Genomic DNA, 56911 nt, shown 5'->3' with positions numbered 1-56911 from the left:
AAAGCAATTTAAAAGGGAACGACTCATTTGTCATTCCCTTTTAATGATTTCTCTCTTTTTCCTTTGTTCATCATAATGACATATGGAAGAATACCAAACCAACGAAAAGCAAACGCTTCTCTTGTTTCTTTTTTTTCCTTCCTCATCTTTTTTCTTTCTTCCTTTGGTTGATCAATATATTTTGTAATCGTTTGTGTAATGTATTTCACATAATCATTTACTGCGCTCATGTTTTTGCCTCCCTTTTTGTCCTTAACAGTATGACCAAATACAAGTTAACTAAACCCATAGGGAGCTACACTGGTAACAACCATTTTACTAATTTTCCGCTTCCCACCTCATACTGAGCTATTGCTTTAATCGATAGTGTACCCTGTGTCATAAAAAAAGTGACTTCAACATATTGGCTAGTAATCTGTTTTACCGTATACGTCACAGTGGTGTCTGAATATGTTGCTATTCCATCTACAGGAATCACAGCTCCTTCCATTTCCTCAGAGATCTTCTTCGATGTGAGCAAAAATAAGTACTGTCGTCTTTCTTGTTGATTAACTGAAGCCACTATCCCTTTTTCGGAAATGTACTGGTTAAACTCAATCGTTAAAAATAGAGAGACTAATAGAAAAATGCATAAACTTATAGGATACATAAACCCCTTTTCATTCATGGACCTCCCACCACCTGAAGAAAAGGAAACAGTTGATCCTCATATAAGACATTATTGTTACCTATAACAGAAATTGAGATACTTGTTTGATTTTGCCTGAACTCAACACTTTTAATATTTTGTAAAACTATTTCATGACCTTGAAATCGGACCAATCGACGGATGTATGGCCCATATTTCTCATACGTGACTAATTCCCCAACACTTTGTAAATAAAGCTTTCCGTTTTTCACCTCAACATAATCACAACCTTGAAGTTCCGTATTTAACTGACTAATAAAGAGCTCGAATTCTAATTGTTGTGTACGATTCGTAACATGGTTCATGTTCAAAATAATCGAAAAAATATAAGGTAAAAAAGAGGCAAGCATACAATAAATCGAGAAAGCTATCAACATCTCAATTAAAGTAAATCCGTGATTATTAAAAACTGTCACATAGGAGAACTTCCTTTTTAAAAGCATTTTCATATTTTACACACACCTCATTTTTAGACACTTCCTTTGTTACAGTAAATGACTTCCCTTTTCTCTCTACTGTTAATTGGTCTATGAATAATCCGGTGAACATTGCTTCCTGTAAGGAATCATATAATAGCTTTGAAGCCTCTCGACTATATTGAGTGTTAAGCGACTGCTTACTTACCTGAATAAACATCGGGAGTAAAAATAAAGTTATTACCAACCAAATGGACAGAGAAAGCAATAGTTCAACAAGGAAAAAACCATTAGTTTTGTACAACATAAAATCTTCCCTTCCCTATGTTAAACGTTAATTTATACCGTTCTTCTTGTATGTCAATAAACAAAGTCCCAAAGGTATTTATATTTCCAGATGTGTTATAACGAAAATACAACTTCTGTGAACCCTCTCTAATGTTCACCTTGTTTGAGTAGACCCGATCAACAATATAATTCCCATTTTGATCCTTGGCGTAATATCGATGAGTTTGTGGGAGGATATTTACTGAGACAACAGTATGATTTGAAATGGCATATTGTTGTATATAATAAAGATCATCTTTGAATTGTGAAAAAAAGAGCTGTTTATCGAGGTAAAACATTTGAGGACGAACAAAAAGAAAAGAAAATGAAACTACCAAAGCAAACATACTTAATACAAAAATAGATTCTATTAATGTAAACCCATTATTGTTATTCATTATTAGCTGAGACAGCTCCCGTAGACGAGATCGTCACGATATCTCCATTTGGACAGGTTAATTGGTTGTCTTGTAGATACCCTTCTGTTTGTAATTCTGCCAAATCGGTTGGCAAACGATTTTTATCCATTTCAAAGGATTGAACCTGGGCTTCTACCATTTTTATAAAAGCCTCACATCCTTTTTCTTTAATATTGCTATTATGCTTACTGATGTTTGGAACTGCAATGATTAATAATACTGAAATCACAAGCAAAACAATCATCATTTCTATAAGTGTAAAAGCCTTCTCATTTCGGATGAATTTTTTCATTTTTTTCCTCCTTAAGATCATATACCCTCCATTAAATGGAACATCGGTAGTAAGATGGATAGATACATTGAAATCACTAATAATCCTACAAGTAGGTATATAGACGGTTGAATAAATTTCATTATGTAATTCACTTTTTCTTGAAATCTATTCATACAATAGCTGCTAAAGAAATGAAACTCTTGATCAAGCCGGCCATTTTTTTGGCCGTGCTGGATAATAATTGATAAGTCACGCTCAAATATCTTCTGCTTTTTAATAATTTCCTCTAGACTAGTCCCTTTTAATAGATGTTGCTTCAAATAAACTCCTAGCTCTTGATCAAACTTGTTTTTCTTATTTCCTTCAAAAAGACTAACCGCCTCAAAAATCGAAAGCCCCCCTCCTAACAAATAACTCATTTGCACAGAAAAATAGTGAGTAATTAATAATTGAAAAAACGGACCACACCACGGAATGGACACTAAAATCTCTTTTTGTTTCATGGCGGAATAATTCTTGAAGGCAAAAAGATAGTAACTAGCACATACAAGTAGAGTTAATACTAAAAGAGCACTAATGAAGGGGAAAGAAGAGCCAATAAGGAGAATAACCCTTGTAAAGAAGTTGGAAGACAACCCCATGGATTGAAAGAGAGATACAAACTTTGGTAAAAGGAATTGATCAACAAATACAAAAAGGAGGATAGTAGTAAAAACAAGAATAAGGGGATAAGTTAATACTTTAATTAGTTCTTTCTTATCTTTCTGTTGCTTCATCATATAATTACTTGCTTCCATATATGCATGAGCTTGACCACCATGTTGCTCTGCAAAATACACATAGCTGACTAAGGTTTGGTGGAATCCTAATTTTTGAATAACGAACGAAAAAGCGAAACCCTCTCTTAGTAATTTGATACTTTTACTCAGTTGGATTTTCTTCCCTTCTCCCATCTGTAAGGAAGTGGATTCCAACGCCTCGGCCAGGGAGTACCCTCTATCAAGTAATTCACCCACATGTTTTAGCAAGTTGGATTGCTCCGTTAATAACCACTTATTTGATTTCATTGTCCAACACCCATCGCTCATACTCCGTTTCTTTTATAAAACCAAGCGCAATCCCCTTTGATATGACCTTCCTTAGCGTCGTATAGTCATACGCTCTTTTTTCCCCTCTTGCCTCCTGAATGACATAACTTAATGGTTGACCTGCTAATATTTCAAACACACACGCTTTCTTTGAACGCTCACAACCAAAACAAACATTTGAACATTCAGTTGTACAAAGTGTACAACTAAGTTCTACTAATCTTTGAGCCGTAACTGCAACAAGAGTTTGTTCGATTTCAATCCAATCTACACCAAATTCAAGAAGTCGATAAATCGCCCCTTTTGCATCGCGAGTGTGCATAGTTGATAACACAAGATGTCCTGTTAACGCTGCTCTCACTGCCGTTTTGGCTGTCTCACTGTCTCGAATTTCACCCACCATTATTATATCTGGGTCATGACGAAGGATAGCTTTCAATCCTGTCGCATAGGATATTCCAGCTTTTTCATTCACTTGAACCTGTAAAACAGCGTCACTTTCCTTTTCAATTGGATCTTCTAAAGCAATCACATTTCGGTCAAATAAATTCGTGCTCTTTTCGAGCAATGTGTATAAGGTTGTGGTTTTTCCACTGCCAGTTGGACCAGTTAAGATGATTAATCCGTGGGCATGCTTTAGTAAGGCAAGAAGCTTATTTGTCATATAAGGGAATAAGGAAACTTGGTAAGAAGGGATTGTATGGTGTTCGGGGAGCAGTCGTATGACTAAACTTTCTTTCTTGTTGCCTGGAAGTGTAGAGAGGCGCAAACCAATTTGCTGATGATCGACCACTATGGAATAGGAACCGTTTTGGGGTCGCCTTTTTTCCCCAATATCCATGGACGCACTGAATTTAAAATGGGAGATTAACCTTTCGCATTCTTCGATAGGGAACGAATAGCGAGTAACGAGGCGATGTGCCACTCTAAATTGAACAAGAGTGTCAAGCTTGCGTGGGATAATGTGGATATCGGTTGCTTGCTTTGTAACAGCATCCTTCAACATTCGATCGGCTAATTCTTCAATCGAAGTCACCAATAAGACACCACCTTTTCATTTGGATAAACCTATCGTATCACTTCAATCGAAAATGAGGGGAGAAAAAGTGTGAATATTTTTCAACAAAGCAACCATAATAATTAGTACAAACAAGTTAGTAACAGCACTAATTGATACGAAAAATGGGCTATAGCCAAGCGGTAAGGCAACGGACTTTGACTCCGTCATGCGTTGGTTCGAATCCAGCTAGCCCAGTAAGAAAAGCGGAGAAAGCTTGTTCAGCCCCGACAGGCATAAGACGAATCTTGCAGGAAGGCCCGCCTTCCGGAGAGATTTGGCTTATGACCCCGAGGGGCTAGCTTTCGTAGCTGGACAACAAAGTAAAAAAGGGGAAGACCTTGGTCTTCCCTTTTTTATCTAGCTACTTTTTTAATCATTTTTCTGTTCAAAATGCTCTTTAATGCGTCTGGGTTGTAACCGACCACTAACTTTTTGCCATCAGTAACAATAGGCCTTTTTAACAATCTAGGCTCTTCAACGAGCATATTGATTACCTGTGAAAGAGTAAGGTCATTCACATCCTGATTAAGACTTTTAAATACTCGGCTTCTTGTTGCAAGTAATTCGTCCAATCCCTCTGTGGTAAGTGAAAGTAATACTTTTAACTCCTCACTTGTCGGTGTTTCTTTAAATAAATGCCTCTCCTCATATGCCACCGCATTGGCTGTCAGCCACTTTTTCGTTTTTCGACAAGATGTACAACTTGGATAAGTGAAAAATATCAAATCATTCATCCTTTTCCCGCCTTTGAAGGTGTTTTCATTGTTCTGTTAAATATATTTAAATCTTTTGTATAACTTTTGTATAATTATTTGTTCAATATTTCGCCAACAAGTTGTGAACATTTTATAAACTAATAGTGAATACAGTTTTTACTATCTCCGCCTGTATTATAATGGAATAAATTTAAGGAGATCCGAGAGGTGTGGCTAAGATGGAACAAACATTGAAAATAACAAATGTATTATCGGACCCAACTCGTTATTACATTTATCAGTACATTACCAAAAGACATCAGGAAGTTACCGTTCAAGAAATTGCAGACAATTTTAATATTCATCCGAACGTAGCAAGATTACATCTTTCTAAGCTTGAAGATGTGAACATGCTGATCTCGGAAACAAAAAAAACGGGCAAAGGTGGTAGACCAAGTAGGTTATACCGATTGTCAGATGACCTCATTCAGTTGAATTTTCCGTTCCGAGACTATCAGATGTTAGCTAAAATCACTATGGAATCCATGCTCTCTCTTGGAGAAGAAGGTCATAAAGTGTTACGTATGACCGGGAAAAGATTTGGTAAGGAAATGATTGAGCAAGAAATGACCAGATCTCATAATGGAGAGTTCCCTACTTTTGAACAAAAGTTAAATACATTAAAAAACGCGGCAACAATGGCTGGCTTTTACCCAGAATTCGAAGTGAGTGAAGACCAGACTCGAATATATTTCCAAATTTTCAACTGTCCATTTAAAGAAATTGCGACCGAACATCCAGATGCTGTTTGTGAAACACATCACGAATTTTTAAAAGGAATGTTTGAATCTCTGTTTAATGACGTTGAGCTTTTAGAAAAGCAAAACATAATTAAAGGTTGCGAGGCTTGTGCTTATCAAGCATTAATAACGAATTAAAAACAAACTCCTGTTTACTTTTTCATAGCGGTTACATTATAATATTGTAAGGTAAGGGACTTGTAGGGTGAAAAGGAGGGATCATATGGATCGTATGTTTAGAGTATTGGGGTTTTGGACAGGTATCTTTGCCGTTATGTTCTACTTAGGGCATATGCCACAAACGTCATTGCTATTCTTTGGTCAAACGGGATTTTTCATTCTGTTAAGCTACCTAAAGCTTTCTGAACGTATGTATATTTATATTTTTGGTGCCTATTTAACAGTGTTCTTCGTTGGCTTTACATACTGGTCAACATTTATGATGACACCAGGTGCTGGCGGGCATTAATAGGAACGAACCCCCATGAAAGAGGGAGAAAAGCGATGGAATTAATCCATCGCTTTTTATTATATCGAGAATTCCTTTGATAAATTTTTCGATTGCAAAACTACTTGAAAATGGCTACTCATACCACCCGGAGTGATTAAACTGCGAATTGCACGATTTCGTTTACTTTGTTCCGAGAAAGGATTTGGATCATAATGATCTTTTAATAATTCCAAAATACCAACTTCTAAAAAGAATTCATCTTGTCTTATAAATCGTTCTAAATTAAGATCATACTTTTTTCCAATACGAATGAAAGGATCCCATTGAACATGTGAGGTGATGTCCATCTCTCCTGGGTGTTCAAGAAGGTTTGTTTTCATTTGATGTTTCGAATATCCCCTTAAGCTCCCTTTTGATCGTGCTGGTTCTTCCCATTCTGAGTCGGTATAACCGTAATCAACCGATAGCAATATTCCTGAGTCAATAATAGTTGAAGCCTCTTTAATAAAATCAACCATTGCTATGGGTACTTCTGCTCGCTCGTGTTCTCGTAGGTCTCTCATATATTCTGTCACATAGGATTGAACGTTTGTGTTTGTTAGTGGTACTAATAATTCCTTTAAATCCTCATTCTCCACCGTAATCATGACTTCATGAAGGAGCCCTTTTTTCTTCTCAATAACATGTACGGGGAGAGCATCAAATAACTCATTTGAAAAAACCATTCCCTGAAAGCCTTTTAGCGCACTCAAGCTATCAATAATAATGATTTTCCCATCCTCTACCCCTCTTTGTATCAATTGCTGATGAAAAGGACTTGCCTCTAAAACGAAATACGTGATCGGTTCGGTCGTTAATACACTCCATTCTTTCAAAAAACTTTGAGCAAATCTTCCTGACCCAGCTCCGATTTCACAAAGATTAGCTGGTATAACTCCCTTCGATACTTGTTTATAGTACCACCTTGCCATTAGCTGACCATAAATATTTCCAATGTTACTAGTTGTAATAAAGTCTCCTTGGCGACCCACCTTCTCCCCAGCTTTCATATAATAGCCACACTCCCTATCATATAAAGCTAATGCCATATATTCAGCATAAGAGATTTGCTTTTCTTTGGATGAAGTGATCATTTCAATTATCTTTTCCTTCACAATCATATCCACTATCCTCTATTGACACAGTATTTATTTTGTAATATCGTAATAGTAATTCACCATCCCTCCCAAAGAAGGAATGGAAGTATCCCTATAAAAGACCCTACTCACGTTGAGAAGGGTCTTTTCATTTGTTAAAGCTGTTTTCTTAGCACAATCAATCAAATTATGTTTCAAAAAGCTACAAAGTTAAGAAAAGAGCCTTTGTTAAAAACCATTTAAAAATGGATTGGAATCCATCTCGTCTCCAATAGTTGTTGTGTATCCATGTCCAGGTAACACTAGAGTTTGCTCGGGAAGTGCAAGTAATTTACTATGAATACTCTTAAGAAGCTGATCATGATTTCCACCAGGCAGGTCTGTTCTCCCGATGCTTTGTTGAAACAACGCATCTCCTGAAATAACAAATTCTGCTTCCTCAAAGTAAAACGACACACTTCCTGGAGAGTGTCCAGGCGTCTCAAACACAGAAAAAGTAAAGTCCCCGATAGTTATTGTTTCTTCCTTTTCAAAGAACATATTTGCTGGCTTTACGGATGTAGAGACTGGCATCATAAAGAATTTTGACCCATTTAAAGAGGGATCTCCCAACCAGTTTTCTTCTTTCTTATGTATATATACGGGTACTCGATAATGATCTCTAATGATGTCCACTGCTCCAATATGGTCAAAATGAGCATGTGTCAATAGAATTGCTTGTGGTACCACTTTTCTTTTTTCTAGTAATTGAATAAGTTTTTTCCCTTCATCACCCGGGTCAATAACGAGGCAATGATATCCTTCGGTTACGATATAGCTGTTGGTTTGTAACGGACCGAGGGGGACTTGTTCCCATTTCATAAGATTTTCCTCCCTAACATTTGATCATAAGGATATTTTACACTAGTTTTACGGAAAGGAGAAACATTGCTCTACAGAATTGATGTCAAGAAAGTGTCATTTTTAGACCTCGACAAATGGGATAAAAACCGCTAAAATAAAATACGAATGTAAACACTTACGTTACATAGGATACTGAATATGCACAAAAAATAAAAGGCATTTGTCTGTCTTTATATTTGATAAAGGGGGCTGTCAAAGTGGGATTGGTCATTATATTTGCTTTAGTTACATTGCTATCAGCATACGGAGCATTTAGTTCACTAAAAAACAAAAATTTTCTTGGGTTATTTTTTGCTGTAGGAACTTTAGCTATATTCGGTTTCTTTACAGTTATGACTGTGATCCACCATGGATATCCAGCAACGCACTAATACAATAGCATTGCGATAAAAAAGGACTGCGAAAAGTATTCGCAGTCCTTTTTTATTCTTCTATCAACCCTAATTTCTTTTTCTCTCCAAGCAGGAGGATTTTCTCTAGACTGTATCCGTACAGACACAATGTTCCGTTTGGAGAGCAGCTGATGGGTTCATTCACTATATCTTCTATTACTACAAACTCCTCATTAGACTCAACAGAAAACTTAATAAGGTCGAACGTTCCTTCGTAAGTGTCAATCTCCGAACTATATTGTGGCTTAAATGTAAAGAATTCATGAGAATCCTTGTTGAAATCATAAAAAGGTACGGACCACCCTGAAAAATTCGACAGTTGTGGCAACAACAATTTTGACTTCACTTGAAAGTCTTGATCAAAAAATGTGTAGCTTCCTACAGATGATTCTTCACTAGGGTCTATGGTTATAGTAAGTGTGTGTTTCGGAAAAACATCTACCTGATAAACATCCTTCAAGACATCCTTACTTACTTTACTATTAATATTATACTTTTTTAACGGCGCAGAAAGCGATGGACTATCCGTACGCCAATCGAGGTATAGAAGTTCGTTAACATTACTCCAATACGCAAAAGGTTGAGGGATGGTTATTTGAGCAAGTGTATTCTTGCTAATATCTAATGTATAGGTGTGATATTGCCAATCTTCAGTAAAACTCGTTATTAGCAAAAGATTTTCATTATACTCGTTCCATTCGATAGCCAATTCATTAGATGGTATTTCTGATGACAAGATGATTTTTCCACTAGACGAGATAATTGTTACCAATCCCATACTTGAATTAGGTGAAGAATGAATAAGTATACTGTTTCTACTAGGACTAATAGTTACCGATACAATAGGATAAACACTCGAATACAAAAGAGTCGACTGACCCTCTACTAAGTCATAGGAAAAAATGGAGGAACCCTCACTAGTTTCTGTTACATATAATATGGTTTGATTATCTAACCAACCACTAGCAGAAGAAAAGCTTCCCTTCATCTCTTTAATGGGCAGCATAAGCTTACCACCAATAAACGATAGGGGTATTTCCTTCTTTTTCAACTCATTATTATGTAATGATTGAGGCAAGCTTTTTGGTACACTTTCCTTACTACATCCGTATAATAGAATATTACAAAGAAGGAAAAGAATGAGATAAAGTGCCTGTTTGTTTTTTACTGAAAACACTAATCTTTTCCTCCTTAAAGACAATTATATTTATTTTACCTTTCTCTATTGCGGTGAACAAGTAAAATCTTCTTAAACATACATGGCAGCTAAGAAAATTCCAAGCATTTCATGATATATCTTTTTATACTGTGATAACGGGAGCGGATTGATTCCTTTCCCAAGTTCGAGTGTAAACCCAGCTTGTTTAAACTCTTGTATAAACCAGTCCTTATAGCCTGCATGGCTGTCAATATATTGTACAGAACGATATCCGCTGACACGTTCAAACTCGTTTGCCAGTGAATATGCCTCAGAAGGTTCTAATCCTTCATAACCCCAATAAAACTCTTCTCCTTGTGTATGAAAAGCCAATAATCGATGAAAATTCCTTTCCTTAGCCAGCTGAGCCATTGCAATTGCCTCAGGTTCTGTTAAAGGTTCATTACCAGGGAAATCTCTAGCTGATGGTGCTTTCGGTATTTTCCTCTCTTTTTCAATTTCCCATTTGGCCGGAAATTGATTATTAAGATCAACTCCACGAATATTTGCTTTCCAACCTACAAAATCACTACTGCCACCGTTGTATGTTACTAGTTGAGCCCTCTCACTTTCTAGCGGACCATGTAAAACCAAATCCACTCCATCTGGATTCACCATAGGTACGATAGATACATCGACACGGTTGTATAGGCTCTGAATATCTATTCCTCTGATTGTTCTCTGATTGATTAATGCCAAAAGAAAGGTATTCACTAACTGCATGAGTATCGGGGTAGTAATCCATTCATTCGCATGAAAAGAAGCATTATAGTGTAATTTTAAATCTCCTTTGCCGAACCGAAGCTCATAAATCGGATTTCCACGAACACTTTGCCCTATGGTACTTGTTGAGACAAAAGGATACATTTCAACAAGTTTTCTAATATCTGTTTCAAGTAGAGCTGAATCATAAAATGTTTGACCGTGTATAATTGGTTTAATCATTCGCTTTGGTATATTAACAGTTTCGCCTTTCTCAAAACTGTTTGGATTACGCTTCTGATTGACTAACAATAATGCATCGATGGAAAGATTATAGTGAAGAGCTAGTCTCCAAAAGGCATCATTCTGTCCAATTATTCGATTTTCTATCTCAAATCCTGGAATCTGTATCGTTTGCCCTTTTTCAAGGATTGTATCATTTGTCATTTTGTTAGCGTCTAGCAGTAAATGCATGGGCAACATAAATAATTGACTAAAATACTCCAATGAGTCACCAGACCGAACCTTAACTTTCAAGACCATCATCTCCTTCCTTTATCGATTCATATGAAGAAGATGAAAAAAGATTCCTAGAAAGAGTAGGGAAATCTAAAACAAAAAGAGCCTACAAAAAGTAGGCTTCTCTTTGATCACTCATTTGTGTCTTTTTTGATATTCCCAGATTTTTCGTAAAAGCGAAGCAAATCCCCATAAACAATTTTATCAGAGTACTCCAGCTCATTTTTCGCTTTTTCCATGTATGGCTCGCAAGCATCAGCAGAATCAGTAGCTTCCCCTGTCGATTTGTCATAACATGTGCCTTTGGTGTAAACATAGTCTTTCGTGATAAAACTTCCATCACGAAGCAGAGTAAACTCTGTATAGTCTTTAGAAAACAGATCCGATCCGAAATCAATATTTTGCTTCGTATCAATTCCAAGTAAGTGAAGGATTGTAGGCTTTAAATCAACCTGTCCTGACACATTGTGAATAACCTTTCCTTCTTGCCCAGGAATGTGGATGATTAAAGGTACTCTTTGAAGCTGCGTACTTTCAAACGGTGTGATTTCTTTACCTAAAAACTCACCCATGGTTTTATTATGATTTTCCGATATTCCATAATGATCACCATATAAGATGATGATTGACTCCTCGTACAATCCATTTTCCTTTAATTCTTCAATAAAAAGCTTTAATGCCTCATCTTGATAACGGACCGTAGGGAAATAATTATTTACTGTTTTATTAGTAGAATCATAAGGTTGAATATACAAATCTTCCTCGCCAAGTTCAAATGGGAAGTGATTGGTTAGAGTAATAAATTTCGAGTAAAACGGTTTTGGCATATTTAATAAATGATCAACTGATTGTTCGAAGAAAGGAATATCCTTAAGCCCCCAACCAATCGAGTTTGTCTCATCTACGTCATAATCGCCCAATGCATAAAATCTTGTATAACCTAATGAATCATACATTAAATCACGATTCCAAAAACTCTTGTTATTAGCATGGAGAGAAGCTGTGTAATAGCCATTTTCATTTAGAATTTCTGGTGTCGCCCGATACTCATTTTCTGAATGAGTAAAGAAGACTGCCCCACGGCTTAAGCCATATAAAGAATTTTCAACTATAAACTCAGAATCTGACGTTTTACCTTGTGCAGTTTGGTGATAGAAGTTATCAAAATAATAACTTTCCTTAATAAATTGATTTAGGAAGGGCGTAATTTCTTGGCCATTGACTTCCTGATTAATAACAAAGCTTTGCGTTGATTCCATTGAGATTAAGATGACATTTTTCCCTTTAGCAATTCCAAACATATCATCACTAGGACGCTTGTAATTCGCTCGAACATAGTTTTCTATATCCACCAATTCACTGCCGTCAGCTAATGCTCTTTGAGCGGAAGATTTAGACTGTAAAAAGGCATCGTAAATGTGGTAATTGTATGTTCCAATATTTTTAACAAGCATTTCTCTATCAAATGTTCGAGTAAGGAGTTGTGGTCTTTCTGCTTCAGCCAAACCTAAATTAAAAAATGCAATGGCAGCGGTAAGTAAATAATACGCACTTATTACTACTTTGTTACGATTTTTTTGTTCTGTTAAGGTTGGTCTTCGCAACACAAAAGCAACGATAAGAAAGAAATCAGTGAAATACAAAAGATCCTTCCATTCTAGAAGTTCATTCACACTGCTTCCTAAGTCTGCCATATTACTTGTTTGAAACAAGACCGGTATCGTTAAGAAATCATTAAAGAAACGATAAAAAACAACATTACTAAACAGAACGGCCGACATCAGAAAACTTGTTGTAATTATGAATCGATTTTGGCTTTTTCCCTTTAAAAACAAGCCAATACCAAAGATAAACATAAGGAAACTTAACGGGTTTATAAATAAAATAAACTCTTGTCTCCAGTTCTCAATTTTAATATCAAAGCTAGTTTTATAGACGATATATGTTTTTATCCAAAGCAATACGATTGCAATTGCAATCAAAGGAAACTTTGACCATTTCAACTTGTTCATGCAGCCTGGTACCTCCTGTTTCTTGGTCAATGGTATATTTTGGTATAATCATAGTTAACCAAAAATAATCTTAATACGTTTTTAACAAAAAATCAAACTCATCATAATAATTGTTTTATAGAATGTTAAATTACTGAACTCCATATTACCCTAATAATAGACGTTTGAAACTTAAAATAGTTTCAACTTTGTCCCATTTTTTTAAAATTGACTAAAAATAAAAGGAACCTCCACTAAATTCGTAGAGGCTCCATCCAAATTATTTACTAACATAATCTCTTATTAACCAAGCTGCACCAATAACACCTGCGTCATTTCCAAGTGTTGCAACAGCGATTTTTGTTGATTCCTTAACTCTTGAGAAGGCGTATTTCTCAAAGTTTTGACGAACGCTGTCAAGTAAAATATCTCCCGCTTTTGAAACCCCTCCCCCAAGAACAATTTTCTCTGGGTTAAGTGTGTTTGCAATATTAGCTAATGCTAATCCAAGATGGAAACTTACTTCCTCAATTACTTCTTTTGCAAGTCCATCTCCATTTCTTGCGCTATCAAATATATTTTTGGCTGAGATGGTGCCCTCTTCACGATAAATCGATGCGAGTTCTCCACTTAAATCCTGTGCCTTCTTAAGCTTTTCTTTTCCTATTCGAACGATACCTGTTGCTGAAGCAATGGTCTCCAAGCAACCTGTTTTTCCACAGTTACAAGGTGCTCCACCGACAGGGATGGAAGTAATATGACCAATCTCACCGGCTGCTCCGCTTACACCTTGAACAATATGCCCATTAGCGATCACCCCACCTCCAACACCTGTTCCTAACGTGACAGCAACGATATCCTTCCCACCATTTCCAGCACCCTTCCACATTTCACCTAATGCCGCACAGTTTGCATCATTATCAATGATAGCAGGTAGAGATGTTTCTACTTCTAATAAATCCTTTAAAGGATAGTTATCATCCCAGCCTAAATTTACAACATTGTAAATAATTCCAGTTGTATAATCTACTGGACCAGGTGCACCCATTCCTATCCCTAAAAGCTTACTTTTAGGCTGATCTAACTCTTCAAGCGCCTGATCAATTGATTTGGCAATGTTTATTGTAATATTTTTCCCCTTATCGCTATTATCTGTTGGAATTTCCCATTTTTTCAGGATTTCACCATATTGATTAATAAAAGCAAGCTTTGTTGTTGTTCCCCCTAAATCTACCCCAACCAACCACTTATCTGTCATATTCGCACCTACTATTCTTTATTTTTTTATTTGTTGAATTTCATGACGTACAATAAATAATGCCGTTTGAAAGTCCTGTTCTTCAATCAACTGAGATTGATATAATTCCTTCAGTTCTTCCTCCATCAATTCTAAATCAGCAAGGCGGTCACCAACATAAATAATAGTCCCAAACTTTTTTAAAAATTGTTGAATATCATATGTATTCTTCATGTATTTACCTCAAGTACTTAATTGTGAAAGCTTGTACAAACGCTTTCATAATTAAGTATAATCGAAAATCACGGTTTACTCAATACTACAAAAAAAATATGCCTTTCTAAAAAGAAAGACATGAATTATCTATCAGGATCTTGAGGATTTAAAATTTCTGGCCTCTTACTTTTTAAAGGAATCGGTGATCGAATAAGAACATCTTTTAATGCTTTTATATCAAAGGGGATGAATGGCCAAAGATATGGGACACCAAAAGATTTCATATTTGCAAGCAACAGGATTAAAAGTACGATCCCCACCACAAACCCGATTGTCTGGAATAGAGCTGTGAAAATCAGTAAGCACAGCCTTACTAATCTTGAGGCTAAGCTCAATTCATAGCTCGGGGTTGCAAACGTTCCAAGCGCAGCAATAGAGAAGTATAAAATGACTTCGTTACTCAATAATCCTACTTCGACAGCAACTTGTCCAATCATCAAGGCTGCTACAAGACCAAGGGCAGTTGCTAATGCTGATGGAGTATGAATAGCTGCCATCCTTAGCACGTCGAGCCCAATCTCAATCAGAAGAAACTGTAGAAAAAGTGGTATTTGTCCCATCTCATTGGGTCCTATAAAGGAAAGAGCTTTTGGCAACAATTCTTTATTCGTTGCTAATAAATACCACATTGGCAACAAAAAGATAGAAGACCAAACCGCAATAAAACGTACTAATCTAAGATACGCACCAACTATAGGTTTGTTTCGATACTCCTCTGCATGCTGTAGATGGTGCCAAAAGGTAACCGGGGTAATAATCACACTTGGTGACCCATCCACGATGATACAAACATGTCCCTCATATAAATGTGTAGCCGCTGTATCTGGCCTTTCGGTATATCGAATCACGGGGAAGGGATTCCAATGTCTACCTGACAAGTACTCCTCAATTGTTTTGTCAGCCATCGGTAAGCCATCCGTATCAATTTTTGATAAAGCTTCTTTTAGCTGTTTAACCATATGAGGATCGGCAATATCTTCTATATAACTAATAACGATATCCGTCTTTGATCTTCTTCCGACCTGCATATATTCCATCCGTAGTGTACGATCTCTTACTCTTCTTCGGGTCAGAGCTGTATTAAAAACAAGTGTTTCGACAAAGCCATCTCTTGCTCCTCTAACCACCCTTTCAATATCTGGCTCTTGAGGGCCACGAACTGGGTAGGTTCTGGCGTCAATTAAAATGGCTGTCGGTATCCCATCTACAAGAAGTGCCGTAGGACCTGCTAATACGGTGTCAACTACCTTATCCAAATCGTCTGTAGTTTCCACTTCGACATAAGGAATATACGTTTTTAACAATGCACTCAGTGCATCAGGCTCAAGCTGTTCCTTCTTTAAATCTGCTAATAGTTTCATTAAATAATGCAGGATATCATCTTTAACAAAGCCATCCACAAAATAAAACGCCATTTCTTTCTCTGCGTATTCTACATCTAGTTGAATAACATCAAAGCTTTTATCGACACCAAGAGCATCTCTTAAATAACTTGTGTTGGTATGTAGTTTTGAACTCACCTTATGTTTTGCTGCTTCCATAGCGTTCACCTCGTTCAAATGAAGAGCTTTCTCCAAAGATTTCCATGTATACTTCAACATCTTAGACATCCCCCCATAAAAACATACTCTCTCAATTGAAAAAGGTGATGCAAAAACATCACCTTGGGAATCATGTATTATTCTTGTATTTTATTTAAAAAACTTTGATACTCCTCTCGCTCGGGAGCGAGTTCAGCTGCTTTTTGTGCATATGTTAGGGAATCTTCTTTGTTTCCTAATTCATAGGAAACAAGGGAAAGATTATAGAATGCCTCATGAAAATACTGATCAAGGTCTACTGCCTTTTTTAAATGTAGCTCCGCTGAAGCGAGATCGTTTTGTTTGATCTCAACATAAGAGAGCTGAAAAAATAATTCTGCAGAGGAATGATGAGTTTGAATCGCATGGGTCAATAAATGATAGGCTTCATCATAATTCTCGTCCTGAAGATACACTTGAGACAAGACCATCACCGATTGTGCATCTGTAATTTTTTCTGGATTTGCGTAGCCATACCATAACAAACTACCCATTCCTCCTACAGTAAGGAATAATACTAATAGTTTCTGTAACCATTTTTTTTGTTTTGGAAAATGTAAAACGGCCGTAGCTAGAAATCCTCCTACAAGACCACCTAGATGACCAGCGTTATCAATTCCTGGAATCGTAAAACCAAGAGACAGGTTGATGGCAATAACAACCAGAACATTGAAGCCCATTGTCCGAAGGAAGAGGGATCGATAGTTAAGTCCAAAGTATAGAAGAGCTCCAAAGCAACCGAAGATTGCTCCACTTGCACCAGCCGAAAGATTTGTAGTAAATAAAAAACTTGCCACTGATCCGCTAAAACCGGCGAACAAGTATATTAAAAGAAATCTCATACGTCCATATATTTTTTCAATTGTCGGCCCAAGATAGTACAAGGCCAGTGTATTCATAAATAAATGGATAAATCCGATATGAAGTAAGATGGGGGTAAAAAACCTCCACCATTGTCCCTCTAAAATAAGTGGATTGAACTTCGCACCATACTTTATGAGCGTGGCCGTATTCGTGCTTCCACCTTTCCACTCTAGAAAAAGGTAAGCAATAATTTGAAGGGCCATAAAGACATATGTAAAAAGAGGTTTTCCATTTTCAAACATGCTCTTCTCCATTCTTATACGCTCAACAGCTTTTTCTAAAGTAGCATTTTTTAAGTCCTCGATTTCATTTGAAGAGTACTCCTCCTGTTTCTCAAATCGTATCTCCTCACTAAATATATATTCCAATTCAGAGATTTCCTTATGATAAGTATCCCGGGTAATCACCTTTGTTGTGACATTTGTCTTCAGAAACTTACTTTCCGAGAGCAGAAAATCATAGTCATCAACCGGTGGATAGGCTGACACATATAAATTTAATACGTTAGCCTCGCCGCGAACCAATTGACGTCGGATAGCTTCACCATTATTCCCGCTGTTCTCAATATCCCGAGCAAGCCAATTGCTCCAGTCTAAGTCGATCCGTCTAAGTCGAATAATTGGTACTTGTTTGTTTTCTACTCTTTCAAACCATAATTCCTCTTGCGAAGGAGAGGTTCTTAACAGTCGATACTCCTTTTTATGAATAAGAAAATGTGCTAGCTTCCAAAATAAATAATCTTCTAATTTATTCAAGCTTCCCCCTCTTCCCTTTACAAAGATTTACTCACATTATATACGAGATTGATTCTTAATAAAAAAGTTTTGAGTTCAGTTCTGTTACAATGGATAAATGGGCATAAAAAAGACCAAAGTTTACAAAAACTTTGGTCTTTTTCTTAAAAGGCAGGACGTCCTGAGAATACCGTTTTTGTCATTAAATTTCTAACATACGGTACATTCATTAAGGAACTTACAACCATTCTTCTTATCATTGGACTACCGAGTATGATATTAACCAATCGAAAACGATTCTTATAGGCATAATATCCACCAATACCAACTAATACCATAGAAAATAAACGTGACATTTTCATCCCTCCTACCTATAGTTTGAAACGTCAAATTCATTTTTATCCATGACAAATGAAAATCATTTTTCAATCTTCATGACAGGTTCCATTGTCTTTTTTAGCACTTTAACAGAGTGAGCAAACTTTACCTTCTCTGTTTCATCTAGATCCAAATGAACTACTTCTCTAATTCCATTTCTATTTACGACTGCAGGTACGCCTATGTATACATCATTTTGATCGTATTCCCCATCAAGGTAGGCTGAAACAGTAAGAACCGAATTTTCATTTTGCAAGATCGCTTTTGTTACACGAACTAAGCCCATGGCGATTCCATAAAAAGTCGCACCTTTTCTTTCAATAATGTGATAAGCTGCATCTCTTACATTAAGAAATAGCTCCTCTAAATCCTCTTGCTTATACTCACTATTTTTCTTAATCCATTGTGAAATTGGAATGCCGGCAATATCAGCTCGACTCCATACAGGAAGCTCTGTATCACCATGCTCACCGATAATGTAGGCATGAATATTTCTTGTATCTACATTAAAATAATCTCCTAACAGGTAGCGGAACCTTGCTGTATCAAGAATCGTACCAGATCCAATGACTCTTTCCTTAGGCAGGCCAGAAAACTTCCAGACAGCATAGGTTAAAATGTCTACCGGATTTGTAGCAACTAAAAATATACCATCAAAGGAATTTGCCATAACTTGCTCAACAATCCCTTTAAAAATACGCGTATTTTTTTCAACTAGATCTAATCTAGTTTCACCTGGCTTTTGATTTGCCCCTGCACAAATGACCACTAAATCAGCATCTTTACAATCACTATAATCACCAAACCATATCTTTGTTGGGCTTGGAGCAAAAGGCATCCCATGGTTTAAATCCATAGCATCTCCTTCTGATTTTTCTTTATTTAAATCAATTAGCACTAGTTCTTCCGTTACCCCTTGGTTTAACAGTGCAAATGCATAACTAGAACCTACAGCACCCGTTCCAATTAGAGCTACACGATTAACATGATTTTTCATTCCATTCCCTCCTTCGTTCATTACTTATGGTTTCCACATTACATTATTTTCATGACCTAATACATTAACAATATCGCTATAGCAGGAGCAATGCCAGATATGAAGTTTACAACATCATTATTTAAAAATTTTCTTCCTCTTATTAACGCTGTTCTTCTTTGACAATGAATGATTTTCTCGGTTTCTACCCCACATCGAGAACACCTATACAACGCTTGTAGATATGCACCGAGGAATGTATCTATAACATTACCTAGAAATCCAAATAAAAAAATCACCCAAAATTCAGATATTTGTAAGTTAAATAGTACATAAGATGAATAGGCAATCAAAATAGCTCCTGCTACCGCTGCCATTGTCCCTAATAAACTGACTGCTCCCGACGTTCCTCTTTCAACAACTGAAAAAGTACGAACAGAGTAAGGGCGTCTTTTACTTAACGTGCCAATTTCCGATGCCCAAGTATCAGAGTTAGATGTAGCAATAAAAACACAAAAAGCTAAGAGTAAATGATTAGTTTGAAAGAATCCATACAATACGCTTAGTAGTGCCGCCATTCCACCATTGGCCAACACTTGCTGATAATCACGTCTAGAACCCTTCGCATGCTTCTCCTCGACTACCATTTTCTCCTTCCTTTTGTATACAGACCAAAGACTGGAAGAAACAAAGAATATCCCTAATAAAATCAATCCTTTTAGCCCTAAGCCAAAGCAAATAAGTAGCCCAACAAATACAGCTGATACACTCCCTGACTTGGTCAAAAAACGCAAGGCATACCCAAGAATAGATGCCACAATGATAAAGGACGATATTAGGATATATTCAATCAATACCAATAACCTCCTCTGAGGTAATAAGCTTTTTCACAGGAATATCATGTGGTTCTAATGGAAGCGAAGGGATGATTTGTTCTGGAAAAGCTAATGAGATCGTATTACCTTCATAATCACTTAGAAAACGATCGTAATAACCACCCCCGAACCCAATACGGTAGCCTTTTGATGTATACCCTAAGCCTGGGACAATAACTAAATCTATTTTACTTTTATGAACTTCAACCGTTTGACTGACAATTGGTTCTAGCAGGCCAAAAAAGACGGTTTCTAGTTGTTCAAAAGATTGAATTCTATGAAAAGTCATTGTACGAGTCTCTTTGTGACACTTTGGAACGACAATCGTTTTCCCTGCTTCCCAAGCCTCACGAATGATCGGGTATGTATCTACTTCTGGTGTTCTTGAAATGGTAATTGCAATGGTAGTAGCGTCCCTCCACTCCTCCGTTTTGAATAAACGAGTAGCAATCTGAGTGGATTGATTTTCATATTGTTGTTGCGGCTTTTTCTGAAGGTCTTGTTGAAGGATGGTACGAAGGAACCTTTTACTGGTCAATGAAATTCCCCCTGGTATTTGAATGTATGTATGAATATAAACACAAAAAAAAGCAGTGGGAATGACCCTACTGCTTATTTTGTTTCACGGTGTAAAGTAACTCGCTTTAATCTTGGGCAATATTTTTTCAGCTCGATACGATCTGGGTTATTGCGCTTATTTTTTGTAGTGATATAGTTACGATCACCAGTTTCAGTGCAAGCTAATGTAATGTTCACACGCATATTTATCCCTCCAAACTCTATCTGTTCAGACTTGTTCGTTATTTGTTCATACGACTTTTCTATAATACCATTATTTATTTTGAAATGCTAGTGTGTTTTTTTAAAATTGTATCATTAAGATGTAGAAGCAAATTTTTCTCCGTTCCTTGAACCACCCACGCGGTGCCTTTTCTCGAAGTTTGAGCTGGTACGGTTAAGTCGAGTGTAAAGATACTTGCCGCAGCACCCTTTCCCATCGGCTGATATTTCAAGATTCCTTTCGTTTGATCGGCCCATATTTGTTCTGTTGGAATATTCCAAAGAGGCTGTACGGTTTGTTGAATCGCTCCTTCTTCGGATTTCCCATTTACTAGAAACATCTTTTCACCTGAAAGATGAAAAATCACTCTTTCAAGTGGCGATACAAACGAGAGATGTTCGGTTGCCACTTCGTGATGACGGCTCATAAAGACTAGCTTCATGTTCTTTTCCACTGGACTATGATTTCTGACATACACTTGGAACAATCGAACTTTTGAATGGATACTTTCTTCTTTAACATGAATGGAAATCAACTCTGAAGAGATTATTTTTTCATGCCCATTGGAGATCCAATGCATATTTCCACCTATCCATAAACCCGGTATAGTTGAAAACTGTTTTCTCATATAAGGAGTGTGCTCAACTGGATCCTTTTCTATCGACAGATACGTATTTGTTATCATATTACACCCCTTGATAGATCGTTATTTGATTACGGCATTCATAGGCCATTGCTCTAGCAGTTTCAATACTCTCCGCATGTGTATAAATGGTTATATATTCTTCCATTTCGAACGGAAATATATATATCCAACGATTATCACTTAAGTGGAGCTGAACTCCTTCTTTTATGTTTATATCCCTTGTTTTTTCAAGCATACTCTCAATAAGTATTCTAACCATTTTACTTTTTAATTGTGAGGGACAATGTATTTTTGTTATAGTCACTATTGCATCAATTGGGAGCTTTGTTTCAAGACTCTCCATGCTGTATTCACTACCTTGATAATCCTCATGCTCATAAATAAGGCCATTTTCATAAAAATTTTCAGGTTTGGTAGCAGCACTACTACTTATTTTACTCTGAATCTCTTTCTTTTCAAAAACCACCATATTATCCAGCATACTCGCTCCTTCTTCAACCACAACAAATGAAGCGATGACACAATTTACAATATGAGAGTCCTTTTTTATTTGAACTCCATCCCATAGAATGGAATCTTCTATAAAACAGTCCACCTCTATTACACAATTTTTCCCAATGACGGTATTTGCTCCAATGATCGTATTGGAACCAAGTTTTGAACCTTCACCAATTAGAACGGGACCTTCAATTCTACACAAAGGATCTATTTCACAATTTGGGCCAACCCACACATCTTTTTTAATCTCCTTGTACCCTCTTTTTTCTTTCCATCCCAAGAAGGGTAACAAGAAATCTCGATGTACTTGGTGGTATGTATGAATTTGACCTATGTCCATCCAGTAGCCCTCCAAACTAAAGCTGTAAAGAGCAACATTCTTCTCCAGTAATAAGGGAAATAAATCATGGCTAAAATCGAATGGACAGTCGCTTGGAATATAGTTTAATATGGATGGTTCAATAATATAAATTCCTGTATTGATTTGATCACTAAAGATTAGGTGCTGAGGCGGCTTTTCAAGAAAACAACGAACTTTCCCTTTCTTATCTTTGATGACTATCCCGTAATGTTCAGGTTGTGCTATCGAAGTTGTTATTACCGTAAGCTCACTTCTTGATTCAAAATGGAATGTAACAGCCTTTTGAAGATTAAATTGATTAACCACATCTGAAGATATCACAATAAATGTTCCATCAATAAATTCCTTTAAAGCTTGAAGACCACCTGCTGTACCCATCGGGTTTGTCTCATATAAATAAACAAGCTTAACTCCATATTTGCTCCCGTCACCACAATGTTTTTGTATTTTTGTCGCTAGATGATGGATTGTTATGGCTATTTCCGTTACTCCCTGTGACTTTAACCATGAGATACAAAGATCAATGACAGGAGTATTCAAAATTGGTACGAGAGGTTTAGGAGTTAATAATGTAAGTGGCGACATCCGGGACCCTTTCCCACCAGCCAATATCACGCCCTTCATTCTTATCTCTCCTCTACATCCTTTGTTTGTGCAAACTTAGTTACAACCTAATCTGCATAACCGTTTCTTCAAAAACTCGGTGTGTATCCTCTGCAATTTTATTCCAGCTATACATCGTATCAACCATTCTCTTACCACTCTCACCTAATTGTATGGCAAGTTCTTCATTGTCTAAAAGCATCATTGCCTGCTCAATAAAACTCTTGGCATTATTGCTACACATTAATAACCCCGTGTGTAAATGACTAATAATGCTCTTTAAACCTCCAACATTCGATACAATCGTTGGTTTCGAGTAGGCCATAGCTTCTAACGCAACGATCCCAAACGGCTCATACAAACTTGGAAAAACAGCTAAATAGCATTGTTTAAAGAGAGCTTCTCTTTCGTCATCTGTAACAAATCCAATGAAATGAATATTGTTCAACCCAAGGACTTCCACTCGGTGTCTAAACTCTTGAAGCATTGGACCTTTCCCAGCAATAATAAAGTAAACATCAGGTCGACTTCTTTCCATTTCTTTTGCTGCCTCAATAAGAGTATGGAAACCTTTTTCATTTACCATCCGACCAATTGAAAAGACCATTTTTTTCTTCTTATGAATGGGGAATTTTTCTAAGATTTCCTTTTTATAAGTAATGTTGGCAATGCTTGTATCTATTCCATTAGGAATCATGACAATTTTTTCGGGCTCTATTTTAAAAATGTGAAGTACTTCTTCTTTCATAGAAGAGCTACAAATAATGATTTTATCTGAATGATGAATGAGCTCTTTCTCTTGTTCATAAATCTTTTTTTGCATTTCAGTATATATTCCTTCATTCCTACCATGTTCAGTAGCGTGTATCGTTGTAACTAAAGGTAACTGTCGTTTCTCTTTCAATGTCACCGCAGCAGCACCTACAAGCCAATCGTGAGCATGAATCAAAGCATATTCATGTTCTTTCATCAGATCCATTGCTTGATGAACAATTGATAAATTTAAGCCTCCGACCCAACGAATAAAGCTGGAGTCTCCCTCATTCAAAGGAACTACCCTAAATATTTCTATATTACCTATTCTTTCATACATTGGAAGCGCCTCGACCCAAGTCGTTATGATATGAATCTGATAGCCAATGATCGTTAATGCTTTAGCTAATCCTTCCACATGCCTAGACAATCCTCCAACAACATTTGGAGGGTATTCCCATGAGAGCATTAGAATTTTCTTATTGTTCACGTTCCCACTCACTTTCCTTCACATTTTCATATAAGCTGTATGTGCTAACATATTCATTCCATTCACGTGAATTTTTTACAATGACATGAAGTGACTTCTGTTCTTCAAGGAAATCCGTTTGTTCTATTTGGATAAACTCAGAACGATGAACTGGGAAGTATTGATCCTCCACGAAAAACCCTAATTCCAGTAAATATACTTTGTTATCCTTCAAACCTTTTAATGTCCAATAGTTTTGTTGTACAGGAACACTAATATCTAAGAAAGGAAACTTTGTCTCATTATTATCGAGTTGTTTGGTCACATCATAAACTCTCACAATCTGACCTACAAGAGACTGTTTAAAAAAGCGTTGTATAACATCCATTTTTAGTGGTGACGTATACCAACAAACGAAAAGCTTGTCTTTAGCAATAAATTGAGTGTGTATCCCATCCTTTTCTTTTGTTTTAGCCAATGTATCGGAAACAATCGTCATTATGCACCTCAAGAATTTAGAAATTAACAGTAGTTTTCAGTCTTTAAAAATACCTATTTGTTAGTTTCATCGTAGCACTGATAGGTTTCTCTCACAATAAACACATTTTGTCGTAATCTGCCTAACCCCGTCACACCTTTTTTTATAGGAAGAATTATTTTTAAAATTTACAAGTCTTGTAAGAAAAAATAGTCATTTCGACCTTTTTTTCTTATTTACCTCGACAAAACCCTCTTATCTTCTTACTTTGATTCGAAAATTGTCGTGTATAGTGATACAATGTTTTTATTGATTTTTTAAGAGGTGAAAGAAATGGAATATGTGTTACTAAGTTTATTGGTTATATCTATACTACTCTTCGTCCTATCTTTTTTTGTTAAGGATCCGGTGAAAGAGCTTAAGAATGAAATTGATCAGTTATCCCTAAACCAAATTCAAGAGCTATATCAAATGAAGAGAAAAATAAAGATTCTCGAGGAGGAACTTTTAGTACCCGATTCAGATTTCTCTGGTACTGCTTCTCAAAAAAGAGAGGTTCATGCTATTTTAAAGAACCAAGTTTGGTCACTATCTCAACAAGGTCTCTCCATTGAACAAATTGCAAAGCAATCTTCTCTTCCTATTGAGGATGTTGAGATTATTTTAAATGAGTTTTCTATGAGAGGAGAAACATATGAATAAGATTCACCTAAGAGCATTCGCTTTTGGTCTTCTCTTATCCACTTGCATATTTGGGACGTATTATTACTTTTCTGGAGACAATGGAGCAGCAGCTAAGCTAAGTAATGAAGAGTTAATTGCCCAAGTAGAAGATAAAGGATATAAAGTAGTTGAAGAAAAAGCATATGAAGAATTAGAAGCAAAGGCAAAGGATGCTGAGGCAACACCACCTGAAGAAGAAACAAAAGAGACAGAACAAACGGATACCACGAAAGAAGAGACAGCCAAAGAAGAAGAACAGCCTGCGGAAGCAGTTAAGGAGTACAAACTTAACATTATTAGTGGGATGCAATCGAGTGAGATTGCCACACTTTTAAAGGACGCAGGAATCATCACTGATGCTTTTGAATTCGAACAATATTTAATCAATACTGGTTATCATACGAAAGTTCAACTAGGTGAGTTTGTCGTAAAAAGCGATATGACATTCGAACAACTTGCAAAGATCATAACAAAAAGCTGAAGATGAATTTCTCTTCAGCTTTTTATATTATTCATTTAAGTCATAGTGCCTACCTTTAACAAGATAAAACGTGTGTTCAGCAATATTGGTCACATGATCCGCCGCTCTTTCTAGATAACGGCAAGTAAAAGATAGTTGTGTAATTTGCGCCAGAAATTCTGGCTTTTCTTGATTGATTCTCAAAAGCTCTTGTATGGTTACGCCATACAAATTGTCAACATCATCATCCATATCTGCCACCTGTTTTGCCTTTTGTACATCCTCCTCAATAAACGACTCTAGGGAGAGCTTTAACATTTTTGATGTAATTTCATACATTTCTTTAATATGAACAATTGGTTTTACATGTTCTTCACTGCCGATTCGAATAGCTGACTTCGCCACATTGACCGCAAAGTCGGCAATGCGCTCGATATCGGTAGCAATTTTAATAGCTACAATGATTCGGCGTAAGTCTATAGCTACAGGTTGCTGCTTTGCAATTAAAAGAATAGCAAAGTCGTTAATTTCTTCATACATCACATCAGCTCTTGTATCATTTTCCATGATTTCTAGCGCAAGTTCCACGTTCTTTGTCTCTAATGCAGTGATTGACTCTTTTAATGCTTCATCTGCAAAGTTCCCTAGCTCAACTAGCTTATTTTGAAGTTCCTTAAGATCAAAATGAAATTTTTCACGTACAACCATATTTGTCTTCCTTTCATGTCCGATTGGTATTGTTAACAATCAAATCGTTTGTTATGAGTATATTATCCGAAGCGACCAGTAATATAGTCTTCTGTACGTTGATCAGAAGGAGTCGAGAATATTTTGTTTGTATCGTCAAATTCTACTACTTCTCCATTTAAGAAAAATGCCGTTTTATCCGAAATACGGGCAGCTTGCTGCATATTATGTGTAACAATTATGATACTATATTCCTTTTTAAGCTCTTGGACCAATTGCTCTACTTTAAGAGTCGAAATAGGATCAAGGGCTGACGTAGGTTCATCCATTAAGATAACATCTGGCTCGATGGCTAAACAGCGCGCAATACAAAGACGTTGTTGCTGACCTCCGGAGAGACCGTACGCATTTTCATTCAAACGATCTTTTACTTCATCCCAAATTGCCGCACCGCGCAAACTCTTTTCAACAATCTCATCAAGAACTTTTTTATTGCGAATTCCATGAATTTTAGGTCCATATGCAATATTTTCATAAATGGATTTTGGAAATGGATTTGGTTTTTGGAAAACCATTCCTACGTTTGTTCGTAAATCTTCCACTTTATATGATTTATCTAATATACTTCTTTCACGATACAAAATATCTCCAGAAATTTTCACCACTGGAATCAGTTCAACCATTCGATTTAACGTTTTAATAAATGTTGACTTCCCACAACCTGAAGGACCAATGATGGCTGTTACTTCCCTCTCATTTATATCAAGGTTAATATTCTTTAATGCATGGTCTGTACCATACCAAAGGTTCAAATCCTTCGTTTGATAAGCAAGGCTCTTCTTACTTCCCTTATTTGCACTCATATGATCACTAGACTCTTCCGCAGTTTTATTTTCACTGTATGTTGAAACGACCATCGTAAAACCCCTCCACCCAATTAAAATCTTCTTTGAAATTTATTTCTTATTAACACTGCTATTGAGTTCATTATGAATAAAACCAATAATAGAACAACAATGGTTGCAGCCGCTAGGTTTGCATATTCATCCACTAAAGCTGAATCAATGGTCCAGTAATAAATTTGCAGCGGCATGACCGTAAATTTATCTAAAAGACCTTCAGGTAATGGAATAATAAATGCTGGAATACCAATTACTACAAGTGGTGCTGTTTCACCAATTGCACGTGATAATGCTAAAATGACTCCGGTTAAAATCCCTGGTAGTGCAGCAGGTAAAACTACGTTTTTTATCGTTTGCCATTTCGTCGCACCCATTCCATAAGACGCTTCCCTTAAGAACTGAGGAACCGCACGAATGGCTTCTTGACTTGCAACGACTACTACAGGAAGAACCAATAGAGCCATTGTGAATCCTCCGGCTAAAACTACTGCTCCTAGATTTAATCCTCTTACAAAGATTGTTAAACCCAAAATTCCAAAAACGATGGAAGGAACTCCAGCAAGATTAGATATATTCATTTGTATAAAGGCTTGTAATCGACCCTTTTTTGCATATTCTTCTAAATAAATAGCAGTACCTACTCCTAGGATTAATGTTACTGGTGCGACCACTAGCATTAGCCACAAGGTACCCATGATTGCTCCCTTAATACCGGCTCTCTCTGCGTTTGTAGAAAGTCTGTTATTTAAGAAGTCAAAATCAATCCAACCAAGGCTCTGTGCAAATACTCGATAAATTAATACGACCAAAACAAGTAGTCCAAATAAGGTCGCTAAAAGAAACAAGGTTTTTGCTATACGATTAGTAAGGAGACGAGATGTCATCTTTTTTTGAACTTGATTTGTATCAACGTATTTCATCTTAATATTCCTCCCTAAACTTACGAGAGATATACTGGGCAATTAAATTCATGACTAGTGTAAAAACAAATAAAGTCATTGCCACTGCATAAAGACTGTAATAAAGCGTGGAACCTGCAGGAGCATCTCCTCCTGTAACTTCTACTATATATGCAGTCATTGTTTGCATGGATTGGGTAATATCAAATGTGAAGACTTTGTTACTTCCACTTGCTATAGTTACGATCATCGTTTCACCAATTGCGCGGGAAATTCCGAGAACAAATGAAGCAACAATTCCAGATATAGCAGCAGGAACGACTACCTTCCAGGTTACTTCGAATTTTGTCGACCCTAGTCCTAAGGCTCCTTCTCTCATTGCATTAGGCACAGAGCTCATTGCATCTTCTGATAAAGAAGCAACCATTGGAATAATCATAATCCCCATAACTATACCAGGACTGAGGATATTAGTAGGCTCAAGTGTAGGTATAAGCTTTGTTAATAGGGGAGTAACAAATGTAAAAGCAAAGAAACCATATACAATCGTTGGAATACCCGCAAGTATTTCTAACATTGGTTTTAGTAATTTTCTAACTCTCTCAGACGCATACTCACTTAAATATACAGCTGTCATTAGTCCAATAGGAATCGCTACTAACATAGCGATAGCAGAAGATATGATGGTCGCAGTTAGTAATGGCAAAACACCAAATTGTGCACTTTCACCAAGTGGCTTTAAGACTGTGCCAGTAAAAAACTCCACAAAGGAGACCTCTCTAAAAAACGCGATTGTTTCTGTTAATAAGGTTAGTACAATACCTATAGTTGTTAAAATAGAAATAATAGCAATGGTAAGTAGTATTTTAGGCATTAACCCCTCTAAAACACTAGCCGTACTAACAGAACGCTTGTTTTTCTCAATCATCTCTCGAACACTTAATGTATTCGATTCCCTTGATACATCTTTTTCCAAGGATAAAACCCCTTTCATCCAGACCCTATCATCCTTATCATGCAATGAATGATTCTTTTTATTCTAATGTTAAACAGCTAAGAAGATGAGAATGACCCCTCTCATCTTCTTAGTACTCCAGATTAGTTTCTGAATACCTTCTTATTATTTTAAGCCTTCAAGAGTGCTGATTGCTGCTTCCACTTCCTCGTCAGTTAAAGGAGCGAAACCAGTATTTTTAGCAACTTCTTGAGCATTTTCCATTGTGTAGATTGCATAATCTAATACTTGTGGCTTTTCTTTTGCCATATTTACGTTTAAATATGTGAAAACTGGACGTGTGAATGGAGAATATGCAAACTCTTCACCTTCACCGATTGTTTCTAAAGTAGGCTCAACCCCACCGTTACCAAAGTCTACTTTCACAGCTTTTAATTTATCTTTGTTGTTTTCATAGTAACCATAACCGAAGAAAGCAATAGCATTCTTTTCTTTAGAAACCAAGTCTACAAGTGTAGAGTAATCTTGTTGAAGGTTAACACCTTCTACTAGATCTTGCTCTTCAAGAATTTTTTCCCAGAAAAACTCATAAGTACCGTGGTTTTCGTTAGGACCCATTGTTACAATTGGCTCGTTCGGGAAATCCGGGCGAATATCAGACCAGTTTTTCTTTTCACCTAAGAAAATTTGTTTTACTTCATCTTGAGTCAGCTCTTCAGCCCAGTCATTGTCGCTATTAATTACAAAAGTTAATCCGTCTAAAGCAACTTTCATTTCTTGAACTTCAATTCCTAGTTCTTCAGCAGTCGCCGTTTCTTCTTCCTTGATTTGACGAGAAGCATCGTTGAAATCTGTTCCATCTTCAACTAAGAACTTCTTGAATCCAGCAGAAGTACCAGCACGTCCAACTTCAACTGAAACATTTTCTTGAGCATTTGTCATATATTGTTCAGCCATTTCAACCATGAACGGATATACTGTACCTGAACCATCAATTACTACAGATCCTTCTAATTCAGCTGTTTCGTTAGTACCTTCTGTACCTTCTTCAGTAGCTTCTTCTCCGCCGCCACAAGCAGCAATAATAGACATAACAGCAGCAAGCATTAGAAGTAGGCTGAGTTTCTTGAGATTTTTCATTCGGTAATTCCTCCTAAGAAATAAAGGTTGTTTTATTGTGTTCTACAAGTAATACAATAATACTGAACTGTTAAAGGGGTTTTAACCGTTTGTAAAGGTTTTGTAAATTAAGTAGAAATGTGTGTGAACGTGTCGGAATTTGGGCAAAGTATTATTTTGTTTTCTTTAGATGAAAGTACGTATCTAGCACTTTTCTCCCTATTTCCAAATTTGGTGAAGGTCCTTTTTCCCCTGTGTATACCCATGGAACAACAACAGCCATCGATATCTCAGGATTGTTAGAAGGTGCATACGCCACAAGACTCAAATTCATTACAGCCGGTGGCTCTTTATATAAATGCCTTGATGGGCCATCATAAAATGCCTGTGCAGTTCCCGTTTTTCCAGCTGGCGAATAGGCAGCACCCTTAAATTCTTTATATGCTGTACCTAATGGATGCTGCATGACTTGACGAAAGCCCTCTTGTACCCTCTTCATATTCGACTCGTTCACATCAATTCGATTTAGTATTTTTGGCTTTAGTTCCCGCACAAGTGCCCCAGGAGCATATATATTTTGAAGATTCGTTTGCCTTATCTCCTTTACCATTCTTGGCTGTAGCCGATTTCCCCCATTTGCGATTGTACTTACATATTGGGCAAGCTGCATGGGTGTGTATGTATCATATTGCCCGATCACTAAATCCAATAAAAACCCAGGCTTTGTGCTAGCTCCTTTATAACCGATTGTTTCATTAGGAAGATCAATTCCCGTTCTAGTTCCAAGACCAAATTGACCGAACGAATCACGAACAATATTAAAGGTATTGGGTTCAAGGATTAATGGTTTATCGTATGCATAATGACCTTTTCCTATTTTTATTGCGGTATGAAACATATAGACATTGGAGGATCTTCTTAGCGCATAAACATCATCGATCGGACCAAAATTCTGCCAAGATTTCTTCACAGGCGTTCCTTTTATTTTCATAGGCGCATCAACTAATACGGTTCTAGGCTTAATTACTCCTTGTTGAAAACCAGTTAATATCGTTGCACCCTTTACAGTCGAACCGACATTGTAAGAAGTTGTGATATTCCCTAATGAAAAATCTTCTGTTTCGTAGTTTCCATCTTCCGTCTGACTTAATAACTTTCCAGCCATTGTTAAAACTTCACCTGTACGTGGATCCATTAAAACAACAAATGCTCGATCTAAAAACTCGGTTTCCTTGTTTTTCTTCGTTTTCATTAGCACGTCTTCAATTATTTTTTCGACAGCTAGTTGCAATTCCATATCAATACTTAATATAAGGTCATTGCCTTGTTCACCTTCAGAAATGGTCTCTGACTCAATTATTTCTCCAGATTTGTTTGTTACCTTCTTAATTTTTGATTTTTGTCCACTAAGGACGTCCTCATACTGATATTCAATATAACTTTTCCCAACACGATCATTACGGTTATATTCTCTTGCAACGTAATAATCCAAATGATCTCTTGGTATTCCTTCCTTTGTGTCAGTCACTTTTCCAAGGACAGTCTTCAACGTATTATTAAACTTATATACTCTTTCCCAATCAGTAATGGTTTCTATACCCGGTAGAGATTGCAAGCTTTCACTAACTTTTGCAAACTCTTTATCTGAGACATCTTTGTTTTTTATCACCTGCGGAGTAAATTCCGTACTGTTTCTTAATTCCTTCCATATGGATATAATCTCCAAATCATGATCTTTGAATGGTTCGATATCCTGTTGCGTGATTCGATCTAGCGTTAATTGATAAACCTTTTTATTCCACTCTTGTGTGGTTAGGCCTTTCTTTAAAGTTTTCCTTTCTTTTTCTTGCACCTTATTTTCTGCCTCAGCAGGGAAACGCATCATCCAGTACTCTCTTTTATCTCGATCGGAAATCCTACTAACATCCATCGTAATAATTGAAGCTAATCTCTCTGCAACCTTTAGCATTTCTTTTGGGCCGTGTCCTTGATTTATATAAGCGATTGCTTTTTCGGGGGCATTATCAACAATCATTTGAAAATTCCTGTCGTACATGCGACCTCTTGGTACTGGATGATTGATGGTAACATCCTCTGTTCTTTCTATCTCCCTACGATAATCTTCTCCGTAGACAATTTGAATAAATCCAAGACGAAGTACAAGAATGGAAAAGAGTAAAAACACGAAAAAAAACAGCATGTTCAACCGAACAGGGAGCTGCTTTCTCTTCTTTTTTTTCTTCTTTTCCTGATTCATTTCTCCACCTCATTTCAGAGCCCCTCCAAACCAATAGGAGAGGCAGTTGGTACTAATGAAATTCAATTTTTCTAACAAAGAAATAAATGAGACTATGCCCTGAACCAATTAATAATAAAAGGATTGGGATACTTTGCTTTGGATCAAAAAACGATACAGCCAATAAAAAGATAAGAATAGAGACAATTCTTCCTGAATTCAGAAAGATTTCTCTGACCACTATATATTCAATTCTCATTTCTGCAGCATTCCAGCCTTTTCCGATTACATCATAGGTCATTGATACATATGGTACCAATAACATCGGATAAGCAATCGCAATAATCGAAGCGTAAATTAAAAGCTTCGTGTACGTGAGGTTAAATACTAATAACAAAATAGCTAAATACAATAGGATACCACCGAGAAGAATGGCTTTTTTTCGATGCTGCTTTTTTATCCAGCGTGATGCAAAATAGTACCCAATAAAGGCGATTCCTGAATTCACCAATCCAAACGTTCCTAGTGCCATTTCGCTTCCAGTCGTAATAAATACAAATACGGAAATGACAAATACAAACGTTCCTTCTCTCATTCCTTGGACAAAATGCGCATTTGTAATCTGTTTCCAATTAAAATTGTTTTTTCTCTCTTGTAAAATCCTTAAAAACATATATCTTCCATCCGCAGGCCTTCTCTTTAAGAAAAAACTTAATATAACCGCAACGGAAAATAACCCTAAGGATGTAGCAAAGATAACAGAATACCCAGTGAATTTCTCAAGTTTGGAAATCACTGTTCCAGCCACAATAGGACCGATCATTCCTCCAACAGAAGACAGAATTCCTAAAAAGCCGTTAAAGAAATCTCTTGTTTCTGGCTCCGTAATTTCAAAGGTTAACACATTAAAGGCGAGCCAGTAGAAACCATAACCAATTCCTAGTAATCCTCCTAACACAACTAAAAATTGAGAAGCATTGGTACCAATTGCTAAAACGGTTAAGTAGAAAACAGCTAAAAAAATGACTCCAATACGCAACACGATTACTCGATCAATCTTTTTAGCCCATCTGCCTGCTAGGATAAATGTTAAAGGTTGGAGAACAACAACTGAGAGGTTATATATAGCTAAATCTTTAAAGTCACCGGATTGTTTCCATAAATAAATATTTACAAATGTATTGGATAAAGCAACGCTTAAGGAATACAGACCTCCGATTAACAAAAGTAAAAGTAAATCCTTAGTCAGATCGATGTCACCAATTAATTTTTTTACTTTGCTCATGAATAGAAACTCCCCTTCGTATCTAAGGGTAGTTTTCAACAAGAACAAGTTAATTATGTACAAAATAAACAAAAACGACGTGGAATCATCCACGTCGTTACTTGTTTATTTATTTTGCTTCAGCGTATCTCTTTGCAACTTCATCCCAATTAACAACATTCCAGAAAGTATTGATATAGTCTGGACGACGGTTTTGGAATTTTAGGTAGTAAGCGTGCTCCCACACATCAAGACCAAGGATTGGTGTTTTCCCTTCCATTAATGGAGAGTCTTGATTTGGTGTACTAGTTACTTCTAGTTCTCCGTTATTTACAGAAAGCCAAGCCCAACCAGAACCAAAACGAGTGGTAGCAGCTTTTGCGAACTCTTCTTTAAGGCTTTCTAGATTTCCAAACTTTGCATTGATAGCAGCTAGAAGGTCACCAGTAGGTTCCCCACCACCATTTGGAGATAAGATTTGCCAGAATAATGTGTGGTTAGCGTGTCCACCACCATTGTTACGCACTGCTGTACGAGCAGCTTCTGGTACTGCATCAAGATTAGCAATTACTTCTTCAACTGATTTTGACAGCAAATCTTCATTTCCAGCTAAAGCATTATTTAAGTTCGTTACGTATGTGTTGTGATGCTTTGAGTGGTGAATGTTCATTGTTTCCTTGTCGATATGTGGTTCTAGAGCGTCGTAAGCATAAGGTAATTGCGGTAATTCGAATGCCATGAATAACTCCTCCTAAATATGTATAATGATTTATTCTTTAGAAAAATCCTTTCATTTTTTAACGTTTGGATATTCCTAAAGGTATTAACTTAAGATTACCAAACTTGGCAACATTGTTCAAATAATAAGCTTAAGCTAACAGATTTACATTACCCTTTTTGGAAAGAAATATTCGCAATACAAGATGTTCATTCCTCCTTTTCATCATACCATTTCTGATGTTTCGATAATTTGTCAAATATGTAAATATTAGCGTCATGTCAATGATTTAAGTCATAGCAGCTGTTAGTTGTTCTTTTTAAAGGACGTTACGTTATTGACACTCTATAGGTATTTTTATTAAATCAAAGAGAGGAGAGGAAAGGGCGGGTATTACATGACTGAAATAAATGTTTCATTATATAGCTTACTCATACACGAATTTATAGATAAAGAACATATACAGAAAGTTAAAGCAGGTACAACGATATTTAATGAAAGAGATTCAGTGAGTCATATTTATATTCTTTTACAGGGAAGCCTTTCTCTTGGGAGAGTTCATATGAGAGGCAAAGAATTTATTATTAAAATTCTTAATGGAGAAGAATTAATTATTGAATACCAATTATTTAAAGCAAATCCGATTTATCACTTTTTTGCAAAGACCATTTCAGATTGCGAATTTCTTATTATCAAACGCGAAGAGTTCGAAAAGTTTGCGATGAGTTCTCCTCGCGTCATGAGTGAATTGACATCTTGGCTTAGTACTAGGTATTTAAAAGCTCAAATAAAGTGCCAGGATCTCATAATGCATGGGAAAAAAGGTGGACTTTATAGTATTTTAATTCGCCTTTGTAATAGTTATGGAATCATGACTGAAAAAGGAATATTAATTGACTTACCCCTCACTCACCAGGAACTCGCAAGTCTTACGTATGGAACAAGAGAAGTCATACAGCGCATGTTAAAGGAACTTAGGGAACTAGATGTTATATCATATGATCAACAGAAATTTACGGTAAAAAATTTAGCCTATTTAAAGCAAGAAGTAGATTGTCAGAACTGCCCCCATGAAATATGTGGGTTAAACTAGAAGAGAAAAGAGCTCATTAGCTCTTTTCTCTTTATAGAACCACTAAGAAAAAATATACAATCATAAATAATTGAATAAGCCCTTTTGTAATCACGCTACTAATAAACCCAACTACTGACCCGACACCAACTTTTAAGGACTCATTCAAGCCTCTTTTATTTATAAGAAGCTCTGCAATAACCGCTCCAATAAAGGGTCCCACAATAATTCCTAGTATTGGGATGATAAAGGGACCTACTAATAACCCAATTGAGCTTCCCCAAATTCCTGCTTTTGTGCCACCGAATTTCTTCACTCCAAACAAATTTGCTAAATAATCGGCGCCAAATAATAAGAGGACAAATAAGCTTTGAATGCTCCAAAATAACCAATTAAAAGGTTCAAAAGAGAATAATAAGCCGTAAACTATAAAACCGCCAACCAAAAATAATACCCCTGGAATGATCGGATAAATCAAACCTACGAAAGAAACTAGAAAAAACAATAATATGATTAGCCAATACACTAGTTCCATCTGGTCACCTCTGTACAAAAAAACAAGGGAGGATCCCTTGTTTTTTAAGAATGTCTTACTCCAAGAACTGCTTCTGCAATATTTACAGCATGGTCACCAATTCGCTCTAGATTGCTAATAATATCAACAAACACAATCCCTGCAGAACCGGAACATTTTCCTTCATTCAAACGAAGTATATGCTGCTTACGAAGTGTTCTTTCCATTTTATCAATTTGGTTTTCTTTTTCAACTACATGACGAGCCGCATCCAAATCTTTATGGTCAAGAGATTGAAGAGCTTCTTGAACAGTAGAAATAGTTAAAGCAAACATTTCTTCTAAATCTTTCATTGCACTGTCCGTAATTTTTACTTTATTTGAATTTTGATATTCAACAAGCTCCACAATATTTTCGAAATGGTCCCCTATTCTCTCAATATCACGAACCGTATCCATAAGCGTTGTATGCTCTTCTGAATCATTTGTTGATAGGGGGCTTGTAGCCAGTAATACAAGATAGTCAGTAATCTTTCTATCTAAATTATTTATTGCACTTTCTAATTGGTAAGCAGTATCTGCATGTTTCGTTTGTTTTGAATGCACAAAACTGCTTGTTTCTTCTAAACCCTTAATAGCAAACTGCCCCATTCGTAGTACTTCTTCTTTTGCTTGTCCGAGAGCAATGGAAGGGGATTGCTTAATAAAGTTTGGATCTAAATGGTTCGATTTATAATCTATTAAAGAATCGTCCCCTGGTATTAATTTTGTCACGATTAATGCTAGAACAGCAATAAAGGGAAATTGAATGATCGTATTAGTTGTATTAAAAATCCCATGGGCAAAAGCAATGGTCATTTCTTCATTTAAGTTTAAAGAACCCTGAAGGGATATAATAATTTTTGTAAAAGGAACAAGTAAAACCATAAAGATGGCTGTACCGATGAGATTAAATAGCACATGTGTAGCAGCTGCTCTTCTTGCGGCAACCGATGCACCAATAGAAGCTAAAACTGCTGTTATAGTAGTACCAATATTGTCACCAAATAATACAGGAAGTGCAGCATCAATATTAATTAGATTTTCAGCATATAAGCCTTGTAATATTCCAATCGTTGCACTAGAACTTTGAACAATAACGGTAAATACCGTTCCAATCACAACACCCAAAATTGGATTAGAACTCATATTAACGGTTAATTCGTGAAAGGCCTCTAAACTTCTTAGCGGCTTCATTCCACCACTCATTAACTCTAATCCATAAAACAAGGCACCAAAACCGAAAATAATTTGTCCAATGCTAGTTGTTTTATTATTTTTAAAGAAGAAAATAAGGATTGAACCAAGAGCAATAATTGGAAGCGCATATTCACCGATATCAATACCAATGATAAATGCGGTAACAGTTGTACCAATGTTTGCCCCCATGATGACACCAATTGCTTGTCGCAACGTCATAAAACCAGCACTAACTAATCCAACGGTAATGACCGTAGTGCCAGAACTACTTTGGATAAGAACTGTAACAATAATACCCGCTAACACACCCATGAAAGGATTGGTTGTAAATCGATCAAGAATATCTCTTAATTTATCTCCTGCCGACTTTTGCAAGCCATCTCCCATAAACTTGATACCAAATAAGAAAATTCCAAGGCCACCTAAAAACTCAAAAATCATTTGCTGGATGTTTAATTCCAAGTATTTCAACCCCTACACTTTTTTCGACATTATTCTTAAAAACCCCTTAATCATTATGTGTAACGTAAAGAAAAAAGTAAATATAATTATCTTCAAATTTACAATGCCTTAACAAAAGGATAGTAATGTTACAATTATGTTACAAGCACATCCATATTTTTCAATGAATCGTGTTTATTTGGACAACAAAGCCATATCACGATAAAATATGAAAGATTACATAGAAAGGTGTGTGTCATACGCTCATGAACATATTTCAGCAATTATTTAAAAGCCTCTACTCTCCTAAAGACATTGCTAGTACACGATTCCAAGGTATTGAAAAAACGATTCTTTATGTCTTTTTACTAACTCTCGTTTCTGTTATTCCAACCGTTAGCTATGTAAGTTCAGCTATAAATAATGGAATTGAGACAGCCGCCCACACAGTAGATAAAGAACTTCCTGATTTTTCAATAGAAAATGGCGAGCTCTCAGCAGACCAAGAAGAACCCATCTATATTGAGGATGCAGATTTCACCATCATTTTTGACTCTACTGGTGAAGTTAGTGAGACGGATCTAGAAGGCTATCAGAATGCATTTGCCCTTCTACAAAATGAGTTTGTTCTTATTGCAGGAGGAACACTCGACACCTACGACTATTCAACTTTAACAGACCTAACCATTACAAAAGACAGTATCTTAGAAGTGATCCATTCAGTTGATGGTTTATTAGCAGTAATTATTCCCGTCCTAGCACTGACCATTTATATTTTTTCAAGCGGGATAAAATTTATTGAGATTACCATTCTTGCATTGTTCGGACTATTTATTAAGAATGTTACCAGTCGTAATCTACCCTATCGACAATTGTGGAGACTATCAGCTTATAGCGTAACTCTCCCTACTATTTTCTTTACGATTATGGAAGCTTTTCAAACGAACGTTCCTAACGGCTTCTTAATTAATTGGTTTGTTTCTATTATTATGTTGTACTTAACCGTTCGAGAAATTCCTCAGAAAGCTAAGAAATAAAAGAAAAACGCGATATAACGCGTTTTTCTTTTTTTATCTGTACTATTAATCTATCTACTACATATAAATAGAGTAACTCTACTAAATAAGGAGAATCGCCCATGAAACGTCTCTTCGTTTCTCTACTTGTTACTCTAATTTTGTATATCATATATGTTGATTTAAGCATTGGTACTATACCACACAATGAAACAATAGAATCCGTCGAAGTAAATTCTGAAGTGAATTCAAACGAAGAGACTGCTATTCCATCATTTAGTAAAACCGTGGAGCAGGGAGATACGGTTCTGTCGATCATAGAATCACAACTAGAAGGAGCCCTACCCGTTCCTATTGAAAAAATAGTAAATGATTTTATCGTATTAAATAAAGGCAAAAAACCAGAGGAAATTCAAGCCGGAAAGTTATACCTATTTCCTGATTACAGTAAGTCCGATAGCAACTAACATTAATGGTGACTTTTTCCCAGCGTCAAGATTCTTGTCACGTTTAACGTTCATTGTTACAATGTTCATTAGGAAAGTACTAAGATTACTTTAGATCTTTTTTTTAAAAGGAGAGAATCACTGTTGAGTGAAATTATACATCGTACAAAAACTCGTCCCATAAAAGTCGGACCTTTAACCATTGGTGGAAATAATGAAGTTGTTATTCAAAGCATGACTACCACAAAAACACATGATGTAGAGGCGACGGTTGCTGAAATAAAAAGGCTAGAAGAAGCCGGTTGTCAAATCGTCCGTGTTGCTTGTCCTGATGAAAGAGCAGCTAACGCGATTTCTGAAATTAAAAAAAGAATTAATATTCCTCTAGTGGTAGACATCCACTTTGATTACAAACTAGCTCTAAAAGCGATTGAGGGAGGTGCGGATAAAATCCGTATTAATCCTGGTAATATCGGTCGCCGTGAAAAAGTGGAGGCAGTTGTTAAAGCAGCTAAGGAGAAGGGCATTCCAATCCGAATTGGAGTCAATGCTGGTTCGTTAGAGAAAAGAATATTAGAAAAATATGGGTACCCAACAGCTGATGGGATGGTAGAAAGCGCCTTGCACCATATCAAAATTTTAGAAGATCTCGACTTTCACGATATCATCGTTAGTATGAAGGCATCAGATGTTAACCTAGCTATTGAAGCTTATGATAAAGCAGCAAGAGCATTCGATTATCCTCTACACCTTGGGATTACTGAATCAGGCACCTTGTTTGCAGGGACTGTAAAAAGCGCAGCTGGTTTAGGAGCAATCTTAAGCAAGGGTATTGGGAACACCGTTCGAATTTCACTTAGTGCTGACCCTGTAGAAGAAGTAAAAGTTGCCCGTGAATTACTAAAATCATTTGGATTATCTTCAAATGCCGCAACACTTATTTCTTGTCCGACCTGTGGAAGAATCGAAATTGATTTAATTTCCATTGCAAATGAGGTTGAAGAGTACATTCAGCAAATTAAAGTACCGATTAAAGTAGCCGTCTTGGGCTGTGCGGTAAATGGTCCTGGTGAAGCAAGAGAAGCCGATATTGGAATAGCTGGCGCTAGAGGCGAAGGTCTTTTATTCCGTAAAGGGGAAATTGTCCGGAAAGTTCCTGAAGCCACCATGGTTGAAGAGCTTAAAAAGGAAATCGATCAAATTGCTGCAGAATTTCAAGCCAAACGTGATCAGGAAGCACTGCAATCTTAAAATCAAGGGAAGAGGCTCTGGCGTAATCGCCGGAGCCTCTTCTATTATCTGTAGCGGTTAAAAAAATGGTAGTATAAACATACCGACAATGATTGAAATCGCTCCAATCCCGATAGCCCAGCTACCAAGGCCAGTTGCTCCACGTCTTCGGGCGATAAACCCTAATACAATCCCAACTGCTCCAAACAAGATTGGAGCAACAAACAATGAAAGGATAGAAACGATTAAAGCAGCGAACCCTATTCCTGTACCGCTTTTCATCGTCTCACCAACACGATTGTTTGTTCTTTCTCGATTAAAAGTAGTTGGCGCAGCAATTTCAGCTGAGGTTTCTTCTAAATAATCTGCAGGTTGGTATTTATTTGTTTCACCAACATTTTCGCTCGTACGAAGGTAATCGAATGATCCTTCGTTGTTGCGTTCTTGATCTGCCATATTGATCCCTCGCTTTCCTTTGATAGGAGCAGTATTATTATTTGCATTACCGTAACAATTATGTTGTTAATCATTTCTAGTTTATATTTGAGTGAAAATAAAGAAATGGGGAAGTATTACATGAAGAAAAGAAAATTAGGATTTGATATTGATGGCACCATAACCTGTCCAGCAGCTATCGTTCCTTTTATTAATGAAGCCTTTCAACTACAACTAACACTCGAAGATCTAACTGACTATGATTTATTAAAAGTAGTGGATGTTCCAGAAAAAGAATTTACCGATTGGTATGAACAAAAAGAGGGGGACATTTTCGCTTTGTCCCCGTTATCTAAGGGTGCAAAGGAAGTATTGTTAAAATGGGGAAAACATAACGACTTAATTTTTATCAGCGCACGTGGAGAAAATGTGTTAGAGGTGACAAAAGAATGGTTTATTAACCATGGGATTGGATATGATCATTTAGAACTGATCGGATCCCATGAAAAAGTAGAAACAGCAAAAAAGTACGGGGTGGAAATATTTTTTGAAGATAAGTATGAAAATGCCATTGAAATTGCACAAGAATGCAAAATTCCTGTACTTTTATTTGATACACCCTATAATCAAGGCTCCCTACCCAAAGGGGTAAAAAGAGTTTTTAGTTGGGAGGAAGCCAATCATTGGGTTGAGAAATGGTTCAATGGTTAAGTTTTCAATGAACCGTACATTCTGGGCATCGACCATAAATTTCAAATTTATGACCAGAGATATCATAGTCCTTTAGGCTTTCCTGTAAATTATTCATGGGGCAAGTATCAATTTCCTTTGTTTTTCCACAATCCAAACAAATAAAATGATGGTGATGGTGTTTACTTTCACAAGAATAACGAAAGTGTTTTTCACCTGATAATTCAGTCATTTCAAAAATACCCAGGTCTACGAATAAAGAAAGATTGCGATAAATTGTATCAAAGCTTAACCCTGGATAATGATCCTTCATCCGGTCAAGCACGTCCTTAGCTGTTAAGTATTTATTGCTATTTGCAAAAAGACCAAGCATTTCTTCTCTTTTCCCTGTATGCTTATAGCCTTTATTTTTTAATAACTCAAGAGCTTCCGTGACATTCATACTCTCACCTCATGTTTCCATTGGAACATTTTCTTTAATAATATAACAAGAATGAGTATCAATACAGCAATAACTACAATGGTTCCCCCTGGGGCCAAATTGAGATAGTAGGAAATTGTCAGCCCGCCAAGAACAGAAACTTCTCCGAAAATGGTAGAAAGAAGGATTGTTTGTTTAAATCCTTTTGCAATCCGGATACTTGCAGCAACAGGGAGTGTCATGAGAGAAGATACCAATAAAATTCCAACAATTCTCATTGAAGCGGCAATCACTAGTGCAACTAAAACAATGAAAAAGAAATGTAGGGATTTCACAGCTATACCTGAGGCTTTTGCGTGTTCTTCGTCAAATGATAAAAGAAATAATTCCTTATATAAAAGCGTAATAAATGCCACAACAATCACACTGATAATGATAATAATAATTAAATCTGTTCGACTTACAGCACTAACGCTACCGAATAAATAACTATATAAATCAGTATTAAATCCATCTGCTAATGAAATAAAAATAACGCCTAAGCCAATACCGCTAGATAAAATAATAGGAATAGCCAGCTCCTGATAATGTTTATATACAGATCTAAGCTTTTCAATAAACAAAGAACCTACTACAGAAAATGTCATTCCTAAATAGATGGGATTTAAGCCCGTAGTGAGCAAAAGCCTTTTTTCAAGAAGCAAGCTTGCCGCAATTCCGGCTAAAGTCACATGACTTAAAGCATCCGCTATTAAAGAGAGCCTTCTTACAACAATATAGACTCCGAGTAAAGGTGCTATAATACCAATGATCGCACCTGTGAGAAATGCATTTTGTAAAAATTCGTATTTAAATATTGCTTCAATCACCGGTTTTCCCCTCCGTGATGATGAACATGATGATGGTGATGGTCATGTTGATGCATAAGAACTTGAACATCATGGCCATACAGGTCAGACATATTTTGCTTCTCAAACTCCTCCGTGTCTCCATGAAAGTGCATATGCTTATTCAAACAAGCAACATGGGTCACTTTATCTGTAATCGTACCGATATCATGAGTGACTAAAATTAAGGTTATTCCTCGATCCTGATTAAGCTCTGTAAGCATCTCATAGAACGATTGGACATTCTTTGCATCAACACCAACTGTTGGCTCATCTAAGATAAGTAAGTCTGGATCACTTACTAATGCTCGAGCGATAAAAACTCTTTGTTGTTGTCCACCTGATAACTCACCGATATTGCTTCCTATTTTTTCAGTTAATCCCACAGAATCAATCGCTGCTCGTATCTTCTCCTTATCCGCATCCTTATGCCTTTTAAACAATCCCACTTTTTTTGTTAAACCACTTGATACAACTTCGTAAACTGTTGCAGGGAATCCCGAGTTAAAAGAATTTGCTTTCTGAGAAACAAAGCCGATTCGATGCCAATCTTTAAACTGCTCTATTGCTGTTCCAAATAACTCGACTTCTCCCTTTTGAAGCTTTAATAAGCCTAAAATAATTTTAAGTAAAGTAGACTTTCCTGATCCGTTAGGCCCAACAAGTCCTAAAAATGCTCCACGCGGTACCGAAAAATGAATATCTTCAAGGACATTTTCCTTTTCGTACTTATATGTCAATTTATTTACCTTTATTATATCTTCCATTTTAACCACCTATTATTATCAGAATGATTCCGATTTACACAAAGAAGTATACATGAGAAATGAAATGATGTAAAGAATGTACTTCTCCCCCTTTGTTTACACCTTTTATTTAATAACCACATAGATTAACATCAGGGAGTGGTGAATTCGTGAGTATATTTCAATCCATTGTTAATCAAAAAATAAACACAATCACGACAGAAGAGTTACTAAAATACGCCAAGCAATTTGGGGTTGCCATTAGCGTGAATGAGGCAAAACAAATTTCATCTTATCTTAGGGGACGACAGGTAGATATTTTTAATAAGTCTGAAAGAGCAAAACTGTTAAAAGAAATTGAAAGATTAACGAGCCCAGCGACTGCAAAAGCCGTAAGTCAGTTGGTTACACAATTCACAAAATAATGAAACAGAGGCCCATTTATTAATGGGCCTTCTCATTTCTATGCCATAATATGTTCGAGTAAGTTTCCGTTAAACGTCTTTGAAGTTAACATTTCAATTTCTTGTTTGTACGGTGCTTTTTTATTATTCTTATCTTCCCCAACAAACGGTGTTTCAAGGATTTTTGGGATACTCATTAGCTGTGGATGATGCACGATATAGGATAGTGAATCAAAACCAATCTTTCCATATCCAATATTTTCATGTCTATCTTTTCTTGACCCACGATCATTTTTGCTATCGTTAATATGAAGGACCTTTAACCGATCAATTCCAATGATTTTATCAAACTCATTAAGAACTCCATCAAAATCCTCAACAATGTTATACCCCGAATCGTGAATGTGACATGTGTCAAAACAAATAGAAAGCTTTTCATTATGTTTGACACCGTCGATAATCATCGCCAATTCTTCGAAGTTTTTTCCACATTCAGACCCTTTGCCAGCCATAGTTTCTAAAGCAATCTGAAGCTGCTCATTTCCTGTAAGAACCTCATTAAGCCCCTCGATGATCTTTTTGATTCCCGCCTCTTCCCCTGCACCTACATGGGCTCCTGGATGCAGAACAATTTGCCTTGCACCGATTGCCTCTGTCCGTTCAATTTCTGATTTTAAAAATCGTACTCCTAGATCAAAGGTATCTGGGTTCGTTGTATTTCCAATATTAATAATATATGGAGCATGAACAACAATATCTTCTAAGTTGATCCCATTTAACTCCATATGTTTTTGACCAGCTTCAATATTTAAATCCTCAATTTTTTTTCTTCTAGTATTTTGAGGAGCCCCTGTGTAGATCATGAAAGTATTCGCACCATATGAGACCGCTTCTTCACTAGATGCTAACAACATACCTTTCCCACTCATTGAAACATGTGAACCTAATTTTAGCATTTTCACACTCTCCCACCTGTTATTTCTTTTTCAATCGGTTCTGTCTTTTCTTAATTTTATCCATTTCAAACTGCATCTTCTTCTTATAGCCTGGCTTCACCTTTGCTGGTTTTTTAACAAAGGACTTCGCCAGCTTATCTACCTCATCAGACTGCTTTGTTCTCTTTTTACGTCTGTTACGATCTTCAAGCTCCGAGAGTTCACCTTTTTTAATATCGATATGCTTAAATTCAATCCCCAGTTTTTCCAGCCTATTTAATGCATCCTCATCAGACGGTTCATAAATAGTGAGTGCTATTCCTGAATTCCCTGCTCTTGCTGTTCTACCGACGCGGTGTACATAAAAATCTAAGTCCGTTGGAAGTTCATAGTTAATCACATGACTAATCCCAGGAATGTCAATACCTCTTGCAGCTAAATCAGTAGCCACAATATATTGAAATTCTAAATCCGTAATTTGCTTCATCATCCGCTTCCGTTCACGCGGACTTAAATCTCCATGAATTCTTCCAACCTTTAATCCTCTATGAGTAAGTGCTGTGGCAACTTCCTCGGCTTTTTTCTTTGTATTCGTAAAGACAATTGCTAAATAAGGGTTATACAGCTTTAACGCCTCATACACAAGTGTTGACTTTTCACGATGTCTTGACGGAAGGAGAATATGTTCAATCTTTGCTGCTGTTAACTGCTTTGGCTCAATATGAATATACTTAGGGTTTTCCATATACTTCTTTAGAAAAGGTTTTAGCTTTTCAGGAATGGTGGCTGAAAAAACAAGCATTTGAAGCTTTTCTGGCATTCTAGCACCAATTTGGTCAACATCTTCTAAAAAGCCCATATCAAGCATTAAATCGGCTTCATCGACTATAAACATACTTGCTGTATGTACAAACAGGGCTTGTTCCTTTACTAAATCATTGATTCGTCCAGGAGTCCCAACTACGATATGTGGTTGAGTTTTTAATTTTTCAATGGCACGAACTTTATCTGTGCCCCCGATAAACAGACGACTAGTGATTTCTTCACCCTCATTCGCATGCTCAGTTACCTTTAATACTTCTTGGTGTATTTGTGTGGCCAGCTCTCTTGTTGGGGCCGTGATTACAGCTTGTACCTCTTGCTTATTAGGATTTATTTTATGAAGTACTGGTAATACATAAGAATGTGTTTTCCCAGTCCCTGTTTGAGATTGCCCAATTGCACTGTCACCTTTTAATACCGTTGGAATCAATCTTTCCTGAATTTCAGTTGGTTCATAAAATCCAATGGCTTCGATCGCCTTGTTTATAAATGGTTTAAGTTGATACGTTGAAAATTTTGTTTTCGTCATTATTAAAGCTCCTTCAGTTTTGGTAAGGATGTCCATACCCATCATGTAATTATAATAAAGTTCTTCCTAAAGTGCCACCTACAGTTCACTTCCCATATGATTATGTTTTACGAATTACAGTATTTTCAAACCAGTTCATAACTTATCTTCATTCACCTAGACCAAATATCCATCTGTTGCATAGGGTATAAGAGGGAAAATTATGAAAGGAGGGTGTTCGTATGCCACCAAGACAACCGTTTCCTATGCGCGGAGGAATGCCTCAACCTATGCTTGGATTTGGGCGAAATCAAATGAGACCAATGATGCCCCCAGCAAGAATGGGCAATATGGGAATGAACAGAGTCCCTATGGGGGGAAATGCTCCAAGAGGAATGAGGGGGGGTGCAAGAAATAGCGGCGGAGGTTTACTTGCTAAATTACTTGGTAAAGGAAAATCTCAAGGCTCCCAAGCCGGTATGCAAATGTTTGGCAATGCTTCTCGCTCTGCTGCACCAGCTGCCGGTGGAGGGCTATTAAAATCACTAACAGACCCCACAGCAATTACAGGGTTTTTGAATAATACACAACGGGTATTAAACACTGCACAGCAAATCGGACCGATGGTACAGCAATATGGTCCCATTGTTAAAAACTTACCAGCCATGTGGAAACTGTACCGTGGTTTAAATGCTGCAAGTACGGATGAGGAAACTAATAAGGATGATGGAGGCGTAGAGTCCACCGTCACTGAGCCAAAACCGGAAACAAAACGAAAACGTACGAACCCAGTGAGTACTGAAAACGATACACATTCGGTCGAGATTGAAGAGATCGTACCAAAAAGATTACAAGGAAAATCAGTACCTAAAATATATGTCTAAAGGAATATGCGCGTAGCATATTCCTTTTTCTCTTCTTTGTATAATCATCACACTTTATATATAATGATAGAATAAGCATGCTTAAAGGGGAGATCCAATTCAATGAAAGTTATAAAAATATCGCCCCGTGGCTATTGCTACGGTGTTGTTGATGCGATGGTCATCGCAAGAAATGCAGCACTTGATAAATCACTGCCACGGCCCATATATATATTAGGAATGATTGTACACAACAAACACGTTACGGATGCTTTTGCTGAAGAAGGGATTATTACGCTAGACGGCCCTAATCGAAAACAAATATTAGAGCAAGTAGATAAAGGGACTGTTATATTTACTGCCCATGGTATTTCTCCAGAAGTGAGAGAGTTAGCGAAGAACAAAGGACTTGTTACAATCGATGCTACTTGTCCAGACGTAACAAGCACCCATCAGCTGATTGAAGCCAAAAAGGATGAAGGTTACCAAGTGATATATATTGGTAAAAAAGGGCATCCAGAACCTGAAGGAGCGATTGGAGTGGCTCCTGAGATCGTTCATCTTGTAGAAACAGAAGCAGATGTTGAATCATTAGACATTCATGCTGACAAGATACTTGTCACGAATCAAACAACAATGAGTCAGTGGGATGTTGGCCATATTATGGAGAAAATTGAAAATAAATATCCACATGCAGAATTTCATAAGGAAATCTGTATGGCTACCCAAGTACGACAAGAAGCCGTTGCCGAACAAGCAGGTGAAGCGGATGTCGTAATCGTTGTTGGTGATCCAAAAAGTAATAACTCCAATCGTTTGGCGCAAGTTTCCGAAGAAATTGCAGGTACGAAGGCTTATCGGATTAGTGATATATCAGAATTAAACATCGATTGGATTAAAGATGCACGCACCGTAGGGGTAACCTCTGGTGCATCGACCCCTACTCCTATCACAAAAGAAGTCATTGCCTTTATCGAACAATTTAATCCTATTGATGAAGCTACATGGACCTTAGAGAAAAAGGTACCACTTCACAAAATATTACCTAAAGTAAAAAATTAGTTTCATCTAAAAAGCCACGAAAAAATGTTAAAACTCGCCAAAGTAAAATTGGCGAGTTTATTTTATTATGAATAGAAAAACAAAATTTATAAAAACCTAACTTACCTGTAATGCACTTCACCGTAATGCATCAAAATGAGGTTTTCTTTGATTTTTGAGATAAACTCACACCTAAGATGTTTTGTCCTTAATCGAGTAACTAGCAAAAGAGAATAAGCGGAGAATTCCGGTTAGATGCAAAATGGAGCCTCGTTTTTGGGGAAATAAGTGGAGTTTTTCCGCTTATGCAAAGTAAAATCGCCTATTTTTGAATTTTTCAAGCCAATAGGCGGAATCTCTCCGCCTATTTATGCCTTTTTTTAAAAGAATTACTAATTAACCGGAATTTCTCCGTCTATTTATCAGCTCGGGTGCTACCTGATCTCCCCAACCGATGTCGTGGCTTTTTTGTGGCTTATATAAATTGAAAAGGGTCCGTATGAATGGTTGAAGCGAAAATATTTACTTCATATTTTTTTTGTTTACACATTTCCGTAAGCTTGTTTGCGACTCCCTGTTTCATCACTTTTTCTACATTGTGACCTGGGTCTATAATATTTAATCCTAGCATCATAGCATCATGTGCAACGTGATAATACATATCACCCGTTATATATACATCAGCCCCCTTGAAGCTGGCAGCTTGAATATACTTATTCCCGTCCCCACCAAGCACTGCAACCTTTTTCACCTTAGAATCTAAGTCCCCAACGACTCGAACGGCAGGCACATCTAGGGCCACTTTAACAAATTTTGCGAATTCGCGGAGAGTTGTTTCTTGGACGGTCCCTATCTTACCCAAACCTAGTGACTTTGCTTGATTTTTTAGTCGGTAAACATCATACGCTACTTCTTCGTATGGATGTGCTTTCATCATTGCCGATAGTACCTTCTTTTCTAAATGAGCAGGAAACACGGTCTCTATTCTTGCTTCCTCCACTTGCTCCACTTTTCCTATCGCTCCATAAGTAGGATTTGCCCCTTCTAAAGGGATAAACTCTCCTTTTCCTTCAGATGTAAAGGAACAGTGAGAATATTGGCCTATTGAACCTGCCCCCGCATTGCCTAATGCATTTTTTATCGCTTCCTCATACCCAATTGGTACATAGACAACGAGTTTAAGTAATTCAGAATCGTAGGTTGGAACAAGAACCTCTGTGTTTGATAATTTCAAGGCGTCTGCCAGCAAATCATTTACTCCGCCTTCTGCAACGTCCAGATTCGTGTGAGCTGCATATACAGCGATATCATGTTTGATTAACTTTTCAATCATTCGACCTGTTGCTGTATCTGTCACGAGCTTCTGTAAAGGACGATAAATGAGTGGATGATGAGCAATGATCAATTCAACATTATTATGTATCGCTTCATCCACTACCTCTTCTAGTACATCGAGTGCGATCATTACATTTGAAACTTTTTTGTTTAGTCTGCCAATTTGCAAACCAATCTTATCTCCTTCTAATGCAAGGTTCTTTGGTGAAAATTGTTCAAATAGACTAATAACTTCATGTCCATTTACGGTTTTCACTGGCCCAAAACCTCCTTTACCATTGAAATTTTCTTCTGTATTTCCGTTTTCTTTTCTATTTGGCTAGACTGGCTCATCTGTTTTAAAATACGTTCCCAATTGTTCCATTCAGCCGTCCACTTTTGAATAAAAGCCTCGTTCTTTTCTTTACTTAAGAATGGTCCAAAAAGCAATTGATTTTCGATGTTCTCAGAATAAACCGATTCGGAATTCCCTCTTTCTGCAACTAAGATTTCATAAATCTTTCCATCCTCCTCTAAAATAGCTTCGTTTATGAGACTCCACCCATTTTCTAAGAGCCACAATCGTATTGAAATAGCGCTAATATTCGGTTGAAGAACAATCCGCTTCACACCCTCAAGCTTTTCCTTTCCTTCTTCAAGGATACTAGCAATCAGGGCACCACCCATTCCGGCAATGGTAATGCACTCTACTTCACCTTTGCCTATAACTTCAAGACCATTTCCTTTTCGCACCTCAATTTGTTTCGTTAATCCTTCCATTTCTACTTGTTTCCTCGCAGATTGAAAAGGTCCTTCAACCACTTCACCTGCTATTGCAAAAGGTACTTTTCCAGCTCTTACCACATGACAAGGAAGATAAGCGTGATCTGAACCTATATCAGCTAGTTTCGCACCCTCTGGAATAAAATCAGCAACAGTGCTTAGTCTTTTCGATAATCTTTCTACATTCATTTACAAACACCAACTCTTTATTTGATTACATACAGTATAAAAAAAGTCCTTTACATATGCAAAGGACTTAAAACGCTTACTTATTTAAGCTCCATTAACCAATCAGCCATTGCTCCTGCATTCTCAGCAGTAACGAGTCCTGATGGCATTGAGCCTTTTCCGTTTACAAGAATGTCTTCAATTTCTTCTTTAGACAGTTTGTCACCAACACCTGTTAAAGCTGGACCTACGCCCCCTTGGTATGAATCCCCGTGACATCCAATACAGCCCGCAGACTTATAAATATCTTCAGGATTGTTTGAAACCTCTTCTGCCTGTTCACCACCGCCTTCTTGTTCTGCAGCTAGTTCCTTACTGTCACCTAAGCCTTTAAACGAAAAAAGGAACATCGCAGCAATACCAAGAACCATGATTAAGACGAATGGAATAACCGGATTGCGATTCATGCTTTTCCCTCCCTTATGTAAGTACATCAAAAACTATTTAAATATAGAATGCAAACAATATCTATTTTACTTGAAAATGGGCAGAAGGAAAAGTACTAAAGTAAACTTTGTCACATTATGTTCTCATTTTAGACAAAACCTCACTAGGTTTTTGTGAGGTCTGTCATAAACGAAGAAAAGCTAACAACCTATTTCTCTTGCAATTACCATGCGTTGAATTTCTGAAGTACCTTCACCAATTTCTGTTAACTTTCCATCACGCATATATCGTTCCACATGATAATCCTTCATATACCCGTAACCCCCGTGTATTTGTACTGCCTGATCAGTAACCTCCATACAAATTTCTGAAGCGTAAAGCTTACACATGGAAGCTTCTTTTGTAAAGGAACGCCCCTGATCTTTTAACCAAGCCGCTTTATAAACCATATTTCTTGCAAGTTCAATCTTCATGGCCATGTCTGCAAGCTTGAATTGTATCGCCTGAAAATGGGACAACGATTTTCCAAATTGCTGCCTTTGCTTTGCATAGCTCAATGCCTTTTCGTAAGCTGCCTGAGCAATGCCTACTGCCATTGCACCTATTCCAATTCTTCCCCCATCAAGAGTGATTAAGAATTGTTTAAACCCCTCTCCACGCTTTCCTAGTAAATTCTCAGATGGTACTTGAACATCTTCTAATACTAACTCGGTTGTATTGGAGGCATGAAGCCCCATTTTCTCATAATTACTGATGACTTGAAAACCAGGGGAATTCGTTGGAATCATAATAGCACTAATTTCTTTTTTTCCATTTTGTTCCCCAGTAACTGCGGTAATAGCTAGATGCTTGGCGTAGCTTGCATTTGTAATATAACATTTATTACCATTTATAACAAACGTCCCATCTTTTTCAACCGCTCTCGTCTTAGTACCACCCGCATCGGAACCTGCATTAGGTTCGGTAAGTCCAAAGGCCCCAAAAGATTCACCTGTACAAATCGGAATTAAATATTTTCTCTTTTGTTCTTCCGTACCAAACAAATGAAGTGGTGCACCGCCTAGCGATATATGGGCTGAGTACGTAATTCCTGTAGAGGCACAGGCTCTACTTAGCTCCTCTGTGACTATGGCAAAGCTTATTGTATCTGCTCCCCCACCACCGTATTCTTCTGGAAATGGAAGCCCCATTAAGCCTAATTCAGTTAGCTTTTGAAACACTTCATGTGGGAACTGCTTATGAATGTCTCTTTCGAGCGCACCAGGTGCAACCTCTTCATTAGCAAATTCTCTTATTGTTCGAAGGATCATGCTTTGTTCTGATGTTAAATCAAAATTCACGTTTTTCTCCTCCTCATACCTAATAATGAAATCGCTTTCATAACTATTATATAAGGAGTTAAATCATTTTCCTAACATTTTAAATTTTACAATAAATAATCATTATATAAATATAGATCCAATTAGTAATAGCAGCCCTAAAATGGAAGAAATGCTAAAGTACAATAACTTTGCCTTTTTGCCAATGATAAACCAAACGATACAGTTCAAAGTAATGATTACATAAAGGCTTACATGATTATTAGGAAAAAAATATGTGGCTAGATCTACAGAGCATAACAAAGCGATGAGGGCAGTAGAAATCATTGGAATGATAAAGTCAGTCGCTTTTCTAAAAAAATAAAAACTAGCACCAAATCCAAATAATAGCAATAAAGCATAAAGAGTCGTTTGCAAAAAGAAAGATAATTCAGTAAAATATATAAATATACCAAATGGAACCAGTAGCAATGGAGTATAAGCGAGTAAAAACTTCTTCTTGATGCTTCTTTTTCCAACTTTCTTTCCGTTAATTTGTTCACCTTCTGTATATAAAGCTAATAAAAAATTGCAATATTGTTCTGGTAACAGCTTCGTTTCTTTCCAATACTGAATTTCTTTAACAATGATTTCTTTCCGATTATCACTCATACCTTGTCCTTTCTCTTGCTATACACATAAAAATAGTTTACCTCTATTGTAAGAAGTAAACTATTTTTAGACAATCATTTTATTCTAAGAAATCCTTTAAACGCTTGCTACGGCTAGGGTGTCTTAACTTTCTTAACGCTTTTGCTTCAATTTGTCTTATTCGTTCTCTAGTGACACCAAACACTTTTCCTACTTCTTCTAAAGTTCTCGTGCGGCCATCATCAAGTCCAAAACGAAGTCGTAAAACATTTTCTTCACGGTCGGTTAATGTATCAAGGACATCTTCAAGCTGTTCTTTTAACAGTTCATAAGCTGCATGCTCAGAAGGGGATGTAGCATCCTGATCCTCAATGAAATCACCTAAATGCGAGTCATCTTCTTCACCAATTGGTGTTTCTAAAGAAACTGGTTCTTGAGCAATTTTCAGGATTTCACGAACCTTGTCAGGCGTTAAATCCATATCTTCTCCAATTTCTTCTGGAGTTGGTTCACGTCCAAGATCCTGAAGTAGCTGACGTTGAACACGAATTAATTTATTGATGGTTTCCACCATATGAACGGGGATACGGATGGTTCTTGCTTGGTCAGCAATCGCACGAGTAATTGCTTGTCGAATCCACCAAGTAGCATACGTACTAAATTTAAACCCTTTGCGATAATCAAACTTTTCAACAGCTTTAATTAATCCCATATTTCCTTCTTGAATCAAATCAAGGAACAACATACCGCGACCAACATAACGTTTTGCAATACTAACTACAAGACGTAGGTTTGCTTCTGCTAGTCGGCGCTTTGCTTCTTCGTCACCTTGTTCAATACGATTAGCAAGTGAAATTTCCTCTTCTGCAGACAATAAGTCCACACGACCGATTTCCTTTAAATACATTCGGACTGGGTCATTAATCTTAACACCTGGCGGTACGCTTAAATCATTTAAATCGAATTCTTCTTCACCTTTAGCAAGCTCCTGAATATTTGGGTCACCATCTTCAGAGTCACCCACTAATTCTACACCTTGCTCACCTAAAAATTCATAAAACTCATCCATTTGATCAGAGTCCACATCAAAATTAGCTAATTTTTCTGCAATATCGTCATAGGCTAGAACCCCTGTTTTCTTTCCAACCTCTGTTAACTGATCTTTTACTTGTTCTAGGGTCAAATCTGAATCAACCTCTTTTGAACGGGCCGATTTTTCAGCCATATGTACCCCTCCTTCCAAAGTCAAACAACAAACTCAAATCTTTAATGTTTTGCGCAATTGGATAATTTCCATCGCAATCGCAGCAGCCCTTCCATGATCCTTTTGTCTCTCTGCTTCTTTCTCTTCTGCTTCTTTTTCTTTTATTTTTAACATCTTTTGATAATTAAACACCTGCTTAATGTAATCGGAAAGTTCTTGGTCGCTTATTTCCTCACCTATAGACATCATTCCAATATCTGCTACCGTACGTCTAAGCTTTTCATCTTTTATATACGTTAGGAAATCACTAGGATTTGGTTCGAGTCCCTTTTCATAGTAACCATACAAATAAGTGATGATTGCTTGATGCTCATCAATATTTAAGGGAGTACCATTTAACAAATCCTGCACTTTATATGCTATGTCATAATCCTTTAACATATAAGCTATTAAACGTCTTTCTGCAGTTTCATAAGCCGGCCTTAAGTTGGAAGATTGTTTGATAACCACATCTTGATTTCTTTTTTGAACGTATTGCTCACGGTTTCCTTTTTTGTTCGCAAAGAAAAATTGTTTTTGTTGTTGCTTTAATGCATCAAGTGAAAGTGAAAACTCACTTGCTAGCTGTCTCAAGTAGTGATCTCGTTCCACTACCTTCTCAAGTTGGCTTATTTCCTTTAATACTTCTTCGATATATTGGAGGCGAATTCCTTCATTATTTAAATCCTTTCCTCGTCTTAAATACCGAAGTTTAAAATTCATTAATGTTACACTAGCAGAGATAATTTCGTTTTGAAATTTCTCTTCACCATTTTGACGAATATAGTCATCAGGATCCATTCCATCTGGCAATATTGCCACTCGAACCTGAATTCCCGAGGAATGAAGAAGCTGACTAGCCCGATAAGCGGCTTCAATTCCAGCTTTGTCTCCATCGTAACAAATCGTAACTGCTTCAGCGCTCCGCCTGATCGACACGATATGATCGTCTGTCAAAGATGTTCCCATAGTTGCCACACCATTGTGTACACCTGATCGATCGGCAGCTATTACATCAGCAAACCCCTCAAATAATACGATTTGATTCGTTTTTTTAATACTTGCCCTTGCTTGATGAAAATTATATAAAATTTTACTTTTGTTAAAAATTGCTGTTTCAGGACTGTTTAAATACTTTGGCTCATCCGACCCTAAAGATCGTCCTGAAAATGCAATTGTATTGCCTTTGTGGTCTAATATAGGAAACATAATGCGGTCTCTGAAGCGATCAAAATAAGTACCATCACGTTCACGTTTTATAACGAGCCCTGCTCTTTCCATTACATCAGGAGGAAAATTACGTTTCGTAAGAAATTTGTAAACAAAATCCCACGAATTTAATGAATAGCCTATTTGAAATTTTTCTATCGCTTCGATTGTAAAGCCTCTCGATAAAAGGTACTCAAGTGCATGTTGACCGTCTTTTGTGTTTACTAGCAAATGATGATAGAATTTACGTAATAAATCGTGAGCGTCAATCATCTGCTGAAAATCATTCGGAATCGCCCTAGTATTAGTGTGAGATGACGAATCGATATGTAGCTCAACATTTCCTTTTTTAGCTAGTTTAACAGCCGCTTCTATAAATGAGACACCTTCTTGTTCCATTAAGAATGAGAATGCATTTCCACCTGCTCCACATCCGAAACAATGATATATTTGCTTATCCGGAGAAACGGAGAAGGACGGAGAGTTTTCTCCATGAAACGGACAAAGTCCAAAATAATTCCGACCTTGTTTTTTTAGCTGAACATAGTCGCTAACCACGTCCACTATATCAACCGCCTGGCGAATTTCATTAATTTTATCCTCAGGGATACGTTCTGCCATGAAAACAACTCCAGGTATTAGTGAGTAATTCGCGATAAATTATAGATTTCCTGCAAATTTCGACAAAATGCTATAAAAATTTTTCGCAAAATCATCTCGGTCAGTTTGACCAAAACGTTTGGGCCCTTTTGAGTGTATCCCTTGTCGCCTAGCTTTCGCGGCAAGATACCTCATATCAAGAGCAAGATTAATATCCTTCTCTTCGTATACATTCCCCCTTGGAGAAAGTACATAAACACCTTTATTCACGAGAGTCGAAGCTAACCCGATGTCTTGGGTGACTACAAAGTCTCCTTTACCCACATGGTTCATGATATATAAGTCAACTTCCTCCTTGCCCGTATCGACATATTTCCATGTTCCTGTAGCTTCTGTTGAACTCATATGATTATAAGATGCAACAAAAATAACTTCTAATGAAAAATTCGACGCGATTTCGACAATTTCCTGCTTCACTGGGCAGGAATCTGCATCAACAAGAACCTTTGGTAAACCTAATGTACTATTAATTCTACATCACTCCATATATTCCTCCTTATTTCAAGGAATAACTTAGTGGAAAAGCGTTTGTCGAATTTTTTTCGGACGAGTATCTTGACTTCTGACAATAAATAGTTTATTCGTTCATAGTGAAGTCTAAACCTAATCTGATACATTTTTATCACAATTTTTTATTATAGTATAAAAAAGTCTATTTTTCCATTACTTTTTTTGTGTTACTCCCCAAACAATAAAAAGAAATAGCACATCATTTTATGCGCTATTTCTTTTATTTATCCTCTTTTTAAGTAACGGTTTAAAATAACATTTGCTGTTTCCTCAACAGCTTTGTTGGTTACATCAATTACATGACATCCTATTCTTGAGACAATTTTATCAAAATACTCGATTTCCTCTTTAATTCGTTCAATATTCGCATAGCTTGCTCGGTCATTTA

Annotated in this window: 66 protein-coding genes and 1 tRNA gene (2 of these 67 running past the window's edge); 15 read left to right on the top strand and 52 right to left on the bottom strand. The window is 36.8% G+C overall.

Annotation, left to right across the window (positions count from 1 at the left end; all coding sequences use genetic code 11):
- Nucleotides 1–12, top strand: the 3' portion of a protein-coding gene (locus ACFFHF_RS04060; protein ID WP_377057637.1) for a YqhG family protein. It extends 783 nt beyond the left edge of the window; 12 of the gene's 795 nt are visible here — the last part of the coding sequence; its start codon lies beyond the left edge, outside the window; the stop codon is at nt 10–12.
- 11 nt (nt 13–23) lie between these two features.
- Here ACFFHF_RS04060 and ACFFHF_RS04055 read toward each other — a convergent pair whose 3' ends face one another.
- From ACFFHF_RS04055 to comGA, 8 genes are all read right to left on the bottom strand, one after another.
- Nucleotides 24–230 (bottom strand): YqzE family protein, encoded by a 207-nt coding sequence (locus ACFFHF_RS04055; protein ID WP_160546578.1) that lies wholly within the window; start codon nt 228–230, stop codon nt 24–26.
- A 65-nt stretch (nt 231–295) separates the two neighbouring features.
- Nucleotides 296–667: a hypothetical protein gene (locus ACFFHF_RS04050; protein ID WP_377057636.1), complete on the bottom strand. Its 372-nt coding sequence runs from the start codon at nt 665–667 to the stop codon at nt 296–298.
- Nucleotides 664–1104, bottom strand: coding sequence for a competence type IV pilus minor pilin ComGF (gene comGF, locus ACFFHF_RS04045; protein ID WP_377057635.1), 441 nt, complete (start codon nt 1102–1104; stop codon nt 664–666). Before comGF ends, ACFFHF_RS04050 begins: the two co-directional genes overlap by 4 nt.
- On the bottom strand, nt 1091–1411 hold the full coding sequence (comGE, locus tag ACFFHF_RS04040; protein ID WP_160546581.1) for a competence type IV pilus minor pilin ComGE: 321 nt from the start codon (nt 1409–1411) through the stop codon (nt 1091–1093). Before comGE ends, comGF begins: the two co-directional genes overlap by 14 nt.
- Nucleotides 1395–1829 (bottom strand): competence type IV pilus minor pilin ComGD, encoded by a 435-nt coding sequence (gene comGD, locus ACFFHF_RS04035; protein WP_160546582.1) that lies wholly within the window; start codon nt 1827–1829, stop codon nt 1395–1397. Before comGD ends, comGE begins: the two co-directional genes overlap by 17 nt.
- Nucleotides 1822–2142: a competence type IV pilus major pilin ComGC gene (gene comGC / locus ACFFHF_RS04030; protein ID WP_160546583.1), complete on the bottom strand. Its 321-nt coding sequence runs from the start codon at nt 2140–2142 to the stop codon at nt 1822–1824. Before comGC ends, comGD begins: the two co-directional genes overlap by 8 nt.
- Before the next feature lie 17 nt (nt 2143–2159).
- Nucleotides 2160–3191 carry a competence type IV pilus assembly protein ComGB gene (comGB, locus tag ACFFHF_RS04025; protein ID WP_160546584.1) on the bottom strand — a complete coding sequence of 344 codons (1032 nt, stop codon included), beginning with the start codon at nt 3189–3191 and terminating at the stop codon, nt 2160–2162.
- Nucleotides 3178–4248, bottom strand: a complete 1071-nt coding sequence (comGA, locus tag ACFFHF_RS04020; RefSeq protein WP_377057661.1) for a competence type IV pilus ATPase ComGA — start codon at nt 4246–4248, stop codon at nt 3178–3180. The genes comGB and comGA overlap by 14 nt, the downstream gene beginning before the upstream one ends.
- 147 nt (nt 4249–4395) lie before the next feature.
- Here comGA and ACFFHF_RS04015 point away from each other — a divergent pair.
- Nucleotides 4396–4467, top strand: a tRNA-Gln gene (locus tag ACFFHF_RS04015).
- A gap of 158 nt (nt 4468–4625) precedes the next feature.
- On the opposite strand, the gene mgsR is transcribed toward ACFFHF_RS04015, so the two are convergent.
- On the bottom strand, nt 4626–5006 hold the full coding sequence (gene mgsR, locus ACFFHF_RS04010; protein WP_160546585.1) for a transcriptional regulator MgsR: 381 nt from the start codon (nt 5004–5006) through the stop codon (nt 4626–4628).
- A 200-nt stretch (nt 5007–5206) separates the two neighbouring features.
- On the opposite strand from mgsR, the gene ACFFHF_RS04005 reads away from it, so the two are divergent.
- Both ACFFHF_RS04005 and ACFFHF_RS04000 read left to right on the top strand, forming a co-directional pair.
- Nucleotides 5207–5905 carry a helix-turn-helix transcriptional regulator gene (locus tag ACFFHF_RS04005; protein WP_160546609.1) on the top strand — a complete coding sequence of 233 codons (699 nt, stop codon included), beginning with the start codon at nt 5207–5209 and terminating at the stop codon, nt 5903–5905.
- A gap of 85 nt (nt 5906–5990) precedes the next feature.
- Nucleotides 5991–6236, top strand: a complete 246-nt coding sequence (locus tag ACFFHF_RS04000) for a DUF2626 domain-containing protein (RefSeq protein WP_160546586.1) — start codon at nt 5991–5993, stop codon at nt 6234–6236.
- A 59-nt stretch (nt 6237–6295) separates the two neighbouring features.
- Here the strand turns inward: ACFFHF_RS04000 and ACFFHF_RS03995 are convergent, their stop codons facing one another.
- Both ACFFHF_RS03995 and ACFFHF_RS03990 read right to left on the bottom strand, forming a co-directional pair.
- Nucleotides 6296–7378 (bottom strand): class I SAM-dependent methyltransferase, encoded by a 1083-nt coding sequence (locus ACFFHF_RS03995; protein WP_160546587.1) that lies wholly within the window; start codon nt 7376–7378, stop codon nt 6296–6298.
- A gap of 204 nt (nt 7379–7582) precedes the next feature.
- Nucleotides 7583–8215: an MBL fold metallo-hydrolase gene (locus tag ACFFHF_RS03990; protein ID WP_160546588.1), complete on the bottom strand. Its 633-nt coding sequence runs from the start codon at nt 8213–8215 to the stop codon at nt 7583–7585.
- Nucleotides 8216–8454: 239 nt separating this feature from the next.
- Here ACFFHF_RS03990 and ACFFHF_RS03985 point away from each other — a divergent pair, with 239 nt between their 5' ends.
- Complete coding sequence (locus ACFFHF_RS03985) at nt 8455–8628, top strand: DUF2759 domain-containing protein (RefSeq protein ID WP_340904624.1); 174 nt, start codon at nt 8455–8457, stop codon at nt 8626–8628.
- A 52-nt stretch (nt 8629–8680) separates the two neighbouring features.
- Here ACFFHF_RS03985 and ACFFHF_RS03980 read toward each other — a convergent pair whose 3' ends face one another.
- From ACFFHF_RS03980 to ACFFHF_RS03905, 16 genes are all read right to left on the bottom strand, one after another.
- Nucleotides 8681–9826, bottom strand: coding sequence for a YqgU-like beta propeller domain-containing protein (locus ACFFHF_RS03980; RefSeq protein ID WP_160546589.1), 1146 nt, complete (start codon nt 9824–9826; stop codon nt 8681–8683).
- 72 nt (nt 9827–9898) lie between these two features.
- A complete protein-coding gene (locus ACFFHF_RS03975) occupies nt 9899–11086 on the bottom strand; it encodes a M14 family metallopeptidase (protein WP_160547395.1) in 1188 nt (395 codons plus the stop codon).
- A 113-nt stretch (nt 11087–11199) separates the two neighbouring features.
- Nucleotides 11200–13080, bottom strand: a complete 1881-nt coding sequence (locus ACFFHF_RS03970) for an LTA synthase family protein (protein ID WP_160547396.1) — start codon at nt 13078–13080, stop codon at nt 11200–11202.
- Between the two features lie 259 nt (nt 13081–13339).
- Nucleotides 13340–14317, bottom strand: a complete 978-nt coding sequence (locus tag ACFFHF_RS03965; RefSeq protein WP_160547397.1) for an ROK family glucokinase — start codon at nt 14315–14317, stop codon at nt 13340–13342.
- Nucleotides 14318–14335: 18 nt separating this feature from the next.
- Entirely contained in the window at nt 14336–14530 is a 195-nt protein-coding gene (locus ACFFHF_RS03960; RefSeq protein WP_160547398.1) for a YqgQ family protein, read from the bottom strand.
- A 125-nt stretch (nt 14531–14655) separates the two neighbouring features.
- A complete protein-coding gene (locus ACFFHF_RS03955) occupies nt 14656–16113 on the bottom strand; it encodes a spore germination protein (protein WP_377057660.1) in 1458 nt (485 codons plus the stop codon).
- 137 nt (nt 16114–16250) lie between these two features.
- Nucleotides 16251–17771 (bottom strand): rhomboid family intramembrane serine protease, encoded by a 1521-nt coding sequence (locus ACFFHF_RS03950; protein ID WP_377057632.1) that lies wholly within the window; start codon nt 17769–17771, stop codon nt 16251–16253.
- 143 nt (nt 17772–17914) lie between these two features.
- Nucleotides 17915–18106, bottom strand: coding sequence for a protein YqgO (gene yqgO / locus ACFFHF_RS03945; protein ID WP_377057630.1), 192 nt, complete (start codon nt 18104–18106; stop codon nt 17915–17917).
- A gap of 62 nt (nt 18107–18168) precedes the next feature.
- Nucleotides 18169–19125: an L-lactate dehydrogenase gene (locus ACFFHF_RS03940; RefSeq protein WP_160547402.1), complete on the bottom strand. Its 957-nt coding sequence runs from the start codon at nt 19123–19125 to the stop codon at nt 18169–18171.
- A 56-nt stretch (nt 19126–19181) separates the two neighbouring features.
- Nucleotides 19182–19958, bottom strand: a complete 777-nt coding sequence (locus ACFFHF_RS03935; protein WP_377057629.1) for a DUF92 domain-containing protein — start codon at nt 19956–19958, stop codon at nt 19182–19184.
- Nucleotides 19951–20517, bottom strand: coding sequence for a 5-formyltetrahydrofolate cyclo-ligase (locus ACFFHF_RS03930; RefSeq protein WP_377057627.1), 567 nt, complete (start codon nt 20515–20517; stop codon nt 19951–19953). Before ACFFHF_RS03930 ends, ACFFHF_RS03935 begins: the two co-directional genes overlap by 8 nt.
- A 74-nt stretch (nt 20518–20591) precedes the next feature.
- On the bottom strand, nt 20592–20741 hold the full coding sequence (gene rpmG, locus ACFFHF_RS03925) for a 50S ribosomal protein L33 (protein WP_066049658.1): 150 nt from the start codon (nt 20739–20741) through the stop codon (nt 20592–20594).
- A gap of 74 nt (nt 20742–20815) precedes the next feature.
- The gene (locus ACFFHF_RS03920) at nt 20816–21445 is read right to left on the bottom strand and encodes a hypothetical protein (protein ID WP_377057625.1); all 630 of its coding nucleotides are present in this window, start codon (nt 21443–21445) and stop codon (nt 20816–20818) included.
- A 1-nt stretch (nt 21446) separates the two neighbouring features.
- Nucleotides 21447–22889, bottom strand: a complete 1443-nt coding sequence (locus ACFFHF_RS03915) for a nucleotidyltransferase family protein (RefSeq protein WP_377057624.1) — start codon at nt 22887–22889, stop codon at nt 21447–21449.
- Between the two features lie 40 nt (nt 22890–22929).
- Nucleotides 22930–24111 carry a glycosyltransferase family 4 protein gene (locus ACFFHF_RS03910; protein WP_377057622.1) on the bottom strand — a complete coding sequence of 394 codons (1182 nt, stop codon included), beginning with the start codon at nt 24109–24111 and terminating at the stop codon, nt 22930–22932.
- Entirely contained in the window at nt 24101–24589 is a 489-nt protein-coding gene (locus ACFFHF_RS03905) for a DUF4912 domain-containing protein (protein ID WP_377057621.1), read from the bottom strand. Before ACFFHF_RS03905 ends, ACFFHF_RS03910 begins: the two co-directional genes overlap by 11 nt.
- Nucleotides 24590–24901: 312 nt before the next feature.
- Here ACFFHF_RS03905 and ACFFHF_RS03900 point away from each other — a divergent pair, with 312 nt between their 5' ends.
- Both ACFFHF_RS03900 and ACFFHF_RS03895 read left to right on the top strand, forming a co-directional pair.
- Nucleotides 24902–25270, top strand: coding sequence for a hypothetical protein (locus ACFFHF_RS03900; RefSeq protein WP_160547408.1), 369 nt, complete (start codon nt 24902–24904; stop codon nt 25268–25270).
- Nucleotides 25263–25772, top strand: a complete 510-nt coding sequence (locus ACFFHF_RS03895; RefSeq protein ID WP_160547409.1) for an endolytic transglycosylase MltG — start codon at nt 25263–25265, stop codon at nt 25770–25772. The genes ACFFHF_RS03900 and ACFFHF_RS03895 overlap by 8 nt, the downstream gene beginning before the upstream one ends.
- 27 nt (nt 25773–25799) lie before the next feature.
- Here the strand turns inward: ACFFHF_RS03895 and phoU are convergent, their stop codons facing one another.
- The 8 genes from phoU to ACFFHF_RS03855 form a co-directional block, all read right to left on the bottom strand.
- A complete protein-coding gene (phoU, locus tag ACFFHF_RS03890) occupies nt 25800–26459 on the bottom strand; it encodes a phosphate signaling complex protein PhoU (RefSeq protein WP_160547410.1) in 660 nt (219 codons plus the stop codon).
- Between the two features lie 62 nt (nt 26460–26521).
- Nucleotides 26522–27301 carry a phosphate ABC transporter ATP-binding protein PstB gene (gene pstB / locus ACFFHF_RS03885; protein WP_340906288.1) on the bottom strand — a complete coding sequence of 260 codons (780 nt, stop codon included), beginning with the start codon at nt 27299–27301 and terminating at the stop codon, nt 26522–26524.
- A gap of 74 nt (nt 27302–27375) precedes the next feature.
- On the bottom strand, nt 27376–28260 hold the full coding sequence (pstA, locus tag ACFFHF_RS03880) for a phosphate ABC transporter permease PstA (protein WP_160547412.1): 885 nt from the start codon (nt 28258–28260) through the stop codon (nt 27376–27378).
- Nucleotide 28261: 1 nt separating this feature from the next.
- A complete protein-coding gene (pstC, locus tag ACFFHF_RS03875) occupies nt 28262–29167 on the bottom strand; it encodes a phosphate ABC transporter permease subunit PstC (protein WP_377057659.1) in 906 nt (301 codons plus the stop codon).
- A gap of 192 nt (nt 29168–29359) precedes the next feature.
- Nucleotides 29360–30334, bottom strand: coding sequence for a PstS family phosphate ABC transporter substrate-binding protein (locus tag ACFFHF_RS03870; RefSeq protein WP_160547414.1), 975 nt, complete (start codon nt 30332–30334; stop codon nt 29360–29362).
- Between the two features lie 151 nt (nt 30335–30485).
- Entirely contained in the window at nt 30486–32570 is a 2085-nt protein-coding gene (locus ACFFHF_RS03865; RefSeq protein ID WP_377057620.1) for a peptidoglycan D,D-transpeptidase FtsI family protein, read from the bottom strand.
- A gap of 52 nt (nt 32571–32622) precedes the next feature.
- Nucleotides 32623–33834 carry an MFS transporter gene (locus ACFFHF_RS03860; RefSeq protein ID WP_160547416.1) on the bottom strand — a complete coding sequence of 404 codons (1212 nt, stop codon included), beginning with the start codon at nt 33832–33834 and terminating at the stop codon, nt 32623–32625.
- Nucleotides 33835–33943: 109 nt separating this feature from the next.
- On the bottom strand, nt 33944–34552 hold the full coding sequence (locus ACFFHF_RS03855; RefSeq protein WP_340904643.1) for a superoxide dismutase: 609 nt from the start codon (nt 34550–34552) through the stop codon (nt 33944–33946).
- Between the two features lie 376 nt (nt 34553–34928).
- Between ACFFHF_RS03855 and ACFFHF_RS03850 the strand changes: the two genes are divergently transcribed.
- Entirely contained in the window at nt 34929–35624 is a 696-nt protein-coding gene (locus tag ACFFHF_RS03850; protein WP_377057619.1) for a Crp/Fnr family transcriptional regulator, read from the top strand.
- A gap of 31 nt (nt 35625–35655) precedes the next feature.
- On the opposite strand, the gene ACFFHF_RS03845 is transcribed toward ACFFHF_RS03850, so the two are convergent.
- Nucleotides 35656–36138, bottom strand: coding sequence for a DUF456 domain-containing protein (locus ACFFHF_RS03845; RefSeq protein WP_160547419.1), 483 nt, complete (start codon nt 36136–36138; stop codon nt 35656–35658).
- 44 nt (nt 36139–36182) lie between these two features.
- Nucleotides 36183–37796, bottom strand: coding sequence for a Na/Pi cotransporter family protein (locus ACFFHF_RS03840; RefSeq protein WP_160547475.1), 1614 nt, complete (start codon nt 37794–37796; stop codon nt 36183–36185).
- A gap of 266 nt (nt 37797–38062) precedes the next feature.
- On the opposite strand from ACFFHF_RS03840, the gene ACFFHF_RS03835 reads away from it, so the two are divergent.
- The 3 genes from ACFFHF_RS03835 (at nt 38063) to ispG (ending at nt 40509) form a co-directional block, all read left to right on the top strand.
- Nucleotides 38063–38833 carry a DUF1189 domain-containing protein gene (locus tag ACFFHF_RS03835; protein ID WP_377057618.1) on the top strand — a complete coding sequence of 257 codons (771 nt, stop codon included), beginning with the start codon at nt 38063–38065 and terminating at the stop codon, nt 38831–38833.
- Nucleotides 38834–38934: 101 nt separating this feature from the next.
- The gene (yqfZ, locus tag ACFFHF_RS03830) at nt 38935–39279 is read left to right on the top strand and encodes a protein YqfZ (protein WP_160547421.1); all 345 of its coding nucleotides are present in this window, start codon (nt 38935–38937) and stop codon (nt 39277–39279) included.
- Nucleotides 39280–39411: 132 nt separating this feature from the next.
- Nucleotides 39412–40509 carry a flavodoxin-dependent (E)-4-hydroxy-3-methylbut-2-enyl-diphosphate synthase gene (gene ispG, locus ACFFHF_RS03825; protein WP_340906290.1) on the top strand — a complete coding sequence of 366 codons (1098 nt, stop codon included), beginning with the start codon at nt 39412–39414 and terminating at the stop codon, nt 40507–40509.
- 57 nt (nt 40510–40566) lie between these two features.
- Here the strand turns inward: ispG and ACFFHF_RS03820 are convergent, their stop codons facing one another.
- The gene (locus ACFFHF_RS03820) at nt 40567–40944 is read right to left on the bottom strand and encodes a DUF4190 domain-containing protein (RefSeq protein WP_160547422.1); all 378 of its coding nucleotides are present in this window, start codon (nt 40942–40944) and stop codon (nt 40567–40569) included.
- 120 nt (nt 40945–41064) lie between these two features.
- Here ACFFHF_RS03820 and ACFFHF_RS03815 point away from each other — a divergent pair, with 120 nt between their 5' ends.
- Complete coding sequence (locus ACFFHF_RS03815; protein ID WP_160547423.1) at nt 41065–41634, top strand: hypothetical protein; 570 nt, start codon at nt 41065–41067, stop codon at nt 41632–41634.
- A gap of 4 nt (nt 41635–41638) precedes the next feature.
- Here ACFFHF_RS03815 and ACFFHF_RS03810 read toward each other — a convergent pair whose 3' ends face one another.
- From ACFFHF_RS03810 to ACFFHF_RS03800, 3 genes are read right to left on the bottom strand one after another with little or no spacing between them, the layout of a single operon-like run.
- Nucleotides 41639–42055: a Fur family transcriptional regulator gene (locus tag ACFFHF_RS03810; protein ID WP_160547424.1), complete on the bottom strand. Its 417-nt coding sequence runs from the start codon at nt 42053–42055 to the stop codon at nt 41639–41641.
- Nucleotides 42052–42903: a metal ABC transporter permease gene (locus ACFFHF_RS03805; RefSeq protein WP_340904649.1), complete on the bottom strand. Its 852-nt coding sequence runs from the start codon at nt 42901–42903 to the stop codon at nt 42052–42054. Before ACFFHF_RS03805 ends, ACFFHF_RS03810 begins: the two co-directional genes overlap by 4 nt.
- A complete protein-coding gene (locus ACFFHF_RS03800) occupies nt 42900–43688 on the bottom strand; it encodes a metal ABC transporter ATP-binding protein (RefSeq protein WP_160547425.1) in 789 nt (262 codons plus the stop codon). The genes ACFFHF_RS03805 and ACFFHF_RS03800 overlap by 4 nt, the downstream gene beginning before the upstream one ends.
- A 149-nt stretch (nt 43689–43837) precedes the next feature.
- Between ACFFHF_RS03800 and ACFFHF_RS03795 the strand changes: the two genes are divergently transcribed.
- The gene (locus ACFFHF_RS03795) at nt 43838–44092 is read left to right on the top strand and encodes a DUF2624 domain-containing protein (protein ID WP_340904652.1); all 255 of its coding nucleotides are present in this window, start codon (nt 43838–43840) and stop codon (nt 44090–44092) included.
- Between the two features lie 38 nt (nt 44093–44130).
- Here the strand turns inward: ACFFHF_RS03795 and ACFFHF_RS03790 are convergent, their stop codons facing one another.
- Both ACFFHF_RS03790 and ACFFHF_RS03785 read right to left on the bottom strand, forming a co-directional pair.
- On the bottom strand, nt 44131–45027 hold the full coding sequence (locus tag ACFFHF_RS03790) for a deoxyribonuclease IV (protein WP_160547426.1): 897 nt from the start codon (nt 45025–45027) through the stop codon (nt 44131–44133).
- Between the two features lie 19 nt (nt 45028–45046).
- The gene (locus tag ACFFHF_RS03785; protein ID WP_160547427.1) at nt 45047–46357 is read right to left on the bottom strand and encodes a DEAD/DEAH box helicase; all 1311 of its coding nucleotides are present in this window, start codon (nt 46355–46357) and stop codon (nt 45047–45049) included.
- Between the two features lie 221 nt (nt 46358–46578).
- Between ACFFHF_RS03785 and vrrA the strand changes: the two genes are divergently transcribed.
- Both vrrA and ACFFHF_RS03775 read left to right on the top strand, forming a co-directional pair.
- The gene (gene vrrA / locus ACFFHF_RS03780) at nt 46579–47220 is read left to right on the top strand and encodes a VrrA/YqfQ family protein (protein ID WP_340904655.1); all 642 of its coding nucleotides are present in this window, start codon (nt 46579–46581) and stop codon (nt 47218–47220) included.
- Nucleotides 47221–47322: 102 nt separating this feature from the next.
- On the top strand, nt 47323–48261 hold the full coding sequence (locus tag ACFFHF_RS03775) for a 4-hydroxy-3-methylbut-2-enyl diphosphate reductase (RefSeq protein WP_160547428.1): 939 nt from the start codon (nt 47323–47325) through the stop codon (nt 48259–48261).
- Nucleotides 48262–48715: 454 nt separating this feature from the next.
- On the opposite strand, the gene ACFFHF_RS03770 is transcribed toward ACFFHF_RS03775, so the two are convergent.
- The 9 genes from ACFFHF_RS03770 to ACFFHF_RS03730 all read right to left on the bottom strand — a co-directional run.
- Nucleotides 48716–49831, bottom strand: a complete 1116-nt coding sequence (locus ACFFHF_RS03770; protein ID WP_340904657.1) for a Nif3-like dinuclear metal center hexameric protein — start codon at nt 49829–49831, stop codon at nt 48716–48718.
- The gene (locus tag ACFFHF_RS03765) at nt 49828–50526 is read right to left on the bottom strand and encodes a tRNA (adenine(22)-N(1))-methyltransferase (RefSeq protein WP_377057617.1); all 699 of its coding nucleotides are present in this window, start codon (nt 50524–50526) and stop codon (nt 49828–49830) included. Before ACFFHF_RS03765 ends, ACFFHF_RS03770 begins: the two co-directional genes overlap by 4 nt.
- Nucleotides 50527–50606: 80 nt before the next feature.
- Nucleotides 50607–50972, bottom strand: a complete 366-nt coding sequence (gene cccA / locus ACFFHF_RS03760) for a cytochrome c550 (protein WP_160547430.1) — start codon at nt 50970–50972, stop codon at nt 50607–50609.
- 180 nt (nt 50973–51152) lie between these two features.
- A complete protein-coding gene (locus ACFFHF_RS03755; protein WP_377057616.1) occupies nt 51153–52292 on the bottom strand; it encodes an acyl-CoA dehydrogenase family protein in 1140 nt (379 codons plus the stop codon).
- 102 nt (nt 52293–52394) lie between these two features.
- Nucleotides 52395–52922, bottom strand: a complete 528-nt coding sequence (locus ACFFHF_RS03750; RefSeq protein WP_160547431.1) for a hypothetical protein — start codon at nt 52920–52922, stop codon at nt 52395–52397.
- 79 nt (nt 52923–53001) lie between these two features.
- Nucleotides 53002–54126, bottom strand: a complete 1125-nt coding sequence (rpoD, locus tag ACFFHF_RS03745) for an RNA polymerase sigma factor RpoD (protein ID WP_160547432.1) — start codon at nt 54124–54126, stop codon at nt 53002–53004.
- Nucleotides 54127–54159: 33 nt separating this feature from the next.
- Nucleotides 54160–55974 carry a DNA primase gene (gene dnaG, locus ACFFHF_RS03740; RefSeq protein WP_160547433.1) on the bottom strand — a complete coding sequence of 605 codons (1815 nt, stop codon included), beginning with the start codon at nt 55972–55974 and terminating at the stop codon, nt 54160–54162.
- A 39-nt stretch (nt 55975–56013) separates the two neighbouring features.
- Nucleotides 56014–56484 carry a YaiI/YqxD family protein gene (locus ACFFHF_RS03735; RefSeq protein ID WP_340906293.1) on the bottom strand — a complete coding sequence of 157 codons (471 nt, stop codon included), beginning with the start codon at nt 56482–56484 and terminating at the stop codon, nt 56014–56016.
- 263 nt (nt 56485–56747) lie between these two features.
- Nucleotides 56748–56911, bottom strand: partial view of a pyruvate, water dikinase regulatory protein gene (locus tag ACFFHF_RS03730; protein ID WP_119709164.1) — the 3' end only. 646 nt of this gene lie beyond the right edge of the window; the window shows 164 of its 810 coding nt (coding positions 647–810); the start codon falls outside the window, past its right edge — the gene reads right to left on this strand; its stop codon occupies nt 56748–56750.

Source organism: Robertmurraya beringensis, assembly GCF_042433785.1.
GTDB classification, from domain to species: Bacteria; Bacillota; Bacilli; order Bacillales; family Cytobacillaceae; genus Robertmurraya_A; species Robertmurraya_A beringensis.
This window is presented reverse-complemented; position numbering and strand designations above follow the sequence as displayed.

What these genes read in the sequence shown, in the direction of transcription:
- ACFFHF_RS04055 (WP_160546578.1), bottom strand. Translation starts at nt 230, where the DNA reads ATGAGCGCAGTAAATGATTATGTGAAATACATTACACAAACGATTACA.
- ACFFHF_RS04050 (WP_377057636.1), bottom strand. Translation starts at nt 667, where the DNA reads ATGAATGAAAAGGGGTTTATGTATCCTATAAGTTTATGCATTTTTCTA.
- comGE (WP_160546581.1), bottom strand. Translation starts at nt 1,411, where the DNA reads ATGTTGTACAAAACTAATGGTTTTTTCCTTGTTGAACTATTGCTTTCT.
- comGD (WP_160546582.1), bottom strand. Translation starts at nt 1,829, where the DNA reads ATGAATAACAATAATGGGTTTACATTAATAGAATCTATTTTTGTATTA.
- comGC (WP_160546583.1), bottom strand. Translation starts at nt 2,142, where the DNA reads ATGAAAAAATTCATCCGAAATGAGAAGGCTTTTACACTTATAGAAATG.
- comGB (WP_160546584.1), bottom strand. Translation starts at nt 3,191, where the DNA reads ATGAAATCAAATAAGTGGTTATTAACGGAGCAATCCAACTTGCTAAAA.
- mgsR (WP_160546585.1), bottom strand. Translation starts at nt 5,006, where the DNA reads ATGAATGATTTGATATTTTTCACTTATCCAAGTTGTACATCTTGTCGA.
- ACFFHF_RS04005 (WP_160546609.1), top strand. Translation starts at nt 5,207, where the DNA reads ATGGAACAAACATTGAAAATAACAAATGTATTATCGGACCCAACTCGT.
- ACFFHF_RS04000 (WP_160546586.1), top strand. Translation starts at nt 5,991, where the DNA reads ATGGATCGTATGTTTAGAGTATTGGGGTTTTGGACAGGTATCTTTGCC.
- ACFFHF_RS03995 (WP_160546587.1), bottom strand. Translation starts at nt 7,378, where the DNA reads ATGATTGTGAAGGAAAAGATAATTGAAATGATCACTTCATCCAAAGAA.
- ACFFHF_RS03990 (WP_160546588.1), bottom strand. Translation starts at nt 8,215, where the DNA reads ATGAAATGGGAACAAGTCCCCCTCGGTCCGTTACAAACCAACAGCTAT.
- ACFFHF_RS03970 (WP_160547396.1), bottom strand. Translation starts at nt 13,080, where the DNA reads ATGAACAAGTTGAAATGGTCAAAGTTTCCTTTGATTGCAATTGCAATC.
- ACFFHF_RS03965 (WP_160547397.1), bottom strand. Translation starts at nt 14,317, where the DNA reads ATGACAGATAAGTGGTTGGTTGGGGTAGATTTAGGGGGAACAACAACA.
- ACFFHF_RS03960 (WP_160547398.1), bottom strand. Translation starts at nt 14,530, where the DNA reads ATGAAGAATACATATGATATTCAACAATTTTTAAAAAAGTTTGGGACT.
- ACFFHF_RS03955 (WP_377057660.1), bottom strand. Translation starts at nt 16,113, where the DNA reads ATGGAAGCAGCAAAACATAAGGTGAGTTCAAAACTACATACCAACACA.
- yqgO (WP_377057630.1), bottom strand. Translation starts at nt 18,106, where the DNA reads ATGTCACGTTTATTTTCTATGGTATTAGTTGGTATTGGTGGATATTAT.
- ACFFHF_RS03940 (WP_160547402.1), bottom strand. Translation starts at nt 19,125, where the DNA reads ATGAAAAATCATGTTAATCGTGTAGCTCTAATTGGAACGGGTGCTGTA.
- rpmG (WP_066049658.1), bottom strand. Translation starts at nt 20,741, where the DNA reads ATGCGTGTGAACATTACATTAGCTTGCACTGAAACTGGTGATCGTAAC.
- ACFFHF_RS03920 (WP_377057625.1), bottom strand. Translation starts at nt 21,445, where the DNA reads ATGATAACAAATACGTATCTGTCGATAGAAAAGGATCCAGTTGAGCAC.
- ACFFHF_RS03915 (WP_377057624.1), bottom strand. Translation starts at nt 22,889, where the DNA reads ATGAAGGGCGTGATATTGGCTGGTGGGAAAGGGTCCCGGATGTCGCCA.
- ACFFHF_RS03905 (WP_377057621.1), bottom strand. Translation starts at nt 24,589, where the DNA reads ATGACGATTGTTTCCGATACATTGGCTAAAACAAAAGAAAAGGATGGG.
- ACFFHF_RS03900 (WP_160547408.1), top strand. Translation starts at nt 24,902, where the DNA reads ATGGAATATGTGTTACTAAGTTTATTGGTTATATCTATACTACTCTTC.
- ACFFHF_RS03895 (WP_160547409.1), top strand. Translation starts at nt 25,263, where the DNA reads ATGAATAAGATTCACCTAAGAGCATTCGCTTTTGGTCTTCTCTTATCC.
- phoU (WP_160547410.1), bottom strand. Translation starts at nt 26,459, where the DNA reads ATGGTTGTACGTGAAAAATTTCATTTTGATCTTAAGGAACTTCAAAAT.
- pstB (WP_340906288.1), bottom strand. Translation starts at nt 27,301, where the DNA reads ATGAGTGCAAATAAGGGAAGTAAGAAGAGCCTTGCTTATCAAACGAAG.
- pstA (WP_160547412.1), bottom strand. Translation starts at nt 28,260, where the DNA reads ATGAAATACGTTGATACAAATCAAGTTCAAAAAAAGATGACATCTCGT.
- pstC (WP_377057659.1), bottom strand. Translation starts at nt 29,167, where the DNA reads ATGATTGAGAAAAACAAGCGTTCTGTTAGTACGGCTAGTGTTTTAGAG.
- ACFFHF_RS03870 (WP_160547414.1), bottom strand. Translation starts at nt 30,334, where the DNA reads ATGAAAAATCTCAAGAAACTCAGCCTACTTCTAATGCTTGCTGCTGTT.
- ACFFHF_RS03865 (WP_377057620.1), bottom strand. Translation starts at nt 32,570, where the DNA reads ATGAATCAGGAAAAGAAGAAAAAAAAGAAGAGAAAGCAGCTCCCTGTT.
- ACFFHF_RS03860 (WP_160547416.1), bottom strand. Translation starts at nt 33,834, where the DNA reads ATGAGCAAAGTAAAAAAATTAATTGGTGACATCGATCTGACTAAGGAT.
- ACFFHF_RS03855 (WP_340904643.1), bottom strand. Translation starts at nt 34,552, where the DNA reads ATGGCATTCGAATTACCGCAATTACCTTATGCTTACGACGCTCTAGAA.
- ACFFHF_RS03850 (WP_377057619.1), top strand. Translation starts at nt 34,929, where the DNA reads ATGACTGAAATAAATGTTTCATTATATAGCTTACTCATACACGAATTT.
- ACFFHF_RS03845 (WP_160547419.1), bottom strand. Translation starts at nt 36,138, where the DNA reads ATGGAACTAGTGTATTGGCTAATCATATTATTGTTTTTTCTAGTTTCT.
- ACFFHF_RS03840 (WP_160547475.1), bottom strand. Translation starts at nt 37,796, where the DNA reads ATGATTTTTGAGTTTTTAGGTGGCCTTGGAATTTTCTTATTTGGTATC.
- ACFFHF_RS03835 (WP_377057618.1), top strand. Translation starts at nt 38,063, where the DNA reads ATGAACATATTTCAGCAATTATTTAAAAGCCTCTACTCTCCTAAAGAC.
- yqfZ (WP_160547421.1), top strand. Translation starts at nt 38,935, where the DNA reads ATGAAACGTCTCTTCGTTTCTCTACTTGTTACTCTAATTTTGTATATC.
- ACFFHF_RS03820 (WP_160547422.1), bottom strand. Translation starts at nt 40,944, where the DNA reads ATGGCAGATCAAGAACGCAACAACGAAGGATCATTCGATTACCTTCGT.
- ACFFHF_RS03815 (WP_160547423.1), top strand. Translation starts at nt 41,065, where the DNA reads ATGAAGAAAAGAAAATTAGGATTTGATATTGATGGCACCATAACCTGT.
- ACFFHF_RS03810 (WP_160547424.1), bottom strand. Translation starts at nt 42,055, where the DNA reads ATGAATGTCACGGAAGCTCTTGAGTTATTAAAAAATAAAGGCTATAAG.
- ACFFHF_RS03800 (WP_160547425.1), bottom strand. Translation starts at nt 43,688, where the DNA reads ATGGAAGATATAATAAAGGTAAATAAATTGACATATAAGTACGAAAAG.
- ACFFHF_RS03790 (WP_160547426.1), bottom strand. Translation starts at nt 45,027, where the DNA reads ATGCTAAAATTAGGTTCACATGTTTCAATGAGTGGGAAAGGTATGTTG.
- ACFFHF_RS03785 (WP_160547427.1), bottom strand. Translation starts at nt 46,357, where the DNA reads ATGACGAAAACAAAATTTTCAACGTATCAACTTAAACCATTTATAAAC.
- vrrA (WP_340904655.1), top strand. Translation starts at nt 46,579, where the DNA reads ATGCCACCAAGACAACCGTTTCCTATGCGCGGAGGAATGCCTCAACCT.
- ACFFHF_RS03775 (WP_160547428.1), top strand. Translation starts at nt 47,323, where the DNA reads ATGAAAGTTATAAAAATATCGCCCCGTGGCTATTGCTACGGTGTTGTT.
- ACFFHF_RS03765 (WP_377057617.1), bottom strand. Translation starts at nt 50,526, where the DNA reads ATGAATGTAGAAAGATTATCGAAAAGACTAAGCACTGTTGCTGATTTT.
- cccA (WP_160547430.1), bottom strand. Translation starts at nt 50,972, where the DNA reads ATGAATCGCAATCCGGTTATTCCATTCGTCTTAATCATGGTTCTTGGT.
- ACFFHF_RS03750 (WP_160547431.1), bottom strand. Translation starts at nt 52,922, where the DNA reads ATGAGTGATAATCGGAAAGAAATCATTGTTAAAGAAATTCAGTATTGG.
- rpoD (WP_160547432.1), bottom strand. Translation starts at nt 54,126, where the DNA reads ATGGCTGAAAAATCGGCCCGTTCAAAAGAGGTTGATTCAGATTTGACC.
- dnaG (WP_160547433.1), bottom strand. Translation starts at nt 55,974, where the DNA reads ATGGCAGAACGTATCCCTGAGGATAAAATTAATGAAATTCGCCAGGCG.